Origin of the sequence: Tamaricihabitans halophyticus (genome assembly GCF_004340875.1) — a bacterium.
GTDB classification, from domain to species: domain Bacteria; phylum Actinomycetota; class Actinomycetes; order Mycobacteriales; family Pseudonocardiaceae; genus Tamaricihabitans; species Tamaricihabitans halophyticus.
On the sequence record NZ_SLXQ01000010.1, the window covers coordinates 172,808 to 229,316 of the forward strand.

General features: G+C 67.2%; 58 protein-coding genes and 1 other RNA gene (1 of these 59 only partly in view). 36 read left to right on the forward strand and 23 right to left on the reverse strand.

What is annotated here, in order from left to right:
- Positions 1–27 precede the first annotated feature (27 nt).
- The 4 genes from EV191_RS21110 to ccrA all read right to left on the reverse strand — a co-directional run bounded on the left by EV191_RS21110 (position 28) and on the right by ccrA (position 4,298).
- Positions 28–1,065 carry an adenylate/guanylate cyclase domain-containing protein gene (locus EV191_RS21110; protein WP_132878868.1) on the reverse strand — a complete coding sequence of 346 codons (1,038 nt, stop codon included), beginning with the start codon at positions 1,063–1,065 and terminating at the stop codon, positions 28–30.
- 6 nt (positions 1,066–1,071) lie between these two features.
- Positions 1,072–1,524 carry a universal stress protein gene (locus EV191_RS21115; protein WP_132878869.1) on the reverse strand — a complete coding sequence of 151 codons (453 nt, stop codon included), beginning with the start codon at positions 1,522–1,524 and terminating at the stop codon, positions 1,072–1,074.
- 112 nt (positions 1,525–1,636) lie between these two features.
- Positions 1,637–2,920, reverse strand: a complete 1,284-nt coding sequence (locus EV191_RS21120; protein WP_243659104.1) for a chromosome segregation protein — start codon at positions 2,918–2,920, stop codon at positions 1,637–1,639.
- A 58-nt stretch (positions 2,921–2,978) separates the two neighbouring features.
- Positions 2,979–4,298, reverse strand: coding sequence for a crotonyl-CoA carboxylase/reductase (gene ccrA, locus EV191_RS21125; RefSeq protein ID WP_424565489.1), 1,320 nt, complete (start codon positions 4,296–4,298; stop codon positions 2,979–2,981).
- 286 nt (positions 4,299–4,584) lie between these two features.
- On the opposite strand from ccrA, the gene EV191_RS21130 reads away from it, so the two are divergent.
- Entirely contained in the window at positions 4,585–4,956 is a 372-nt protein-coding gene (locus EV191_RS21130; protein ID WP_132878871.1) for an SPW repeat protein, read from the forward strand.
- Between the two features lie 43 nt (positions 4,957–4,999).
- The gene (locus tag EV191_RS21135) at positions 5,000–5,647 is read left to right on the forward strand and encodes a TetR/AcrR family transcriptional regulator (RefSeq protein WP_132878872.1); all 648 of its coding nucleotides are present in this window, start codon (positions 5,000–5,002) and stop codon (positions 5,645–5,647) included.
- A 57-nt stretch (positions 5,648–5,704) separates the two neighbouring features.
- On the opposite strand, the gene mce is transcribed toward EV191_RS21135, so the two are convergent.
- Positions 5,705–6,151, reverse strand: a complete 447-nt coding sequence (gene mce, locus EV191_RS21140) for a methylmalonyl-CoA epimerase (protein WP_132878873.1) — start codon at positions 6,149–6,151, stop codon at positions 5,705–5,707.
- A gap of 172 nt (positions 6,152–6,323) precedes the next feature.
- On the opposite strand from mce, the gene EV191_RS21145 reads away from it, so the two are divergent.
- The 3 genes from EV191_RS21145 (at position 6,324) to EV191_RS21155 (ending at position 9,378) form a co-directional block, all read left to right on the forward strand.
- Complete coding sequence (locus tag EV191_RS21145; protein ID WP_132878874.1) at positions 6,324–7,502, forward strand: acetyl-CoA C-acetyltransferase; 1,179 nt, start codon at positions 6,324–6,326, stop codon at positions 7,500–7,502.
- Between the two features lie 12 nt (positions 7,503–7,514).
- Positions 7,515–8,489, forward strand: a complete 975-nt coding sequence (meaB, locus tag EV191_RS21150) for a methylmalonyl Co-A mutase-associated GTPase MeaB (protein WP_132878875.1) — start codon at positions 7,515–7,517, stop codon at positions 8,487–8,489.
- Positions 8,490–8,571: 82 nt separating this feature from the next.
- A complete protein-coding gene (locus EV191_RS21155; RefSeq protein WP_132878876.1) occupies positions 8,572–9,378 on the forward strand; it encodes a S1 family peptidase in 807 nt (268 codons plus the stop codon).
- A 54-nt stretch (positions 9,379–9,432) separates the two neighbouring features.
- Here the strand turns inward: EV191_RS21155 and EV191_RS21160 are convergent, their stop codons facing one another.
- The 3 genes from EV191_RS21160 to EV191_RS21170 form a co-directional block, all read right to left on the reverse strand.
- Complete coding sequence (locus EV191_RS21160; RefSeq protein WP_132878877.1) at positions 9,433–11,709, reverse strand: HelD family protein; 2,277 nt, start codon at positions 11,707–11,709, stop codon at positions 9,433–9,435.
- A gap of 100 nt (positions 11,710–11,809) precedes the next feature.
- Complete coding sequence (locus EV191_RS21165) at positions 11,810–12,856, reverse strand: class I mannose-6-phosphate isomerase (RefSeq protein WP_132878878.1); 1,047 nt, start codon at positions 12,854–12,856, stop codon at positions 11,810–11,812.
- Positions 12,853–13,836, reverse strand: a complete 984-nt coding sequence (locus tag EV191_RS21170) for a LacI family DNA-binding transcriptional regulator (protein ID WP_132878879.1) — start codon at positions 13,834–13,836, stop codon at positions 12,853–12,855. Before EV191_RS21170 ends, EV191_RS21165 begins: the two co-directional genes overlap by 4 nt.
- Positions 13,837–14,030: 194 nt before the next feature.
- Between EV191_RS21170 and EV191_RS21175 the strand changes: the two genes are divergently transcribed.
- Both EV191_RS21175 and EV191_RS21180 read left to right on the forward strand, forming a co-directional pair.
- Positions 14,031–14,498: a hypothetical protein gene (locus tag EV191_RS21175; RefSeq protein ID WP_132878880.1), complete on the forward strand. Its 468-nt coding sequence runs from the start codon at positions 14,031–14,033 to the stop codon at positions 14,496–14,498.
- Between the two features lie 58 nt (positions 14,499–14,556).
- Positions 14,557–14,889 carry a DUF3817 domain-containing protein gene (locus tag EV191_RS21180; protein ID WP_132878881.1) on the forward strand — a complete coding sequence of 111 codons (333 nt, stop codon included), beginning with the start codon at positions 14,557–14,559 and terminating at the stop codon, positions 14,887–14,889.
- 30 nt (positions 14,890–14,919) lie between these two features.
- Here the strand turns inward: EV191_RS21180 and EV191_RS21185 are convergent, their stop codons facing one another.
- Positions 14,920–15,423: a MarR family winged helix-turn-helix transcriptional regulator gene (locus EV191_RS21185; RefSeq protein WP_132878882.1), complete on the reverse strand. Its 504-nt coding sequence runs from the start codon at positions 15,421–15,423 to the stop codon at positions 14,920–14,922.
- A gap of 89 nt (positions 15,424–15,512) precedes the next feature.
- Between EV191_RS21185 and EV191_RS21190 the strand changes: the two genes are divergently transcribed.
- Both EV191_RS21190 and EV191_RS21195 read left to right on the forward strand, forming a co-directional pair.
- The gene (locus EV191_RS21190) at positions 15,513–15,809 is read left to right on the forward strand and encodes an MTH1187 family thiamine-binding protein (protein WP_132878883.1); all 297 of its coding nucleotides are present in this window, start codon (positions 15,513–15,515) and stop codon (positions 15,807–15,809) included.
- A 57-nt stretch (positions 15,810–15,866) separates the two neighbouring features.
- Positions 15,867–16,850, forward strand: a complete 984-nt coding sequence (locus EV191_RS21195; RefSeq protein ID WP_243659105.1) for a tetratricopeptide repeat protein — start codon at positions 15,867–15,869, stop codon at positions 16,848–16,850.
- Between the two features lie 141 nt (positions 16,851–16,991).
- On the opposite strand, the gene EV191_RS21200 is transcribed toward EV191_RS21195, so the two are convergent.
- Positions 16,992–17,420: an NUDIX hydrolase gene (locus EV191_RS21200; protein ID WP_132878884.1), complete on the reverse strand. Its 429-nt coding sequence runs from the start codon at positions 17,418–17,420 to the stop codon at positions 16,992–16,994.
- A gap of 133 nt (positions 17,421–17,553) precedes the next feature.
- Here EV191_RS21200 and EV191_RS21205 point away from each other — a divergent pair, with 133 nt between their 5' ends.
- Positions 17,554–18,339, forward strand: a complete 786-nt coding sequence (locus EV191_RS21205; protein WP_132878885.1) for a GntR family transcriptional regulator — start codon at positions 17,554–17,556, stop codon at positions 18,337–18,339.
- 446 nt (positions 18,340–18,785) lie between these two features.
- Positions 18,786–18,986: a hypothetical protein gene (locus EV191_RS21215; RefSeq protein WP_132878886.1), complete on the forward strand. Its 201-nt coding sequence runs from the start codon at positions 18,786–18,788 to the stop codon at positions 18,984–18,986.
- A gap of 197 nt (positions 18,987–19,183) precedes the next feature.
- Here the strand turns inward: EV191_RS21215 and EV191_RS21220 are convergent, their stop codons facing one another.
- The gene (locus tag EV191_RS21220) at positions 19,184–20,629 is read right to left on the reverse strand and encodes a neutral zinc metallopeptidase (RefSeq protein ID WP_243659106.1); all 1,446 of its coding nucleotides are present in this window, start codon (positions 20,627–20,629) and stop codon (positions 19,184–19,186) included.
- Positions 20,630–20,827: 198 nt separating this feature from the next.
- Complete coding sequence (locus EV191_RS21225) at positions 20,828–22,228, reverse strand: neutral zinc metallopeptidase (protein ID WP_132878888.1); 1,401 nt, start codon at positions 22,226–22,228, stop codon at positions 20,828–20,830.
- 71 nt (positions 22,229–22,299) lie between these two features.
- On the opposite strand from EV191_RS21225, the gene glgP reads away from it, so the two are divergent.
- From glgP to EV191_RS21250, 5 genes are all read left to right on the forward strand, one after another.
- Positions 22,300–24,891 carry an alpha-glucan family phosphorylase gene (gene glgP / locus EV191_RS21230; protein ID WP_132878889.1) on the forward strand — a complete coding sequence of 864 codons (2,592 nt, stop codon included), beginning with the start codon at positions 22,300–22,302 and terminating at the stop codon, positions 24,889–24,891.
- Between the two features lie 97 nt (positions 24,892–24,988).
- Complete coding sequence (locus tag EV191_RS21235) at positions 24,989–25,819, forward strand: ABC transporter ATP-binding protein (RefSeq protein WP_132878890.1); 831 nt, start codon at positions 24,989–24,991, stop codon at positions 25,817–25,819.
- A 130-nt stretch (positions 25,820–25,949) separates the two neighbouring features.
- Positions 25,950–26,729 carry an enoyl-CoA hydratase/isomerase family protein gene (locus EV191_RS21240; protein ID WP_132878891.1) on the forward strand — a complete coding sequence of 260 codons (780 nt, stop codon included), beginning with the start codon at positions 25,950–25,952 and terminating at the stop codon, positions 26,727–26,729.
- Positions 26,730–26,734: 5 nt separating this feature from the next.
- Positions 26,735–27,721: a class I SAM-dependent methyltransferase gene (locus EV191_RS21245; protein ID WP_132878892.1), complete on the forward strand. Its 987-nt coding sequence runs from the start codon at positions 26,735–26,737 to the stop codon at positions 27,719–27,721.
- A gap of 3 nt (positions 27,722–27,724) precedes the next feature.
- On the forward strand, positions 27,725–28,897 hold the full coding sequence (locus EV191_RS21250) for a THUMP-like domain-containing protein (protein ID WP_132878893.1): 1,173 nt from the start codon (positions 27,725–27,727) through the stop codon (positions 28,895–28,897).
- 162 nt (positions 28,898–29,059) lie between these two features.
- Here EV191_RS21250 and EV191_RS21255 read toward each other — a convergent pair whose 3' ends face one another.
- On the reverse strand, positions 29,060–30,706 hold the full coding sequence (locus EV191_RS21255; protein WP_132878894.1) for an ABC transporter permease: 1,647 nt from the start codon (positions 30,704–30,706) through the stop codon (positions 29,060–29,062).
- Positions 30,703–31,641 (reverse strand): ABC transporter ATP-binding protein, encoded by a 939-nt coding sequence (locus tag EV191_RS21260; RefSeq protein ID WP_132878895.1) that lies wholly within the window; start codon positions 31,639–31,641, stop codon positions 30,703–30,705. The genes EV191_RS21255 and EV191_RS21260 overlap by 4 nt, the downstream gene beginning before the upstream one ends.
- 368 nt (positions 31,642–32,009) lie before the next feature.
- Between EV191_RS21260 and EV191_RS21265 the strand changes: the two genes are divergently transcribed.
- Positions 32,010–32,546: a GbsR/MarR family transcriptional regulator gene (locus EV191_RS21265; RefSeq protein WP_243659107.1), complete on the forward strand. Its 537-nt coding sequence runs from the start codon at positions 32,010–32,012 to the stop codon at positions 32,544–32,546.
- Positions 32,547–32,567: 21 nt separating this feature from the next.
- Here EV191_RS21265 and EV191_RS21270 read toward each other — a convergent pair whose 3' ends face one another.
- On the reverse strand, positions 32,568–33,521 hold the full coding sequence (locus tag EV191_RS21270; protein WP_132878896.1) for a nucleoside hydrolase: 954 nt from the start codon (positions 33,519–33,521) through the stop codon (positions 32,568–32,570).
- A 37-nt stretch (positions 33,522–33,558) separates the two neighbouring features.
- Here EV191_RS21270 and EV191_RS21275 point away from each other — a divergent pair, with 37 nt between their 5' ends.
- On the forward strand, positions 33,559–34,323 hold the full coding sequence (locus EV191_RS21275) for an acyltransferase (RefSeq protein WP_132878897.1): 765 nt from the start codon (positions 33,559–33,561) through the stop codon (positions 34,321–34,323).
- On the opposite strand, the gene EV191_RS21280 is transcribed toward EV191_RS21275, so the two are convergent.
- Positions 34,302–35,180, reverse strand: coding sequence for an SURF1 family cytochrome oxidase biogenesis protein (locus EV191_RS21280; protein WP_207894599.1), 879 nt, complete (start codon positions 35,178–35,180; stop codon positions 34,302–34,304). The genes EV191_RS21275 and EV191_RS21280 overlap by 22 nt on opposite strands.
- Positions 35,181–35,359: 179 nt before the next feature.
- On the opposite strand from EV191_RS21280, the gene EV191_RS21285 reads away from it, so the two are divergent.
- Positions 35,360–35,944, forward strand: a complete 585-nt coding sequence (locus EV191_RS21285) for a hypothetical protein (RefSeq protein ID WP_243659108.1) — start codon at positions 35,360–35,362, stop codon at positions 35,942–35,944.
- Between the two features lie 64 nt (positions 35,945–36,008).
- Here EV191_RS21285 and EV191_RS21290 read toward each other — a convergent pair whose 3' ends face one another.
- Together EV191_RS21290 and EV191_RS21295 are read right to left on the reverse strand one after the other, a co-directional pair.
- Positions 36,009–36,197 carry a ferredoxin gene (locus tag EV191_RS21290; RefSeq protein WP_207894600.1) on the reverse strand — a complete coding sequence of 63 codons (189 nt, stop codon included), beginning with the start codon at positions 36,195–36,197 and terminating at the stop codon, positions 36,009–36,011.
- A 9-nt stretch (positions 36,198–36,206) separates the two neighbouring features.
- Positions 36,207–37,388: a cytochrome P450 gene (locus EV191_RS21295; protein WP_132878899.1), complete on the reverse strand. Its 1,182-nt coding sequence runs from the start codon at positions 37,386–37,388 to the stop codon at positions 36,207–36,209.
- 103 nt (positions 37,389–37,491) lie between these two features.
- Here EV191_RS21295 and EV191_RS21300 point away from each other — a divergent pair, with 103 nt between their 5' ends.
- A complete protein-coding gene (locus EV191_RS21300; protein ID WP_132878900.1) occupies positions 37,492–38,106 on the forward strand; it encodes a TetR/AcrR family transcriptional regulator in 615 nt (204 codons plus the stop codon).
- A gap of 39 nt (positions 38,107–38,145) precedes the next feature.
- On the opposite strand, the gene EV191_RS21305 is transcribed toward EV191_RS21300, so the two are convergent.
- Both EV191_RS21305 and EV191_RS21310 read right to left on the reverse strand, forming a co-directional pair.
- On the reverse strand, positions 38,146–39,018 hold the full coding sequence (locus EV191_RS21305; RefSeq protein ID WP_132878901.1) for a fructosamine kinase family protein: 873 nt from the start codon (positions 39,016–39,018) through the stop codon (positions 38,146–38,148).
- Entirely contained in the window at positions 39,011–39,469 is a 459-nt protein-coding gene (locus tag EV191_RS21310) for a low molecular weight protein-tyrosine-phosphatase (RefSeq protein WP_132878902.1), read from the reverse strand. The genes EV191_RS21305 and EV191_RS21310 overlap by 8 nt, the downstream gene beginning before the upstream one ends.
- Before the next feature lie 46 nt (positions 39,470–39,515).
- Here EV191_RS21310 and cobC point away from each other — a divergent pair, with 46 nt between their 5' ends.
- The 16 genes from cobC (at position 39,516) to EV191_RS21390 (ending at position 54,867) form a co-directional block, all read left to right on the forward strand.
- Positions 39,516–40,571 carry an Rv2231c family histidinol phosphate aminotransferase CobC gene (cobC, locus tag EV191_RS21315; RefSeq protein ID WP_132878903.1) on the forward strand — a complete coding sequence of 352 codons (1,056 nt, stop codon included), beginning with the start codon at positions 39,516–39,518 and terminating at the stop codon, positions 40,569–40,571.
- Positions 40,568–41,407 (forward strand): Nif3-like dinuclear metal center hexameric protein, encoded by an 840-nt coding sequence (locus tag EV191_RS21320; protein WP_132878904.1) that lies wholly within the window; start codon positions 40,568–40,570, stop codon positions 41,405–41,407. Before cobC ends, EV191_RS21320 begins: the two co-directional genes overlap by 4 nt.
- Positions 41,407–42,144, forward strand: a complete 738-nt coding sequence (locus tag EV191_RS21325; RefSeq protein ID WP_132878905.1) for a zinc ribbon domain-containing protein — start codon at positions 41,407–41,409, stop codon at positions 42,142–42,144. Before EV191_RS21320 ends, EV191_RS21325 begins: the two co-directional genes overlap by 1 nt.
- Before the next feature lie 20 nt (positions 42,145–42,164).
- On the forward strand, positions 42,165–43,403 hold the full coding sequence (locus tag EV191_RS21330) for a bifunctional RNase H/acid phosphatase (protein WP_132878942.1): 1,239 nt from the start codon (positions 42,165–42,167) through the stop codon (positions 43,401–43,403).
- Between the two features lie 79 nt (positions 43,404–43,482).
- Positions 43,483–43,885: RNase P RNA component class A (gene rnpB, locus EV191_RS21335), an RNA gene on the forward strand.
- Positions 43,886–44,414: 529 nt separating this feature from the next.
- A complete protein-coding gene (locus EV191_RS21340; protein ID WP_132878906.1) occupies positions 44,415–44,678 on the forward strand; it encodes a hypothetical protein in 264 nt (87 codons plus the stop codon).
- A 32-nt stretch (positions 44,679–44,710) separates the two neighbouring features.
- The gene (locus tag EV191_RS21345; protein WP_243659110.1) at positions 44,711–45,295 is read left to right on the forward strand and encodes a hypothetical protein; all 585 of its coding nucleotides are present in this window, start codon (positions 44,711–44,713) and stop codon (positions 45,293–45,295) included.
- Positions 45,296–45,394: 99 nt separating this feature from the next.
- Complete coding sequence (locus tag EV191_RS21350; protein WP_243659117.1) at positions 45,395–48,451, forward strand: ATP-binding protein; 3,057 nt, start codon at positions 45,395–45,397, stop codon at positions 48,449–48,451.
- The gene (locus EV191_RS21355) at positions 48,439–50,568 is read left to right on the forward strand and encodes a magnesium transporter (RefSeq protein ID WP_132878907.1); all 2,130 of its coding nucleotides are present in this window, start codon (positions 48,439–48,441) and stop codon (positions 50,566–50,568) included. Before EV191_RS21350 ends, EV191_RS21355 begins: the two co-directional genes overlap by 13 nt.
- A gap of 14 nt (positions 50,569–50,582) precedes the next feature.
- Positions 50,583–51,200 (forward strand): hypothetical protein, encoded by a 618-nt coding sequence (locus tag EV191_RS21360; RefSeq protein ID WP_132878908.1) that lies wholly within the window; start codon positions 50,583–50,585, stop codon positions 51,198–51,200.
- A gap of 1 nt (position 51,201) precedes the next feature.
- Positions 51,202–52,197 (forward strand): C40 family peptidase, encoded by a 996-nt coding sequence (locus EV191_RS21365; RefSeq protein WP_132878909.1) that lies wholly within the window; start codon positions 51,202–51,204, stop codon positions 52,195–52,197.
- Between the two features lie 33 nt (positions 52,198–52,230).
- The gene (locus tag EV191_RS21370; RefSeq protein WP_341539632.1) at positions 52,231–52,800 is read left to right on the forward strand and encodes a hypothetical protein; all 570 of its coding nucleotides are present in this window, start codon (positions 52,231–52,233) and stop codon (positions 52,798–52,800) included.
- A 6-nt stretch (positions 52,801–52,806) separates the two neighbouring features.
- Positions 52,807–53,088, forward strand: coding sequence for a hypothetical protein (locus tag EV191_RS21375; RefSeq protein WP_132878910.1), 282 nt, complete (start codon positions 52,807–52,809; stop codon positions 53,086–53,088).
- Positions 53,079–53,492 (forward strand): DUF4326 domain-containing protein, encoded by a 414-nt coding sequence (locus tag EV191_RS21380; protein ID WP_132878911.1) that lies wholly within the window; start codon positions 53,079–53,081, stop codon positions 53,490–53,492. Before EV191_RS21375 ends, EV191_RS21380 begins: the two co-directional genes overlap by 10 nt.
- A 159-nt stretch (positions 53,493–53,651) precedes the next feature.
- The gene (locus tag EV191_RS21385) at positions 53,652–54,059 is read left to right on the forward strand and encodes a RidA family protein (RefSeq protein WP_132878912.1); all 408 of its coding nucleotides are present in this window, start codon (positions 53,652–53,654) and stop codon (positions 54,057–54,059) included.
- Between the two features lie 43 nt (positions 54,060–54,102).
- A complete protein-coding gene (locus EV191_RS21390; RefSeq protein WP_132878945.1) occupies positions 54,103–54,867 on the forward strand; it encodes a helical backbone metal receptor in 765 nt (254 codons plus the stop codon).
- Here EV191_RS21390 and EV191_RS21395 read toward each other — a convergent pair.
- From EV191_RS21395 to EV191_RS21405, 3 genes are all read right to left on the reverse strand, one after another.
- Complete coding sequence (locus EV191_RS21395; protein WP_132878913.1) at positions 54,864–55,190, reverse strand: hypothetical protein; 327 nt, start codon at positions 55,188–55,190, stop codon at positions 54,864–54,866. The two genes, EV191_RS21390 and EV191_RS21395, sit on opposite strands and share 4 nt — an antisense overlap.
- Positions 55,183–55,491, reverse strand: a complete 309-nt coding sequence (locus tag EV191_RS21400; RefSeq protein WP_132878914.1) for a hypothetical protein — start codon at positions 55,489–55,491, stop codon at positions 55,183–55,185. The genes EV191_RS21395 and EV191_RS21400 overlap by 8 nt, the downstream gene beginning before the upstream one ends.
- Positions 55,492–55,587: 96 nt before the next feature.
- Positions 55,588–56,509, reverse strand: the 3' portion of a protein-coding gene (locus EV191_RS21405; protein ID WP_132878915.1) for an MFS transporter. It continues 677 nt past the right edge of the window; only the last 922 of its 1,599 coding nucleotides appear in the window; the start codon falls outside the window, past its right edge — the gene reads right to left on this strand; its stop codon occupies positions 55,588–55,590.

The following is a 56,509-nucleotide window of genomic DNA, read 5'->3' on the forward strand; positions in this document are numbered from 1 at the left end:
CGCGCGTGTTCTTGAGAGATCCTGCGGTTATTGGGCGCGCCGGAGGACGGCGGGTTTCAGACGGTGGAAACCGCGGACCGATACCGGTCGGCGGGGCCGCAGGACGTAGCGGCTGTCCTCGCGGAGCGCTTCGGCGAACGCGCGGTCCACCAGGACGCGTGCGGGGCGGGCGATCGAGGTCAATCGGCTGGCGATGTTCACCGTCGAGCCATAGACATCGCCGTACCGGCCGAGCACCCTGCCGTAGGCGAGTCCGGCGCGTAGCGATGGCAGCAGGTCGTCCTCTTCCGCCGCGTCCACCAGGTGCAGCGCGATCTCGGCCGCGTCCCGCGGCGTGCCGGCGAGAAACAGCACCTCATCGCCGAGCGTTTTGACCACCCTGCCGTAGTGGTCGGCCACGATCCCCGCCGCCACGGCCTCGAATCGCTCGAGCACGGTTGACAGCTCGGTCGCGCTGGACTGCCTGGTCAGGCTGGTGTAGCCGACCATATCGACGAATCCAACGGCCGAGATTCGGGTGTCCAGATCCTCGTCCTGGGTGGCCAGCGCACGCCCAGCGTAGGCAGCCAGGTGCCGCCGCCACACCAGGCTCTGCACCTCTTCGAGCTGCGGGAGCAACTGATCGATGAACCGGGTCAGCCGGCGGTCGTTACCGGCCAGTTCCGGATTGGCCGCGATGGCCGAGCGCAGCAGATCCACCTGCCATTCGGCGATCCGGGCAAGGTGCTGGCCGAGCGCGCGCGCCGTGGACACCTGCGCCGACACATCCAGGATTCCGTTCTGTACCAAGGCTTCCGCCACACGAAGCGCCTGCACATCGCTATCCGTGAACAGCACGGCGTCGTCCTCGGTACTGGCGAAACCCATTGCGCGCCACAGTTGCGCGGTGCGCTCCATGCTGACCCCGGCACGTTCGGCCACCTGGTGTCGGGTGTACTTACGGCGACCGCCGAGCAGGATCCGTTCGATCCGCCGTTGCACGATCTCCAGCTCGGCATCGTCCTCCGGCTCCGCGGCCGGTTGGTCCGTCTGTTCGGTGAGCTGATCCGAATCCGTGGGGTTCATGACCGCTCAGGTGGTGTGCACGATCAGCACGTCGGTCCGGGACCGGCGGGCTGCCTCGGAGGGCACCGAGCCGAGGATCCGGCCGGCCAGACTACGCAACCCGCGGTTACCTACCACCAGCAGTTCCGCCTCGTGTTTGGCGACCACCTTGAGCAGGGTTTCCACTGGTTTCCCGGAAACCGCCACGGTGTCGATCTTGGTGGCGCCATGCGCGCGGGCCCGTTCGGCGGCCCTGCGCACCGTGTCCTCCGCCGGGTTCGAGCCGACGACCTGGTAGGCCACGTCGTCGCCAAGCTCGTCCCTTGCCTTGGCTACCTCGCGTTCGTCCGTGGGGAAATACGCGCAGGCGATCACCAAGGTAGCTCCCGCAGTGCCAGCCAGCTCCGCGGCACGGGCTACCGCATGCAACGACGAATCCGAGCCGTCCGTGCCGACGACAACGGTGTGGTACATGCTCATGGGCGTCCTCCCGGATGGATGACCGACGGGCAGATCGCGGTGGCCGAGTACCGGCGGCCACCGGTCATCGTTGGCAAGGACCCTACTGGCAAGTCAACTAACGTGCATTGCCTCAGCTGCTGGCGTGCGGTGTCGAACCCTGCGTAACCGGCTCCTCGGTAGCCGGACTATCGGCCGGTGAGTCTTCGGCGGGTTGCTCGGCGGTCCCGTTCTCGGCTAGCGAGCCCCCTGGTGCTGGGCTCTCTGGTTCTGGGCTCCCTGGTGTTGGGCTTCCCGTTTCTGGGCTCCCTGGTGTTGGGCTTCCCGTTTCTGGGCTCGCCGCCGACGGTTTCGCCTGCTCGGCCGCGGCCGGCTCCTGCTCCTGCTCGGTGGCGCGCTCCTGCGGCAACGGATCGAGCACCTGCGCGGAGCCGTCCAGCGCGGCGCCCGCCTCCTGCAGCACCGTGCGCGCGGACTCCAACTGGTTGGCGATCTGGCTACGCAGCGAACGCAGCGCCTCTACGCGCTCGACCGCGTGATTGATCCGCCGGTTGGCTTCCTCGGTCGCCTCGCGCACCCTGCGATGTGCCTCGTCGCTGGCTTCCTGCAGGCGCGCGTTCGCTTCGGTGATCGAGTCATGCCGTCGCTTGTTGGCTTCCTCGGTGGACTCCCGCCGTCGACGTTCGGCCTCGGCCTTGCTCTCCGCCTGTTCCTGGGCGACGCGCTCGCGGATCTCGGTCGCCTCTTCGGTGGCTTCCCGAACGCGTCGTTCGGCCTCGGCCTTGCTTGCGGCTTCCTGCTCGGCCAACTGGCGCATGGATTCGGTGCGCCGCCCAGCCATCGCGATCTCGAAGTCCTCTTCGACCTGGATTCGCCGCTGTTCGGCCTCGGCGTCCAGCCGGTCGCGTTCGGCCGCGGCCGTGCTGGTGATCTCCTCGGCCTTGGCGCGGGCGGTTTCCAGTACGCCGCGATGCTCGGCTTCCATCTCGGCACGCCGCTCATCGAGCTCGGTGAGCATCTTGTCGTACCTGGCCCGCAGCTCGGTGGCGTCCGATTCCGCTTTTGCCCGGATATGTCCGGCTTCGGCCTCGGCGCGTGCTTTGGTTTCGGTTGCCTCGTCCTGGGCCAGCCGCAGCATCCGCTGCAGCCGCTCGGAAAGGCCCTCCATGGTGGTCGGCGGCAGCGAAAGGCGGTCGATCTGGCCGCGCAGGTCGTCGATCTCCGAACGCGCCGATTCGAGTTGCCGTGCCAGGTCGTTTGCCTGGGAGTACGCGGCATCGCGGTCGAACGCGAGCTGCTTCAGCTCGTTGTCGACCCGCTCGAGGTGTTCCTCGACCTGACCGCGACTGTATCCGCGCTTCGTGATGTCGAACCCGGCGCCAAGGGGGACGAGCTCACGTTCGTCGCTTAAGCCCATGGGGTCACGGTACCTGGCAGCGCGGATTCCGGTGGGCGACTCCCCGGAGTCGGCACGCTCATACGCCGCGGAACCGGTTGATCGCGCTCAGATGCCGGGCGCGCTTGTCCTGATCGCGCACGCCGAGACCTTCCTCTGGCGCCAGACACAGCACGCCAACCTTGCCCTGATGCGCGTTGTGGTGCACGTCGAGCGCGGCCTGTCCAGTTTCCGCGAGCCCGTAGGTCTTCGACAGGGTGGGGTGGATCAGCCCCTTGTCGATGAGCCGGTTGGCCTCCCAGGATTCCCGGTAGTTCGCGAAGTGCGAGCCGATGATCTGCTTCAGGTTCATCCACAGGTACCGGTTGTCGTACTGGTGCATATACCCCGAAGTGGACGCGCAGGTGACGATCGTGCCACCACGGCGGGCCACGTACACCGAGGCGCCGAAGGTTTCCTTGCCCGGATGTTCGAACACGATATCCGGGTCCTCGCCGCCCGTGAGCTCGCGGATTCGCGCGCCAAAACGCTGCCATTCCTTCGGATCCTGGGTGTCCTCGTCGGACCAGAATCGGTAGCCCTCGGCGCTGCGGTCGATGATCAGCTCGGCGCCCATCTTCCGGCAGATCTCCGCCTTCTGCTCGTTGGAGACCACACACACCGGAATCGCCCCACCATTGAGCGCGAACTGGGTGGCATACGAGCCGAGTCCGCCGGAAGCTCCCCAGATCAGCACTACATCGCCCTGCTTGACGTCCGCGCCGTTGCGCGAGACCAGCTGCCGGTACGCGGTGGAGTTCACCAGACCAGGCGAGGCGGCTTCCTCCCAGGTCAGATGCGCTGGTTTGGGCATCAACTGGTTGGCCTTGACCAGCGAGAGTTCCGCGAGCCCACCGAAGTTCGTCTCGAATCCCCAGATGCGCTGCTCGCTGTCCAGCATCGTGTCGTTGTGCCCGTCCGGGCCCTCGAGTTCGACGTTGAGACAGTGCGCCACCACCTCATCGCCAGGCTGCCAGGAGTGCACGCCGGGCCCGGTGCGCAGCACCACGCCGGACAGATCCGAGCCGACCACGTGGTAGGGCAGATCGTGCCGGGCGGCAAGTGGCGAGAGCTTGCCGTACTTCTTGAGGAATTTGAAGGTGGAAACCGGCTCGAAGATCGAGGTCCACACCGTGTTGTAGTTGATCGCGCTGGCCATCACGGCGATCAACGCCTCGCCGGGACCGAGTTCAGGGGTGGCGACTTCGTCCAGATGCAGCGAGGCACGTGGATCCTTGTCCTTGCTGGGTACCCCGGCGAACATATCGGCCTCGTCGGCATGCACCGTCACCCCGCGGTAATGGTCCGGGATCGGTAGATCGCTGAGTGCCGCGGCGCGGTCGGGCTCGTCGGCAAGGATGGTGTCAAGGATCTTTCGCACGGCTGACCTCCATGCGGTGGACGTCGTTGGTTCACGGCGGAAGGTTGAGATTACCGGCCGGTAACGCAAGTCGCGCACCAGTGTGAGTGAGGGCACCTGAATAGAGGCCGATGGTTACCCGAAAGTGGGCTTTTGACCTTTGACCGGCCGGCCAATCAAGGCGGACAATTGAGGCGTCAGCCAGCGAGGTCACCCGGAATGTGCTTTTCGGGCGTGCCTGATCGGCACGTTTCGCCTGATCTCTGCATAACCGGAGGAGGTTGTGATGAGTGATCTCTCCACGCGGTCTTGGACTCGTTGGCAGGACTGGGGCGAGGTGGTTCTCGGCGTCGTGGTGGCGCTGACCCCGCTGTGGTTCGACACGTCGACCGGTGCGATGTGGACGATGGTCATCCTCGGTGCGCTCGTGGCGCTCGACGGGCTCGCGTCCCTGGCGATGCCCGGTATGGTGTACGCCGAATGGTTCCAGATGGTGCTGGGTGCCCTGCTGTTCATTTCGCCATGGGTGTTGACCTACACCGATATGACCGGTGCGGCCTGGACCTCATGGATCGGTGGCGCACTGATCGTGCTGGCCGGGGCGGCCGCGCTGCCTGCCGCGACAAGCGCACACGGGCGGACCGCCGGCCAGCACTGACCGGGCTCGTGCGGCGTCGCGAGCAGACGCCGAGGAGTGTTCGGTGGTTGGTTCGAGTTCGTCGCGGCGAGCTGGCAAGGCTCAGGATCCGTCCGCTCGGGAGCGGATCCTGAGCGCTGCCGAGGAATTGTTTGCCGCCCGCGGTTTCGACGCCACGCCGACTTCGCGGATCGCCGATCGTGCCGGGGTGCCAAAGGGACTGGTGCACTACTACTTCCGGCGCAAACGAGATCTGCTCGTGGCGCTGGTGGACCGGTTGCCTTCGGAGGCGGTGGAGCCAGCCTCGGTGGTCGTGCAGGGTGATCTGGCGGCTAGCCTGCGCGGCTTGGTCGCCGAGCTGGACGCCCGGCTTGCCTCTTCGCGCGTACTGTCCCATCTGCTCTGGCGGGAGGCCGATACGCACGAGGTGGTTCGGGTTGCCATGCAGGAGCGCTATCAGCGCATCGTTGATCTACTGCGCACGGTCATCCTCGCGGCCGGTGCGGGCGGTCTGGCACTCGCCGATGTGGACAGTGCGGCCGGCTTGCTCGCGCTCGCGGTGAGCTACCGGCATTCTGTCGCCAGGCACTCGGACGTCAGACAGTGGGAGGACACCGGACAAGCCGGTACGGCCGACCCTGCGGATGACATGCGGCGGGAGGTGGCCTTCATTGCCACGGCCCTGCAGCACCGCTGCTGGGCCAATGGTTAGCGCGCTGCAGCACCGCTGCTGGGTTAGTGACTAGCGCCCTGCGGCACCGCTGCTGGGCTAGTCACTAGCGGCTGGTTCCACGAGTTCCACCAGCACGCCACCGGCGTCTTTGGGGTGTACGAAGTTCACCCTGCTGTTCGCGGTGCCGCGTTTGGCCTGCGGGTAGAGCAGCCGGAGACCGCGTTCGGTGAGCGCGGTGGTCACCGCGTCGATATCGGTGACGCGGTAGGCGAGTTGTTGTAGCCCGGGGCCGTTGCGGTCGAGGAACTTGCCGATCGTCGAGTCCGCGCTGAGCGGGGCGAGTAGTTGCACGGCCGCGCCCGTCCCATCGTCGGTTGCCGCGCGCAGCATTGCCTCGCGCACGCCCTGTTCGGCGTTTTCCTCGACGTGTACCGCGGCCAGCCCGAAGTTGTCCCGGTAGAACGCGATCGCCTCGTCCAGGTCGGCGACCGCGACGCCGACATGATCGATCCCGGTGACGTACTGCTGCAGCGCTGCATCCATGCGCCGGAGTGTACGACCGTATCCAGCGACCTGGGCCGCGCGTACCGCGCCGTGAGCGGTGTTCGTGCAGTTCAGCAGGGGGTGTAAAACTGCTCACACGGCTGTCGGGCTACTGGGCGGTATGGTCGAGCCAACTTCAGGCACGGCTCGTCAGTTCTATGGAGGCTGTCTCATGTCCGGTTCGGTGCTCGTATCCGGGGCGCGTACCCCGATAGGACGGTTGCTTGGCTCGCTCAAGGACTACTCCGGCGCGCAGCTGGGTGGTGTCGCGATCAAGGCGGCGCTGGAGCGTTCCGGGATTGGGCCGGAGCAGGTGCAGTACGTGATCATGGGCCAGGTGCTTACTGCGGGGGCCGGGCAGATACCGGCCAGGCAGGCGGCGGTGCATGCGGGTATCGGGATGGACGTGCCTGCGTTGACCGTGAACAAGGTCTGCCTTTCCGGGCTGGACGCGATCGCGCTCGCCGATCAGCTGATCCGGGCTGGCGAGTTCGACATCGTCGTCGCTGGCGGGCAGGAGTCGATGACGCAGGCGCCGCATCTTTTGCCGAGGTCGCGGTCCGGGTTCAAGTACGGCGATACCGCGCTGGTTGATCACCTTGCCTTCGACGGGCTGCACTGCGCTTTCGACCAGGTCGCCATGGGCGCGGCCACCGAGAAATACAACTCCCGCTACCAGTTGAGTCGCGCGGAGCAGGATGAGTTCGCCGCGCGCTCGCACCAGCTCGCCGCGGCCGCGGCGGCGGCCGGCCGGTTCGACGCGGAACTCGCCCCGGTGAGTATCCCGCAGCGTAAGGGTGATCCGGTCGAGTTCGGTTCGGACGAGGGCGTGCGTGCGGACACCACGGCGGAGGGCTTGGCCAAGCTGCGTCCCGCTTTCGCCTCGGATGGCACGATCACCGCGGGTTCCGCGTCGCAGATTTCCGATGGCGCCGCGGCCGTTGTGGTGATGAGCAAGGCAAAGGCCGAGGAGCTTGGCGTCGAATGGTTGGCTGAGATCGGCGCGCACGGCGTGGTCGCCGGGCCGGACGCCAGCCTGCACGAGCAGCCGTCGAATGCCATCAAGGCGGCACTGGGCAAGGCGGGGCTGGATGCCAGTGCGCTGGATCTGGTGGAGATCAACGAAGCGTTCGCCGCGGTCGGGCTGGTGTCCACCAAGGAATTGGGGATCGACCCGGACAAGGTCAATGTGGACGGTGGAGCGATCGCGCTTGGCCATCCGATTGGCGCCTCTGGCGCGCGCCTCGCGGTGCATCTCGTCCATGAGTTGAAGCGGCGCGGCGGCGGGCTTGGCGCGGCGGCGCTCTGTGGTGGCGGTGGGCAGGGCGACGCATTGCTGCTCCGGGTGTGATCCGGGCTGGCCGTGGCGAAATCCGTTGATGTCGGGGAGCTGGTGGATCGAGCTCGCGCCGGTCAACCCCGGGCGATCGGCCGGCTCATCTCGCTGGTCGAGGATGCGCACCCGCAGCTTCCGGAGATCGCTGCCGCGCTGGTGCCGTATGCCGGGCATGCCAGGATCGTCGGGCTGACCGGACCGCCCGGTGTCGGCAAATCGACGACGACCGCGGCGTTGATTTCGGCGCTGCGGGCGAGTGGTGCACGGGTCGGGGTGCTTGCCGTCGATCCGTCTTCGCCGTTCTCCGGTGGTGCGTTACTCGGTGATCGCATTCGGATGACCGAGCACGCCACGGACAGCGGGGTGTTCATCCGGTCCATGGCGACAAGGGGGCATCTCGGCGGGCTGGCTTGGGCGAGCCCGCAGGCGATCCGCGTGCTGGACGCCGCTGGGTTCGACGTGGTTCTTGTTGAGACTGTCGGCGTTGGACAGTCTGAAGTGGACGTTGTCTCGCTCGCGGACAGTACCGTCGTGCTGCTGGCGCCGGGAATGGGTGACGGTATCCAGGCGGCCAAGGCTGGTGTGCTGGAGATCGCGGACGTTTTCGTGGTGAACAAGGCGGACCGGGACGGTGCCGATCTCGTCGAGCGCGACCTGCGGCAGATGATCTCGCTGGCGCGCAGGGAAATACGTGGGCCGAGCTGGCGGCAACCGATCGTACGTAGCGTGGCCCCGCGTGGCGAGGGGGTCGATGAACTGGTGGCCGCGCTGGACAAGCATCGGGATTGGCTCGCGGCGCATGATGAGTTCGCGGTGCGGCGCCAGCGGCGTGCCGAAAGCGAGGTGCAAGCCATCGCGATCGAGCGGTTGCGGGCCCGGTTCGGCGATATTCGTGGTGCGGCCGGCCGCAGCGTGCTGAGCACGGCGGCCGGGCGGGTCGCCGCCGGCGAACTCGATCCGTACGCCGCGGCGGACCAGATGATCGCCGCCCTGGACGGATAGCCCGGCCGTGCGTGGCGGCGCCGGGTTGCGTGCCGGCCATACGATGCTGGCCGGTCAGCACCCATAGCGGGAGGTCCGCAGCATGCGTATCCGGAGAACGCTCACGGCATTGTCGAGTCTGATCGCGGTCGCCCTGGTGACCTTGAGCGGCCATGCCGCGGCGGAGCCAGCGAGTGGAACGGCGCCGCTGATCGTGGGCGGTACGGATGCCACCGAGGCCTACCCGTTCGCTACCGCGTTGCTGAACAGCGCCGACGAGTCCTTTGTGTGCAGTGCATCGTTGGTCGAGCGGCAATGGGTACTCACCGCCGCGCATTGCGTCTACTCGATGCAGCCGGGCGAGCTCAAGGTGCGGGTGGGTAGCCACGACCGCACCAGCGGTGGCGAGGTGCGTGCCGTCAGCAAGCTGACGCTGCACCCTGACTACGACGACACCGAGCAAACCAGGGTCGACGCGGACATCGCGCTCGTCAAGCTGGCCGAGCCGGTCACCGAGTCCGCCCCGGTCGAGCGAGCTTCCGAGCAAACCGAGCCGGGTACCGAGGGCCGGCTGCTTGGTTGGGGACAGCAGTGCGCGGAGCCAGGTGGTTGTGACTCGGCGGTCACGCTCCAGGAGCTGGATACGGTCACCGTTGGCGATGGATGTGGCTATGGCTACAACCCGGATACCGAGTTCTGCCAGGATCCCGGACCGGGCAAGGGTATGTGCTTTGGTGACTCCGGCGGGCCGCATCTGCTTCCCACCGAGCACGGCTGGCGGCTTGCCGGGGTGACCGTGCGGCTCGGCTACTACGAGGGCGGCGATATGCCGGATTGCGGGCAAGGAGCCACGATTGCCACGGACGTGGCCTACTACGACGACTGGATCGACACCGAACTAGCCCGCTGACTCAACTAGCCCGCTGACGTGGCATGGCACGCTCTGTGACCGCGTTCTTTAAGGTTAGCGAGCTTCGGCGAGTACCGGTGGCAGTGGTTCGGTGTGGAGGACACCGAGCCGCTGTGTGGCGCGGGTGAGCGCGACGTAGAGGTCGTTCAACCCGCGCGGTGATTCGGCGAGGATCAGCTGCGGTTCGGCGACCAACACGGAATCGAACTCCAACCCCTTTGACTGCTCGACGCTCAGGGTCACCACCCGTGCGGTGAGGTCCGGGTCGGCGCTGGCCGCGGCCTCCGGCACCGCCGAGGCGATCCGGTTGCCGATCGCGTGCACCTGCTCGGTTGGCACGATCACCGCGAGCGTGCCCTCGCCAATCCGCACGGCTTCCTTGGCCGCGCATTCCACCAGCCGGTCCGCGAGCGGCCCATCGATGCGCTCCTGCCACGGGGCGACACCGGTGTCCCGAACGGAGCGCGGCGCGGCGAGTTCCGGGTTGATCTCGGCAAGCAGCCGCGCGGCCACCGCCATGATCTCGCTCGGGGTGCGGTAGTTGACGGTCAGTTCGACCTTGCGCCACCGGTCGCCGACATAGGGCTCGAGCGCGCTCGACCACGAGGTACTGCCCGCCGCGCCACCGGTCTGCGCGACATCGCCGACCAGCGTCATCGACCGGCTGGGGCAGCGCCGCATCAGCAGCCGCCAGGCCATCGCGGACAGCTCCTGCGCCTCATCCACGATGACATGCCCGAACGTCCAGGTGCGGTCGGCCGCGGCTCGCTCGGCGGTGGTGTGCGGCGCGGAGCGCTCATGCCGCTCGGCCAACCGGTACGCGTCCAGCAAGTCGGTCGCCATCAGGATGTCCGGATCAGCGTCGTCGGCCAGATCCATGATGTCCAGCACGCCCTGCGCGTAGTCGATCGCCTGGCGCTGCTGGCGTTGCTCCCGCTCCCGTGCCTCGGGGTCATGCTCACCGAGCAGTTCAGCGGCCTCATCGAGTAGCGGGACGTCCGCGGGTGTCCACGGTGCTGTCGGCTCCCGCAACAGCAGATCTCGTTGTTCGACGGGAAAATCGCGCATGGCGGCGGCGATCCTGGCGGGGGCGCGGAACAGGTCGGTGAGTAGTTGCTCGGGGGAGAGCAGCGGCCACAGCCAGGTCAACGTCGCCTGCACGGTGTCCGACTCGGACAGTTCGCGGCGGATATCGGTCAGGTCCGCCTCGTCGAGTAGTTCCGCACCGAGCCGTGCGGCGACCTGGTCGGCGAGCGCGTTGACGATCTCGCGAACGAAAATCGGCCGCGCCTCGTTATGCGTGCGCTGTGAGCTGCGCGCCTTCTCTCTCGCCTGAGCGCAGGTTTGCGGATCAAGTAGCAGCGTCTCGCGGTCGAAGCTGACCTCGATCGCGGTGCTGGGTACCCGTTCGCGATCGGCGACCGCGGCGGCGAGTACCTCGACCATTCGCGTGCTGCCCTTGAGCGTCGTGGTCTCGACGGATTCCTTACCGCGCGCGGTGATCCCGGGGTAGAGGTCACCAATCGTGCTCAACAGCACGTCCGTCTCGCCAAGCGAGGGGAGTACCTGCCCGATATAGCGCAGGAAGGTGGGGTTCGGACCCAGCACCAGCACCCCACGCTTGGCCAGCTGCTCCCGGTAGGTGTAGAGCAGGTAGGCGGCGCGGTGCAGCGCGACCGCGGTCTTGCCGGTGCCGGGGCCGCCCTGCACGACGAGTACGCCGGTCAATCCCGAGCGGATGATCCGATCCTGTTCGCCCTGGATCGTCGCGACGATATCGCTCATCTGCCCGGTTCTGCTGGCGTTCAGCGCGGCGAGTAGCGCGGATTCGCCGGCGAGGCCGTCCCTGCGCTCCGGGTCGGCGATGTCGAGATCGAGTACCTCGTCGTCGATCGCGGTCACCGTTCGGCGCCGGGTCCGGATATGCCGACGCCGGCGCACTCCGTCCGGTGCCGCGGCCGTGGCGAGGTAGAACGGGCGCGCGGCCGGCGCCCGCCAGTCCATCAGCAGTGGCTCGTAGTCACCCTGTTCATCGAAAAGACCAAGTCGCCCGATGTACTGGTGTTCCTCGTGCTGGAAATCAAGGCGACCGAAGCACAGACCATTCTCTACGGCGCTGAATTGCGCGATCCGATCCGAGTAGATCGACGCGGAGATATCCCGTTCCCGTTGGTGCTGGTGATTACTGCTGTTCTCACCGAGCACTTTGGACAGACCTGTCGTTGCCTGCTCGCGCAGCTCGTCGAGCTTGGCATACAACATCGACACGTATTCCTGCTCACGCGCTATCTCGGCTTCTTCGCGCTGCTCCCGCGAACCACCTGACGACATTGACAAACTAGCCTCGCCTTTGCTAAAATCCAGCCACGGTTTCTCCCGAATTCTCCGGGAATCTCACACGCCCGACTGGAAAACATAGCAAGTTTCCTGGTTATTCCGCCAGCGGGACATCCGCCGGGTCGGGTGGCCGGCAGTATACAGCCGTGATCTCACCGTCCACAATGGTCTCGCCGGCGCCGTGTGGGATGACCACCGTGCTGCCCCTGCCGATCGGCAGCGGCGGACCCGATTCGGGACGTAGCGTCGCGGTCCCGCTGAGTGCAACCAGTACCCCATAGCACGGAGCGAGTCGTGCCTGCGTGCTGATCCGCAGCCACTCCGCTCGGAAGAACGGGTTGGCCGCCGCGGGCAGCGGGTTCAACCTCGGGCCATCGCCAGGTCCACGGTGCACTACCTCGGCCAGCCGGGCAGCTGACCAGCCGGAGTGATCCAGGCAGCGCAGGGCGTTCGGATAGCCGATGCCCAGGTGCGCTTTCGCCGCGTCGGGGAGAAAGTCCTGCCATTCCAGGGTTATCGACAGGTCGGTTGGCTGCTGTAGCTCGACGATGAACACCCCGGCGCCGATCGCGTGCGGTACACCTGCCGGTACGAACACGGTGTCCCCCGGATTGACGGTGATCGCGTTGAGCGCGTCGAGCATTGCCGCGCTGTCCTGCTCGGCGACCCAGCCAGCAACCGTCTGCGGGTCCTGGTCCTCCCGGAAGCCAAGGTAGACGGTGCGGTCGGGGGAATCCGTGTGCACCACCACCCAGGCTTCGGTCTTCCCGCAACCGGCGGAGAGCTGTGTCCTGGCGAAGGCGTCATCCGGATGACAGTGCACCGGCAGTCGCTGGCCGGCATGCAGCAGCTTCACCAGTAGCCCGGTGTTCACGCCGAGCGCATCGTGCTGCGCGGCGCCGAGCCAGCCGAGCGGATCGGCCGCAACCGCATCGCGGAGTAGCCGGCCATCCGCCAGTGTGCTCAGGCCGTGCGCCTGCTGGCCGAACAGCGTGGTGGCCGAAGCTACCCAGTCTTCCGGGCCGAATTCCGCGGCGTCCACGCTGCCGCGCAGCTCGGCGATGGCGGCACCGCCCCGATAGAACTGCGGGGGCTGATTCGCCGGCAGTAGCTCGATGGTGGGCGGACGGCTGGCGTTCATGTACTGACCTCTCCTGAGCCACGTGGCACCAGCCGTACCGGCAGGACCACTTGTTTCGCGGGGGTGGAATCTCCCCGCATTCTGGCGAACAGCCGCTCCGCCGCGGCCCTGCCGAGTTCGGCGGGATCATGCGCGATCACGGTGACCGCGGGCCGCAGCAGATCGGCCAGTTCGAAATCATCGAAACCCACCAGCGCCGGCCGGTGATCCCGCTCGTGCAGCGCGCGCAGCGCATGCACGGTGGCCCTGTTGTTCCCGGTGAACAACGCGGTCGCGGGGGATGGGCCGTCGAGGACGGCGCGCAACGCGTCGCCGATGCTCGCTTCGGTTGGCGCGGCCATCTGAATCAGGTGCTCGGGTAGTTCGATACCCGCGAGCGCGCAGCCCTCGCGAAAACCCCGCAGGCGTTCGCCGGCGGTGAAGATGTGCGAGCTGTCGCCGAGGAAAGCGATCCGCCGGTGTCCGTGCGCGGCCAGATGCGCGACGGCCGCGCGGGCACCGCCCACGTTGTCCACCAGAACCGTGTCCGCGGTCAGTCCGCGGGGCGGGCGGTCCGCGCAGACGATGGGAGTGCCGGCGTGCTGCTCCGGCGCGAGGTAGCCGTGCTGGTCGCCGGTCGGCACGACGATCAGCCCATCCACCCTGCGGGCGCAGAACTCCGCGGCCAACTGGTGTTCCCTGGTGGGGTCCGCGTCCGAGGAACCGGTGAGCACCTGGCAGCCGTGGCTTCGGGCGACCTCTTCGACGGCACGGGTTAGCCCGGAGTAGAACGGATTCGACACGTCCTCGAGGACCAGCCCAACGGTGCCGGTGGAGCGTCCGCGCCGGAGATTGCTCGCGCCGATATGGCGCCGGAATCCGAGCGAGTCGATCGCGGCGAGGACCTGGCTCGCGGTATCCGGGTGCACCCCTGGCTCGTCGTTGACCACTCGGGACACGGTTTTGACGCTCACCCCGGCCAGCCGGGCGACATCGGTCATCGTCGCCCGGCGAGATGCTGGTAGGGGGTGCGCGAACGGGGAGTCTGACAACGATGTCATAGCGCGGAGATTTCACCCTGCCTGGGGCTGTCGTGTCAACTGCCCCAGGCGGCCAGTCGGAACCGACCAGTCTTGCGATACGTCGACTAGTTATCTGTCACATCTGGAGTTATCACTGACGAATCGAGGCGGTCATGCCGGTATTCCTCCGGATCCTGCGCGTCGTGCTGCTCGTCGGCGGGTTCGCCTTCCTGGTGCTCGCGCTGGCACAGGAGATCTTCTACGCCAAGGGAAGTGGCCGCCTCGATGTAGAGCTGACCTGCACACCCGATGAGTTCGAGCCGCTGGTCACGGTGTGCTCGACCGATCTGATGCCGAACAACAGCGTGTTCGCGGACATCCGGATCAGGGACGTGCTCTATGCGGTCATCGGGATCGGGTTCCTGCTCGCGGCGCTGATCGTCAGCCTCAGTGGTATTCGCAGGGCGCTGTTGCCAGGGCCGGTGCGGACCGGTTCGGCCCAGCTTGCCGCGCCGATGCCGGCGGGTCCAGCTGCCGGAGTTGCCTATTCGCCGGTGCAGTTCCCGCAGCCCGGACAGCCCGGATGGTCAGCGCCACCCGGGCACGGCGCGCCGTGGTCACCGGACCAGCCGCCACGGTGAGCGCGGTCACGCAGCACACTGAGGGGGAGCCGTCGATCCCCGACCCGTAGGAGAGCCCGTGCTGAGTACCGCGAGTGGCAAGTTCCGCGTTATCGCCTTCGCTGAGGCGGCTTCCTGGTTGGGCCTGCTGATCGGGATGTACGTGAAGTATCTGGGCAGCGGTTCGGAAATCGGCGTGAAGATTTTCGGTCCCGTACACGGTTTCCTGTTCGTGGCCTACGTGCTGATCGCGATCTGGGTGGCCAAGCCGTTGAACTGGAACGGCCGGATGCTGGTGCTGGCACTACTGGCAAGCATCCCGCCGCTGTTCACCGTGCTGTTCGAGCGCTACGCCACCCGGGCGGGCAAGCTGTCCGATGGGGAAACCAGCGAAACCACCGAGACGGCTTGAGTAAGCCATCCGCCTAGCGTTCGAGCATGCCTAGTTCTCGAAGTCGCCGACCGCCTTGCGCACCTTCGCCAGTAGCTCGGTGAGCTGCTCCGTCTGCTTGCCGGTGAGCCCGCGCAGGCCGAAGTCCACGGCGGTCACCGCTTCGGTGGCCGCCTCCCTGCGGGCCCGGCCCGCGTCGGTGATCTCCACGAGGGTGGTGCGCCGATCGGTCGGGTGTGGAATCCGCTTGACCAGATCGTCGGCCTCCAGTCGGTCCACGATGTTGGTCACGCTGGTCGGGTGCAGCTGCAGTCGCTCGCCCATCACGCGCATCGGCAGGCTGCCCTTACGTGCGAAGCTCAGCAGCACCAGCGCTTCGTACCTCGCGAAGGTGAGCCCATGCGGTTTCAAGGCCCCGTCCACGGCGGACTGGACGATTTGCTGAACCCGCATAATGCTGGTGACCGCGGCCATGGTCTCGGCCGGCCCGACGCGTTCGGCCCACAGCTCCGCGGCACGGGCAATGGGGTCGAAGGGCAGCGCGCGAGAACTCATGGGTACCGAAGTTACCAGTGAGTCGGAAATCGTCAGGCAACGTCTCCCGGTGTCGAAGTACGGAACAGCCGTGGGTAAGGAGTAGCAGCATGCTGGTGGCTTTTAGTGTCAGTCCGCTCGGTGGCGACTCGGACGGCGTGGCCGAGGCGGTCGCGGAGGCCGTCCGGGTGGTCCGCGAATCCGGGCTGCCCTGCGAGACCAACGCGATGTTCACGCTGGTGGAAGGGGAATGGGACGAGGTGATGGCGGTGCTCAAGCGCGCGAGCGAGGTAGTCGCCGCGCGGGCGCCGCGAGTGAGCCTGGTAATCAAGGCCGACATCCGACCAGGGCATACGAATCAACTGCGCGCCAAGGTGGAGCGGGTGGAGAGCTTGCTCGCCGAGTAACCCGCGTGCGGTGGACCCAGCGGCATCGGTGATGGACTTCGTGCCAGGATAGGTGTCGTGACACGGCCAGATCCACGCCAGCAAGCCGCAACCTCCGCAGCGCTGTCCGGTGCTGTCGATTTGTCCGCACTGAAGGCGCGTGCGGATGCCAATCGTCAGCAGGGCGGACAGCCCGCCGCGCCCACAGCCGAGGGCCAGTCCGGTGCCGCCAGTGCGCCAGGCGGCTTCGTGCTCGATGTGACCGAGGCCAGCTTCCAGGCCGACGTCGTCGAGCGCTCCATGGAGATCCCCGTCGTGGTCGATCTCTGGGCCGACTGGTGTCAACCGTGCAAGCAGCTTTCGCCTGTACTGGAGCGGTTGGCCGCGCGCGGTAATGGCACCTGGCTACTCGCCAAGGTCGATGTGGACGCCAACCCGCGGATCGCGCAGGTGTTCGGCGCGCAGTCGATCCCCATGGTGGTCGCGATCGCGGGCGGCCAGCCGGTGGACGCGTTCCAGGGCGCGTTGCCCGAGCCGCAGATCCAGGAGTGGCTGAACTCGCTACTGGACGCGCTCAGGGAGAAACTGCCGGGAATCAAGGCAGCCGAGGCCAATGCGCCGGCCGGTGCTGAGGAAGAGCCAGCCGAGCAGGAAGATCCCCGGTTCACCGAGGCCGAAGCGGCGATTGAACGCGCGGACTACGCGGCCGCGCAAGCGGTCTACGAGGGCATCCTGGCCAGTGAGCCGGGTAATGAGCAGGCGAAGGCCGCGCTGGCCCAGGTGCGGTTCGCGGGCAGGGCGCAGGCGCATGATCCCGCCGTCGTGGCAAGGGCGGATGCCGATCCGGCCGACGTCGAGGCGCAACTGGCCGCGGCAGACGTGGAACTGGCGGAACAGCGGGTGGCGGAAGCCTTCGCGCGGCTGATTCGTGCCGTGCGTGAACTCGCTGGCGATGACCGCAACCGCGTGCGCGAGCACCTGGTCGAGATGTTCGAGCTGTTCCCCGCGGACGATCCGCGAGTGGCCACCGCCCGACGTAACCTCGCCAGCGCGCTGTTCTAGGTCGGCGCCGTTCTGGGAAAACTGTGCCGAGCGTGCCGTGGCTGCACCCGGTCACCGCAAGATCCCTAAAGGTTGCGGTTCGGGTGTACCAGGCAACCTCCCCGTTCGTCCCGATAAGCACGCTAACCGTAAAGAACGCGGTCACGCTGGGAGCAGGTTGATGCCGTCGTGCGCGCGGACGTGCATCTCGCCATCGAGGGCATCGAGGACTCGGATACCGAAAGCGGGGTCCATGAGTTCGCTCGCTTCCTCGGCCGTCATCCAGCGAACTTCCCGTGCTTCGGGGGTGGCGTGGATGTCGCCGTCGCCAGGTGAGCAGCGGAACACGAGCGCGACGATTCCACGGCTGAGATTCTTGTAGATGCCCGTGAGCCGGTCGACTTGGACATTCATACCGGTTTCTTCGACGACTTCGCGGCGGAGGCCGTCCTCGAAGGTCTCGTCCAGTTCGAGGACTCCCCCTGGCATTTCCCACCGACCGTTGTCGCGGCGCCGAATGACCAGCACGCGGTCGCGCTCGTCGACAACGATGCCGGCGACGCTGACGGAATGCTTCGGATTGTCTGCCATGGCGAGTCACTACTTCCGGCTCGGATGGGCGCTACCGTTCGATGTCGCGTCCAGCGAGTCTGCTAGCAACCTTGCTAGCAACGCCGTGTATGACACACTAGAACACGCCTAGTCGTCCGTACGAGGAGCCGGTGTGCTGCAGCTTGGCCAACTGGATAGGACGGATGACCGGCCGCCGTATCGCCAGATAGCGGCGTTGCTGCGGGAGGCCATCGACCTTGGCGCCCTGGCGCCCGGTGAGAAACTTCCTTCCGAGACGGCGCTGACTCAACATTTCGGCGTGGCACGGATGACGGTGCGGCACGCCATTCTGGAACTTCGCGGCGAAGGTCTGGTAGCCGCCGAACATGGGCGCGGCGTGTTCGTACGAGCTATGCCGCCGGTGCGGCGGCTGGCATCCGATCGGTTCGCCAGAAAGCACCGCGCGGGCTCCGACGGCAAAGCTGCGTTCCTGGTAGAAGCGGAGAAGGCCGGATACACGGCAGACGTTGATCAACTTCGAATCTTTCGCGACAAGGCGTCCGAAGGTGTGGCTGAGCGGTTGCGATTACCACTTGGCTCGGAGCTGGTCGTGCGGGAACGGCGATACTTGGCTAACGGAAGGCCGATCGAAATCGCGACCTCGTACCTGCCAGCGGTGATCGCAGGCGGCACCGCCATCGAGGAACCCGATCCAGGTCCTGGCGGAATCTACGCACGGGTGGAAGAAGTCGGCCATCAGCTCACTCGGTTCACCGAGGAAGTCGGCGCTCGGATGCCCTCGCCCAATGAACGAAAGACCTTGGAGCTCGGTGCGAGCGTTCCGGTACTGACTGTCGTGCGTACGGCGTTTGACGCCGCCGACGTCGCAGTCGAGGTCTGCGACACGGTCAAGGTCGCGTCTGCTTACAAGCTCGAATACGACTTTCCTGCGCGCTGAGTGTTCGCGAAAGCAACATTGGTGGCCAAGCGTGTTGACACTTATCTAGACAACTAGGAGAGTTCATTTACGGCAACCAGACCGTTCGAATGAGCACGACCAAGGAATGGAAACACGATGAATATGGCCAGGTTTTACCGCTTTGACGCGTCAGGTGAGTGCACATTCTCGACTCGTCCGGCAAAGATCAAATGAGCTTCAACGCTACGTGGCGCCCTGGTCCCGACGCGGTGGCTGGTATGCACATTCTGGGGATGGCTTCTGGCGCCGCAGGACTGGTGATCTATCTACATCCGGATAGCTTGGCGATTACTCCACCTGCTGATCCTGCCCAATGGCCAGCTTTTGTACGGTTGATGCGAGAGATCCGGGATGGTGCCGATGAACTAGCGAGGTTCATGGATCAGGATCGATCGTCCTCACGCGACACGTAGGGAGTGTGTCTGATGAGCGGCGATGAAACATATCGGCATGCCTTGGTAGCACGGTTGCCGTTTCAGGCTGGAGGCGGAGCGTGCACTGTGCTGGTGCGTCGAGTCGATGGAAACGTGCAGCTACTCTTTCATGCCGTGCTCGACACGACTGCCGTACTGACAAGGAATCAAGTTGCGGAGTTGATCGACGCATTGAGTGCCGCCGTCGAGTAAGAGGCCGCGCTGACCAACCAGCGCGGCGGGGGCACTGCGCATCGGGGTAATGACCGTCGGCCTCGGCTACGCCGCGACCCTTGTCGCCACGGTCGCCTTCAGCTTCTTCCTCTGCTATCAATTCTGACGGTGGATCGCGCCGATAAGACCGCTGACTTCGATGCCGGAGCGCGGTGCCCCGGCATCGAAGTGGCGGACTAGCCGTAGTTCTTCTCGCAGGTTTGCATTCCGTCGGTGTAACCGGCGCGGAACGCGTCCACCATGCTGAAGCCGACCGCGTTGCGCTCACCGTTGAGGTCGGCGGCGATCAGACTCTGCGGGGCGAGCATCTCGGCGATCGCCTCGTCCAGATCACCTGGGGACAGCCGGAGCTGTTGCTGCTCGCCGTCATGCGGCTCGGATGCGAAACCAGCCCAACTACCGGTGAGACATGCCGTGCGCAGCCCGGCGTTGTCGTCGTCCAGTGCCGCGCCGGTCGCCTGCTGTACGGCCATGCTGTAGCGCGAGGCGATCTCACCGAAGGCGGCGAAGTCGCCGATACCGTCGCCCTCCATGCCGCTACTGCCACGTTGTGGTGGGGTAGCGAGCTCGTTCAGCGCCGCTACGTCCATCGCGATGACGTTCTCGTCCTGGCAGTAGGTCACTCGCGCGGTCGCGGTGCCGTCGGCGCATTCCGCGCCATCGGTGCGAAACTCCGGCGGGTTCGCCCCGGTGTCCCGGAAGGCCGCGTCCAGGCTCTGCTTGAGCAGGTTCAGGTACCGCTCCTCGATCTGCAGGTTGCCCTCACCGGCGTCCTGCTCGTTGAACGGCGTTTCGGTGATCCGCTCGGCCATTTCCTGCGCATCCATATCGGCACACCGCGCCACACCCTCGGTGAAACCCTCCTGGAAGGCGAAGACCCGGTCGAAGGCGCTGCCGTGCGCGCCCGGCGCGGTATACACCTGGCCGGCCTCGTCGCGAATCATGAACAGCGCACCGAGCACCTGGTTGATGCCCTCACCAGTGGATACCCGGAAATGCGAGGACTTGTCCTCAGCGATCCACCGGAAGAAGCCGCCCGCGTAGCAGTCCGCCTGCTGCTCCTTGATGATCGTCTGAGTGGTGTTGCTGATGTTGCTCTTCTCGCCGAGCCGGAACTGCACCGCGTGCCCCATCTCGTGGGCGAGCACGGTGACCACCGCCATCGGGCCGAACTGTTGGTTGAGCCCGGGAAGCAGGGTGCCCCTGTCCCAAGCCACGCTGTCGTCCAGCTGGCAGTAGAAGGCGTTGACCAGACCTTCGGTGCTCTCCCCGCAGATCTCCACGGGCGAGCTCTCCGCGTCGTAGGAGACGAGCCGTTTCACCGGTTCGAACTGCTCATCGAAGTTCTTCGGCATCTCGGCTTCCCAGAACTCGTAGAGATCGGCGACCGCGTTGATGGCGAGCTGGTCCATCTCGCTGTGGTCCGCGTTCTCCACGTCCAGGTCGGCGTCCTCGGCGCCTTCCTTCGGGCCGCTCTCGAAGTGCGTAACGGGCAGCCCACCGACGTCCCCGTGCGTCTGCGCGGTCCCCTCCACCGCCTTCTCGCTACATCCGGCGAGCATCAGCCCGCAGGCCAACACCGCGGTCAGTACCGAAAGTTTGCCGCGCCGGGCGGTCCCCATTCGTCGCGCCATCACCACATCGTTTCCGTTCCATCGGCTCAACCGGAGCCAACCGGTCTCCGTGCCTCCCCCGAGTTCGGCATCGATCCGCTGTGTCGAAGGTCCCCACCGAGCGAGCACAAGGTCAGTGCGCACCTTACTGGGCGGACTCGGCGCGCGCTCAGGGATCTACACATTCCGGTCGCGGCCCGAGCCCGGTCAGCTGGGCAAGCAGGAATTCGTGCCGTCGAGCACGCCGACGCGAAACGCCGCGAGCCGCTCGAAACCGGTATCGAGCGCGGCACCGTCCAGATCGCGGGCCGGATAGTCGTGGGTGAGCAGTAGCTGCACCGTTTCGTCCAGGTCGCCAGGGGAGAGCGCGAATCCCTGGGCGCGCCCGAGCAGTTCCGAGGTATACGCGCCGGCGAGGCACAGCGCGCCGCGTTGCGCCTGTTCGCCGCGTAACGGCTGGTCGAGAGCGGCCAGGGCACTTAACGCATATCTGCTGGCGAGCAGCGTTCCCGTGGCGTAATCGCCGACGGTGGTGTGTAAATCGCGCAGCGGTCCGGTGTCCGCGTACCGGATCTCGTTCTGGTCCGGGCAGTAGGAGACGGGTCCCTGGTTGCCTCCGGCACATTCCGGGATCCGCCGGGACCTGGTGAGCTCGGGCGGCTGCCACCGGGTGCCGTGATCGCTGGCGATCTGGCCGAAGTAGCCGACCGCGTCCCTGCGCAGCGCGCTGGTCAGCTCCTCGAACGAGAGGTTTCCGCCGCTGGCCTGATCGTCCATATTGAGAAACTCGCGCTGGGTGAACGACCGGCTCTTCGCGTCGATTCCGGCGCATTGTTCGGCGCCTGCCCGGTAGCCGTCCTGAAACGCGGACACCCGGTCAAAGGCATCGCCGTGCGCGGCGGCGTCCTGTTGCCCGGTGCCGATCGGATCCCGGAAGGTGATCAGCGCGCGTAACGCCGAGTCCAGCTGTTCCTCGTCGATCCGCAGATACTCCGCCCTACCGTCGCTGATCCAGCGCATCACGGCGCCGGCATAGCAATCGGCCATGGCCTCGATCACGATCGTCGGGAACCGATCCGGGTTGGCCCGTTCGACCTCCTGCGTGATCCCGGATCTGCGTTGTGCCGCATGGCCCATCTCATGCGCGAGCACCATCAGCACGGCCTCCTGGCCGAACCGCTCGTTGAGCACCGGGAGCAGCGCCGCGCGGTCCCAGGCGAGCACATCCTCGCTCGGGCAGTAGAAGGCATTGCCTTCCACCTCGGCCGGCGAGCTCGTGCACGGCGGCGGGTCCGCGCGCGGATTGGCGCTGTCGACCGAGTAGTAGCCGCCCTCGAGGTCGCGCCACGGCTCGTCGAACACCCGAGGGAAGGTCTGCTCCCAGTAGCCCTGGACATCGGTGAGCACCGTCGCGGCGAGCCGGTCGAGCTCGCCGCCATCGCCGCCGCGAATGAACGACGGGTCGACGCCACCTCCCGGCACGTCCTCGGCGACCAGCGCCTCCTCGCGTGGCTCGCCCGGGAGTACGGTCGTACAGCCAGTGAGCGTGGCGAGGCCGGCGAGCAGCGCGATGAGCACCCGTACCTTCGACACCCGCCCAGTTGGCATCTGCCCAGTGTGCCTGCTCCGGTGGGCGGCATGCGCCAGCTGGCCCGGCATGGCCGATAGGCTCGCCGGTCGTGAAGGCCGTACGTCGATTCACCGTCCGCGCCGGGCTACCCGCGCCACTGGCGGAGCTGCGCACCCTGGCCACGAATCTCCGTTGGAGCTGGCATCCACCGACGCAGGATCTCTTCGCCGGGATCGACCCAGAACTGGCCGAGCGGGTGAACGGGGATCCGGCGCGGATCCTCGCCGAGGTGCCCGCGGCCCGGTTGGAGGAGCTGGCGGGTGATGAATCCTTCCTCGCCAGGACCAGAGCGATCTCGGATGATCTGCGCCGCTACCTGAGTGCGCCGCGCTGGTACCAGCGCCGCCAGGACGAACTGGCCAGGCGAGGCGATGACCCGGATCAGCTGCCCGCCGCGATCGCGTACTTCTCGATGGAGTTCGGTGTTACCGAAGCACTGCCGAACTACTCCGGTGGGCTTGGCGTGCTTGCGGGCGATCACCTCAAATCGGCGTCCGACCTCGGCGTGCCGATGATTGGTGTCGGGCTGTTCTATCGCGCCGGCTATTTCCGGCAGGCGGTGTCCCCGGACGGCTGGCAGGTCGAGCACTATCCGGTACTCGACCCGAGTGGCCTGCCGCTCGATCTGCTCGTCGATCAGGCGGGGCGGCCGGTGTTGATCGAGGTCGCGATGCCGGGCAACCGGCTGTTGCGGGCCCAGGTCTGGACCGCGCAGATCGGCAGGGTTCCACTGCTGTTGCTGGACTCCGACGTGCCGGACAACGACGATGATCTGCGCGGGGTCACCGACCGGCTCTACGGCGGCGACGCCGGTCATCGGATTCGCCAGGAGATCCTTGCCGGTGTCGGCGGGGTTCGCGCGGTGCGGCATTACTGCGCGCATGCCGGGCACCCGGAGCCCGAGGTCTTCCATATGAACGAGGGGCATGCTGGTTTCCTCGGGCTGGAGCGAATCAGGGAACTGATCGAAACCAGGCAGCTCGATTTCGACCAGGCGCTGTGCTGCGTGCGGGCGGGGACGGTGTTCACCACGCATACGCCGGTGCCCGCCGGGATCGACCGCTTTCCGGTGGATCTGCTGCAGCACTACTTCCACGACGGTCGCCTGCTGCCAGGGGTCGATTTGCGCAGGGTGCTGGCGCTCGGCGCCGAGGCGAACCCGGGACTGTTCAATATGGCGCATATGGGGCTGCGGCTGGCGCAGCGGGCCAATGGTGTCTCGGCGCTGCACGGTCAGGTTTCCCGGGATATGTTCGCGGGCCTGTGGCCCGGTTTCGACACCACCGAAGTGCCGATCGCGGCCGTCACCAACGGGGTGCACGGGCCGACCTGGACCGCGCAGGAGATCGGCAAACTGCTCGGCGAGTCCGAAGTGCCCGGCGGGGACAACGGTGTCGGGCTCACCGAACTGCGGCCGATCACCGACGCGCTGCTCTGGGAGCTACGCTGCGGGTTGCGCGAACGGCTGATCGGTGAGGTGCGCCGGCGGCTGCGGGCGAGCTGGCTGCAGCGCGGCGCTTCCGAGTTGGAGTTGCGCTGGACGGATTCGGTGTTCGACCCCGACGTGCTGACCATCGGGTTCGCCCGCAGGGTGCCCACCTACAAGCGGATGACGCTGATGCTGCGCGATCCGGAGCGGCTGCGCGCGCTGCTGCTCGATGCGCAGCGACCGATCCAGCTCGTGGTGGCCGGCAAATCGCACCCCGCTGACGAGAACGGCAAGGCGCTGATCCAGCATATGGTGCGCTTCGCCGACGATCCCGAGGTACGCCACCGGATCGTATTCCTGCCGGACTACGACATGTCCATGGCGCGCTTCCTGTACTGGGGTTCGGATGTGTGGTTGAACAACCCGATGCGCCCGCTGGAGGCCTGCGGCACGTCGGGGATGAAGTCCGCGCTGAACGGCGGGTTGAACGTATCCATCAGGGACGGCTGGTGGGACGAGTACTTCGACGGCGAGAACGGCTGGGCGATCCCGACCGCGGATGGCGTCGCCGATCCCGCACGTCGTGATGACCTGGAGGCGGCGGCGCTCTACGACCTGATCGGCAACCAGGTCGCGCCGCTGTTCTATGAGCGGCGGGCGGATGGGGTGCCGGCGCGCTGGATGGCCATGGTGCGGCATACGCTCGCCTCGCTCGGGCCGAAGGTGCAGGCTTCCCGGATGGTGCGGGAGTACGTGGACTCCTGCTACGTACCGGCCGCCGCCGGGGTAGCCGCGGCCAGCGCGGACGGTTTCGGCGGCGCGCGCGACCTCGCCGAGTACCGGGCGCGAGTGGCCGCGAACTGGTCGAGGGTGCGGGTGAGCGACTGTGAACTCGACGTGGCCGAATCCACCGCACCGGTGATGGGCGATGTGGTGCGGGTGAGCGCGAACGTCGAGCTCGCCGGCCTTCAGCCATCCGATGTGGACGTTCAGGTGGTGCTCGGCAGGGTCGGCGATACGGATGAGCTGGCCGATGTGGTCGCCGTGTCGCTTGCCCCCAGCACGAACGCCGGCGAGCAGGGCGCGCTGGTGTATCGGGGTAGCCTCGCGCTGCCGCACGCTGGCTCGCTCGGCTACACCGTGCGCGTGCTGCCCCGGCATGCACAGCTGGCTACGGCCGCGGAGCTGGGCAGGGTGGTTTTCGCCGAATGAGTCTTGCTGGCCGACCTGGCTGGGATTCGCGGGGAAACGCGCACCGCAGGAGGGGATACCCTGGCCGCGCGCGGCACCTGGATGGCGAAGGGCGACAATGGGCGACGTGACGGAACAGACGCAGACAGCGGGTGCCGCCGCTGACGATTTCGTCGTTCGGATGGCCGGAGTCGGGGTCCGCCGGGGTCGTACCGAGTTGCTGAGCGGGCTCGACTGGCAGGTCGAGCTGGACGAGCGCTGGGTGATCCTGGGGGCGAACGGCGCCGGTAAAACGACCTTGCTGCGGTTGGCCGCGGCCGAGATGCATCCGACCACCGGCGTGGTTGACCTGCTCGGTGAGCGCTTGGGCAGGGTCGATGTCTTCGAGCTGCGCCCGCGGATCGGCTTTTGCACCGCCGCCCTGGCGAACCGGGTGCCGCCCGACGAAGTGGTACGCGACGTCGTGGTCAGCGCCGGTTACGCGGTGCTCGGCAGGTGGCGAGAGGAGTACGACTCGCTCGACCACGACCGCGCGATGGGGCTACTTGGCATGCTCGGCATCCCGCACCTCGCTGATCGGCGGTTCGGCACCCTGTCGGAAGGGGAGCGCAAGCGCACCCTGATTTCTCGCGCGCTGATGACCGACCCGGAGATGCTGCTGCTGGACGAACCGGCGGCCGGGCTCGACCTCGGTGGCAGGGAAGACCTGGTGGCCAGGTTGTCCTCGCTGGCGATGGATCCGGACGCGCCGGCCACGGTGCTCGTCACGCACCATGTCGAGGAGATCCCGCCGGGCTTCACGCATCTGCTGCTGCTCAGCGACGGCGCGGTGGTCGCCAGCGGGCTCCTCGAAGACGTGTTGACCAGCGAAAACCTCACCAAGACGTTCAACCAGCCGCTCGAGCTGGAGCGCTCGGGGGCACGCTACTTCGCACGCCGAGCTGGCTGACCGCGAATCTGTGGGATAGCCCAGCAGCACTACGCGTACTGGGCTACCGCGCGGTAGCCTGCGCGGAGAAGCAACGGCCGGTAGCGGGCGCGGCGCAGGACGCTGGCGCGACACGGAACGAGGAGGATACGTGGGCGAGTTCATCAAGGTGGAGGCCGCGGACGGGATAGGCACGATCCGGTTGGATCGTCCGCCGATGAACGCGCTCAACCGGCAGGTGCAGGAGGAGATCCGGGCGGCAGCGCAGGAAGTCAGCGAGCGCGCCGATATCCGCTCGGTGATCGTCTACGGCGGGGAGAAGGTGTTCGCGGCAGGCGCCGACATTAAGGAGATGGAGGTCATGTCCTATGCGGATATGGCCGAGCGGGCGCCGGGCTTGTCGTCCTCGCTTGGCGCGATCGCGGAGATTCCGAAGCCGACCGTGGCCGCGATCACCGGTTACGCGCTTGGCGGTGGGTTTGAGCTCGCGTTGTGCTGCGACCGGCGAATCTGCGGCGACAACGTCAAGGTGGGGCAGCCGGAGATTCTGCTCGGGATCATTCCGGGTGCCGGTGGCACGCAGCGGCTGGCCAGGTTGGTCGGCCCGAGCAAGGCGAAGGACATTGTCTACAGTGGCCGGTTCGTGGCCGCCACCGAAGCGCTCTCGCTTGGCTTGGTAGACGAGGTCGTCGCGCCGGACGAGGTGTACTCGGCTGCCGCGCGCTGGGCTGGGCAGTTCCAGGCCGGCCCGGCACGGGCACTCGCGGCGGCCAAGATCGCCATCGACGGCGGTTTGGATGGCGATCTGGCGAGCGGTCTGCGGCTGGAGTCCCAGGTTTTCGCCGGGTTGTTCGCGACCGAGGACCGGGCTGCTGGGATGCGCTCGTTCATCGAGAATGGTCCCGGCAAAGCCACCTTCACCGGGAAGTGACCGGCGTGGCACCGCATGCCGACCCGGCACCCAATCCGCATGCCAGCGCGGCCGAGGTCGACGCGGCCTGGTCGGATCCCAAGCTGGCCAACGTGCTCTACCACGACTGGGAAGCCGAAACCTACGACGACAAATGGTCGATCTCCTACGACGAGCGTTGCGTGTCCTACGCGCTCGACGTGTTCCGCGCCGCGGCCGGTACGGAAGGCTGGCCGTACCCGACGGCGATGGAATTGGGCAGCGGCACCGGATTCTTCCTGTTGAACCTCATGCAGGGCGGGGTGATCAAGCGTGGCTCGGTGACCGACCTTTCACCGGGCATGGTGCAGGCGGCGTTGCGCAACGCCGAGCAGCTTGGCCTGGACGTCTCCGGCAAGGTGGCCGATGCCGAAGGCATCCCGTACCCGGACGACAGTTTCGATCTGGTCGTCGGGCATGCGGTGCTGCACCATATTCCGGATGTTTCGGCCGCGTTCCGGGAAGTACTCCGGGTTCTCAAGCCGGGCGGGCGGTTCGTGTTCGGTGGCGAACCGACCAAGATCGGTGATCGCTACGCCCGCAAGCTTGGCCAGCTGACCTGGTGGCTGACGACGAATATCACCAAGCTGCCCGGTCTCGGCTCCTGGCGTCGCCCGCAGTCCGAATTGGATTCTTCCTCCCGGGCGGCCGCACTCGAAGCTGTCGTCGATCTGCATACCTTCGATCCCGGCCAGTTGGAGCGGATGGCACTGCGTGCCGGCGCCGTCGACGTGCGAGCGGTGACCGATGAGTTCTCCGCCGCACTGCTCGGTTGGCCGGTGCGGACCTTCGAAGCCGCGGTTCCGCCGGACAAGTTGGGACTGCGGTGGAAGCTGTTCGCCTACCACGCCTGGCTTCGACTGTCTGATGTGGACCGAAAGCTACTGGCCAAGGTGTTGCCGAGAGAGCTGTTCTACAACGTGATGATCAGCGGCACGAAACCGCATCCGCCGGTGGAGTTGTCGGGCGGTTAGCCGGTGGGTTATCGGTTCGGTCGGGCGGATGTCGAGTTCCTGACTTCCGCGACGGGGCGGGAAGCGCTGCGGACCTGCGCGGAGCTCCCGCTCACCAGCGCCTCGCGGATGGCCGATGTGGCCGCGGCGCGGGGCGTGGCTGGTAGCGATTTCGCGGGCGCGGTACTGGAAACCGTGCTGCTGCGGCGCAAGTCCGTGGAGAAACTGCCTGGCTTCAGCGACTGGTTGTTCACCGATGAAGCCCTGCAGCAGGCCACTGCGTGGCCGGTCGCGCTGCACCGAGCGGAGCGCATTGCCGGATTACCGGTACACGACGTGACCTGCTCGGTCGGCGTGGATCTCGCCGCGCTCGGCACTCGGGCCAGTACGGTCCTCGGTTCCGATGTGGACGAAGTGCGATTGGCCATGGCGCGGCACAACTTGGGGTTGGCGGGAAGCGTGCCCTGGTTGACGCGGGCGGACGCGCTGCGGCCGGTATCGCGTGCCGCGGTGGTGTTCGCCGATCCCGGCCGGCGGGACAAGGCTGGCCGGCGTAGCTGGCGGCCCAGCGACTACGCGCCGCCACTCGGCGAGCTGGCCGAGGTGTACGGGAACCGTGAACTGGTAGTGAAATGCGCGCCGGGGATCGACCGCAGCGCCGTGCCGTGGGCTCGGGAGTTCGAGGTGGTTTCCCTGGATGGTCGGGTACGTGAGGCATGCCTGTGGGCTGGCGCGTTGGCTGGCCCCCGAAGTACGGCGACCGTACTCGGTTCGGATGGTTCGGCGTGGTCGGTAACCGAGGATGAGCCGGACGACTGTGTCGAGCGGGAGCCGGGTGCCTGGTTGGTTGACCCGGACGGGGCGATCGTGCGGGCCGGGCTGGTGCGCCAGTACGCGGCGCGGCACGGCTTGGGGCAGTTGGACGAGCGGATCGCGTACCTCACCGGGGATCATCCGCCGCCGGGGGTCCGGGCGTTCCGGGTGCTCGAACACGGGAAGTTCCGGGAGAAATCGCTACGTCAGGCGCTGCGCGCGCGGGGTGTCGGGAAGTTGGAGATCCTGGCGCGGGGTGTGGACATCGATCCGGACGAGTTGCGTAACCGGTTGAAGCCGAAGGGCGAGGCGGCGGTCAGCGTGCTCCTTACCCGGATTGGCCGTGCGCCGCACGCATTCATCTGTGAACCGCACCGAACCTGACCCGCCAGCGTCTTCCGTAAACCACGTTCTTCAGCGATCGTGCGGGTGAGAAGGTCCGATGACGCGCGACCCGCAGCGCGCGCCACCGGACCTCTTTCCCCCATCTCCCGCGGTCACCAGGCCCCGATGCCGGTGTCCGCCTCGGGAAATGCTCCGTGGTCGTCAGACCACGTTGATGCTTCGCCGCTTCAAGCCGGCAAGGCCGATCGCGATCAACGCGACCGCGATCGCGGTCAGTGCCAGCACGGGCGGCAGGCTGAACTCCTCGGATGGCATCTCCGGTACATGCCCGAACGGCGAGAGCTTGGCCAGCCACGTAGGCAGTCCGAGGATGTTGCCGAGGTAACCGATACCAAAGGCCCATACCGGCACGAGCCAGCCCAGTCCGATCCACTGTGGACGCAGCCCGTAGAGCAGCACGACCAGACCGATGGTGCACCACAACGCTGGCAGGTACGCCGCCGCGGCGGCGATCGACTTGCCGAACAGCGCGCCGTCGCCGGTCGCGTCCGCGGCGAAGTACCCGAGCAGTGCGCCCCCGATCAGCTGCATGACAGCCGAGCCGAGCAAAGTCACCGCGAGGTGGCTGCCCACCCAACGGGTGCGGGACAGCGGTAGCGCGAGCACCGGTTCGGCCCGTCCCGCCAGCTCTTCAGCCCGCATCCGGTTGGTAGCGAGCACCGCGTAGATGGCCACGGTCACCGCGGTGACCAGCATGACCATCGACAGGAACGCTTCGATGAGTACGCCGCCCTGCTCGGCCAGCGCATCCGACAGCGCCGTGACGCTGCCAAGCATCTCGTCGATGTCGCCGAAGATGGAGCCATAGGCGACGGCGAGCAGCGCGACCGTGACGGTAAAACCGATCAGCATGCCCCGGTGTAGCCGCAGCGCCAGGCCGAACGGCTTGACCAGCAGGTCGGAAGCCGCTGGCGAGCCAGGTCGGGCCTGCCGCAGTCCGGAGCCGACATCCCGCCGGGTGCTCAGGATGACCGCGAGGACGGTGAGTACGACGGTCAGCGCCACCGACAGCAGCAGCGGCCACCAGCGGCCGTCCACGAACACCCAGGTGCGCTGTCCCCAACCGATCGGCGATACCCAGGACAACCCGTTCTCGCCGACATCGCCAGCCGCGCGCAGCACGTAGGCTACCCCGATCCCGGCCAGCGCCATCCCGGACGCACCCCGGGAGTATCCGGTGATCTGCACGGTCACTGCGGCGAGCGCGGCGAACACGATGCCGACCGCCGTGTGCGCGGCACCGAAGAGCAGTGCGCCACTGGTGGTGATGCCGTCCATATCCGAAGTGGCGGTGCTCGCCGCGATCAGCAAGCCGAGTACGACGTTGGTCGCGAACGCCACGATCAGCGCGGCCGCGGTGTTCGCGTGCCGGCCGACCACCGTCGCACGCACCAGTTCGGCGCGGCCGGTTTCCTCTTCGGTGCGGGTGTGCCGCACCACGAGTAGCACGCTCATCAGCCCGACGGCCATCGCGGTGAACGCGAACAGCTGATGCATCAGCATCGAGCCCGAGTTGTAGTCCGCGAAGTAGTGGGCCGGCCCGAGCATGGCCAGTGCGGCGGGGGAGTTCATGCTCTGCGCGGTCGCCATCCGGTCGGCGGCCGACGGGTAGGCCTCGGCGAAACTGCTGAGCGTCCCGATCGGTACGAGCGCGAAGACGATCAGCCATACCGGGATCCGAACCCGGTCCCTGCGCAGCATGAACCGGATCAGCGTGCCGGTGCCTGCCAAGCTGTTCTGCCGTCCGGGGGCCTGGGCCGCCGGACGAGACATGGTCATGGTGCTCATCGGCTGCTCCCGTTCGTGGCCTCGGCGAGCTCCTCGCCGTAGTGACGCATGAACAGCTGCTCGAGTGTCGGTGGCTGGCTGACCAGTGACCGGATTCCCAGGCCATGCAGATGCCCGATGATGCCGTCCAGCTGATCGGTGTCCACATCGAAGTGCAGCTTGCCGTTGGTCGAGGACAGGTCGTGCACGCCGGGCAGCGATTCCAGCCCGGCCGCCGGACGGACGGTTTCCACCTGCACGCTGGTCCTGGTCAGGTGCCGCAGATCGGAAAGCGATCCGGATTCGACGATGTGGCCCTGCCGGATAATCGAGACCCGGTCGCACAGCGCTTCGACCTGCGCGAGGATGTGGCTGGACAGCAGCACCGTGCGGCCAGCGTCTTTCACCTCGTTGATCGCGTCCGCGAAGATCGCTTCCATCAGCGGGTCCAGGCCGGCGGTCGGCTCGTCCAGGATCAGCAGTTCCACATCGGAGGCGAGCGCGGCGACGATGGCCACCTTCTGCCGGTTGCCCTTCGAGTAGGTCCGCCCCTTCTTGGTTGGGTCCAGGTCGAAGCGCTCGCAGAGCTCATTGCGCCGCTTGCGGTCGAATCCGCCGCGCAGCCGCGCGAACAGGTCGATCGCCTCGCCACCGGTGAGGTTCGGCCACAGGCTCACATCACCCGGTACGTAGGCGAGTCGCCGGTGCAGTGCGACGGCGTCGTTCCACGGGTCGCCACCGAGGACCTTGGCGGTACCCGAGTCGGCGCGCAGCAGGCCGAGCAGTACGCGGATCGTCGTCGACTTGCCGGCCCCGTTGGGGCCAAGGAAGCCGTGCACCTCGCCGGTTCCCACGGTCAGGTGCAGGTTGTCGAGCGCCTTGGTCGGGCCAAACGTTTTGGTCAACCCGGAGACCGCGATCGCGGCACCGCTGGTTGGTTGGCTGTTGGTAGACATGGCGGGTTGCCCTTTCGTCGAGCGAAGTCTTGTTGCGGGATACGTTCGCGCCGTTGGGTTTCGAATGGCGAATGACACGCGCACCCGATCGGTTGGCGAACGCGGCGCTTACGGCGGGCGGTACACATCACGCCGTAAGCCGTAGGCGGGTAGTTATCCGGGGTGAGTTATCTCGGCGGGTCCGAGTCGGCCTTGCGCGCCCCCGCGTACGACGACGACAGGCGGCCAGGCCGACGCAGGGCTTCGCCCCAACCGGTCAGCAGCGTCAATCTCGTCATGCATCGGAATCTACAGTAGCTTCACAATTTTGTGAAGTTAAGGAATCGTATAAACTGACCCAGTGGGGTTGCCAACGGAAGGATGGCCTGGTGGTTGCGGTGCCGGAGGACAACGCGTCACCCGTTCGGGAACCGGACGACGTGTCGCGCTTCATCGAGCGTTTCGCGGCGGTGTTGACGGATCTGGGGATGGCGCGGATGCCGGCGCGGGTGTTCGTCGCCCTGCTCACCATCGATTCGGGAAAGGTCACGGCAGGTGAGCTGGCCGAGCTGTTGCGCGCCAGTCCTGGCGCGGTATCCGGTGCGGTGCGTTACCTCATGCAGTTGAACCTACTGCGTAGGGAGCGCGAACCGGGGGAGCGGCGGGATCACTACGTGCTGCACGACGACACCTGGTACGAGGGCGCGACCCGCAAGGATCAGGGCATTCGACAGTGGGCGGTCACCGCGAAGGAAGGTATCGACGTGCTCGGCCCGGATACCGCGGCTGGCCGCAGGCTGGCCGAAACCTTGCATTTCCTCGAGTTCATGCAGGCGAAGCTGCCCGAGCTGATCGAGGAATGGAGTGTGCGCCGGCAGGAGCTGCGGGCCAAGTGGGCTGCCGAGGACGAGGTGCCCGAAGCCTGAGCTGCTGGATTCCTGGACCGGTTAGCCGGTCAGCCCGGCGAGCAGGTAGCGGTGTAGCTCGTCGCGGTCGGCGTCGATGGCAACCAGTACCTCGCGGGACCGCTCGCCTGGCGTGATCTCGCCCAGCTCGGTTCGCCGCCGGTCGGCGAGTGTCGCTCCACGCCCTGGGCCGAAGCCGCATTCCACCTCGATCGGAAGAGACTCGCAGTCCAGCGTTCCCGGCCGGATGGCCTCGGCAACCGCGAGGACGTCGTGCACGACCATGCCGTCTCTGCCGAGCGCGGTCTGGTAGTAGGCACGGTAGTCGGGGATGAGCGCATGCAGCGCGGTGCCAATCGCGCCGGCCGCCGGCAGCGAATCCAGCCAGTCGCCGCTGACCGCGCATGCGGTCGTCAGCTCCAGCGGCACCAGCACGGTCGGCACGGCCTCTTCGACGAGGACCCTGCGGGCGGCTTCCGGGTCGCTCCAGATGTTGAACTCGGCGGAGGCGGTGGTGTTCCCGCCGTCCAGGCCGCCGCCCATGATCACCAGCCGATCGATCTTGGGGGTCAGCTCCGGGTACGCGGCGAGCAGTAGGGCGATATTCGTCAACGGTCCGATCGCCGCGATGGTGACCGGCTCGCTGCTGTCCCTGAGCAGTTCGGCCAGTAGCGCGACGGCGCCGTGCTGGTGTACCGGCACGGTCGCGGCGGGCAGTACGTCCGCGTGTCCGGAAAGGCCGTCCGCGCCGTGCGCGTACCGCGCGCGCATCGGATGCGGGTGTGCCAGCGGACGGTCGGCGCCCACCGCGACGGGCACATCCGGGCGCCCGCACAGGGCGAGCAGCCGGCGCGCGTTCTCCGTGGTCCTTGTCAACGGCACGTTTCCGAAGACCGTGGTCAGCGCGCGGAGCTCGACCTCCGGACTGCGCGCCGCGAGGGCAATCGCGAAGGCGTCGTCCACGCCGGGGTCGGTGTCGATGATCAGTGGTCGCATGGGCTCATTAGATCGCGGCCCGATACGGTCTGGCGATATGACGTCGATGTGGGGTTCGCCGGTGACGGAACGGCTGCGCGCCTGGCGCGGGATCCGGCGCGATCCGCGCCAAGCGAAGTTCCTCACCAGGGAGTCGCTGCGCTGGGTCCTGCGTAACCGCGCGTACACCCCGTGGTACCTGGTGCGGTACTGGCGGTTGCTGCGGTTTCGGCTGGCCAATCCGCACGTGATCCTGCGCGGCATGGTGTTTCTGGGCAAGGACGTCGAGCTGCACTGCCGGCCCGGCTACGGCCGGTTGGAGATCGGTCGCTGGGTACACATCGGGGACGGGAACGCGATTCGCTGCCATGAAGGATCGCTGCGGATCGGCGACAAGGCCGTCTTCGGGCGGCAGAACACCATCAACTGCTACCTGGACATCGAGATCGGCGCGGCTACATTGATCGCCGACTGGGTGTATATCTGCGATTTCGACCATGTGACCGCCGATGTGCACCTCCCGATCAAGGATCAGGGCATCGTCAAGCTACCGACGAGGATCGGCCCGGACTGCTGGATCGGTACCAAGGTGTCGGTGCTACGCGGCACCCGGGTTGGCCGCGGCTGTGTACTTGGCGCGCATGCGGTGGTTCGTGGCGATATTCCGGACTACGGGATCGCGGTCGGTTCGCCAGCAAGGGTGGTGCGTGATCGGCTGGCCGACTACGAGGCGGACGCGCAGCGCAGGGCCGCAGTGGCGGATATGGCGCGCAAGGCGGCCGAGGCGGTCGAGCGTTCCTATCAGGAGGGCGACGGCGCCTGAGCCGTGGCCGGTGGCCGATCGGGATCATCGCTGGTTTGCGTGTCCTCGCTGGCGGCCCGTTCGGCGCGTTCATCCTCGGCGAGAATTTCCGCGACGGACTTGCGGCGCGGCTTCGGTTCGGCCAGCGCGCCACCTGGCCGAGCCTCCCGCCAGCTGAAGTAGCCCCAGCCGAGGATTGCCATCGTGCCGAAGGCGATCCACTGCAAGGCATAGGAGAAGTACGGCCCCGCTTCCAGCTGCGGGAGTGGCAGTGGGCGAAGCCCTCCCGGTTGCTCGGCGGAAAGCTGCAGGTATCCGGGGTTGATCCGCAAGCCGGTCGTCTGACCGACGGTGTCCGCGTTGATGGCGTACACCTGCTGGTGGCCGTCCTCGGCGAACGCGGGCCGGTTCTGCGGATCGTTTTCGTCCGCGCGGATGCGGGCGCTGAGTTCTACCTGCCCACGGGGCGCCGCGGCGTAGTCGGGGATTCTGCTCTGCCCGTCCGGTTCCACGAAGCCGCGGTTGACCAGTACGTACTGGCCGTTGGTCAGCTGAAACGGAGTGAGAACCTCGAAGGCGGCCCCGCCGTCCACGGTGCGCAACCTGGCGACCACCTCGTCGTCCGGTAGGTACCGGCCGGTCATCCGTACCTGTTCCCACTGCTCGTTCGTGGTAGGCGCGGTGCCGTTCGGCAGGATCTCGGTAAGTGGCCGAGGGCGCTCCTCGAACGAGCGCTCCAAGGCGGCGTTCTGCGTGCTTTGTTCGTCATGCCGGTCGAACTGCCATGGGGCCAGCATCGTGTAGCAGGCCGCGGCGAACACGAAGACGACAGCGGTCAGCCCGAGCCAGCCTGGTCGTAGCAGAAACTTCCACCGCACACCTCAACGGTAAGCGGTCCCCGTCGCAGCGCACCCGTCAGGGTCGCGCCCGTGATCGACGTTACAGTCCGACATTCCTGACGTATTGCGTCAAAGCGTCACAGTTAAGGCTGTTAAGCGCATTACCGGGACATTGAGAGGGACGAACAATTAAAAACACACGGATTACGTTGCTGGCAGTGTTAGGTGCAGCCGCGATAGCGGCCTCTGCCTGCGGCAGCGGGGACGATGAGCAGGACTCCGCCGCGCCCACAACGGCGGAGACTTCCGCGTCGGAACCGAGCGAGGAGCCGGCGGATGCCGGGACCGCCGGGGACGCGGAGCTGACCGAGCCGGGTACCGAGCTTTCGGTGGGTGACCGCGCGGTGCTGCCCTTCGAGGAGGGCGCTATCGGCATCACCGTCACCTCTATCGAGGAAGGCGACACCGAGGGCTTCCGCGCGGACAATGCGGATAACCCGGACGCCGCGAAGATCATTCCGTACTACATCAAGTACACGGTGGAAAACGTCGATGGCAGCGACTTCGGCAACACCTCGGTGCCTCGGCTCGGCGGTATCACCGCTGACGGCGGCACCACCGGCACGGTGTTGACGGGCAGCCTCGGCGACTGTGAGCAGGTGCGTCCGGACGAGGACTTCACCGAGGTCGGCGCCACCTTCGAAACCTGCAACCTGCAGGGCGGTCAGGAAGGTCGCGAGGTCGGCGGGGTCAAGTTCGATGAGGACGACTACCGCGACGACCCCGTGGTCTGGATGAAGTAAGTAGGTACCGGCTGGTTGGTCATCACCCGTGGCGGCCAACCAGCCGTCCAGGCTCAGTTCACCTTCAGCCCAGGCTCAGCGCGCCGGACGGGCAGAGATTGACCGCTTCCTCGACGATCGCGAGCTGCTCCGCCGTCGGCGAATCGGTCAGCAGGATCACCGTGCCGTCGTCCTCGCTCTGATCGAAGACCTCGGGGGCGGTGAGCGCGCACATGCCGGCGCCGATGCACACGTTGGTGTCCGCTTTGATCACTTGTTCTCCCTACCACGAGACAGGTAGCTCGTGCACGCCATAGATCGTCATATCGGTGCGCAGCGGTATGTCCGCGACTGGCACCGCGAGGCGCAGCGTGGGGAACCGGCGCAGCAGCGTGGTGTAACCGATGCGCATCTCGATTCTGGCCAATTGCTGGCCAAGACATTGGTGCACCCCGTGACCGAAGGCCAGGTGCCCTTGGGTTTGCCCGGCAAGGTTCAGCTGATCCGGTTCGGCGAACTGGCCGGAATCCCGGTTCGCGGCTGGAATGGACAGCAGGACCTGGTCGCCGACGGCAATGCCCTCGCCGCCCAGTTCCGTTTCGTACGTGGCCACCCGGGTGGTGCCGAACTGGATCACCGAGAGATAGCGGAGTAGCTCTTCGACGGCGACATCCACGCTGGTTTCGCTGGCCCGCAGGGCATCGGCTTGCTCCGGGTGTCGCAGCAGCGCCAGCGTGCCAAGGCTGAGCATATTCGCGGTGGTCTCGTGCCCCGCGACAAGCAGGACCATGCTGACGCCGATCAGCTCGCGATCGGTGAGTTCGCCGTTTTCGATGAGTCCGCTCAGCAGGTCGTCGGTGGGCTCGCGCCGTTTCCGCTCGATCAATCCGGCGAGGAAGCCGGCAAGGGACTGGACCGCGGCGAGCGCTTCCTCGTCCGAGACTCCCAGTCGCAAAGCGGTCGCGCTGTTTCGCTGGAAATCCGCGCGATCGGCATAAGGCACGCCGAGCAGTTCGCAGATCACCAGCGATGGCACCGGTAGCGCGAAGGCCGCAACCAGGTCAGCGGGTGGCCCCGAGGCCGCCATGGCTTCCAGGTGTTCGTCCACGATCTGCTGGATACGGGGTTGCAGCTGATTCATCCGGCGCACGGTGAACTGGCCGGTCAGCTGCCGGCGAAAGCGGGTGTGCTCGGGCGGGTCCATCGCGATGAACATCCCGTCGACCGGTGGTTTTCCGGTTTCCTTGTCCCGGGTTTCGCCGCGTGCCACGACCTGCTTGCGTAGCTCCATCTTGCTGCTGAAGCCACTGTCGGCGAGCACCGATTTGGCTAGCGGATGGCTGGTGATCAGCCAGCCGAGGCTGCCGTCCGGCAGCGTGAACCGGCGGATCCCGCGATCGTCGGCGCGCAACTCCTCGGGCGGGTCGAACGGATTGGTTCGGGCGGTCGGCAGCGGTGCGGCCATCGCCGGCTCCTTTCGGCCGATAAAAACTGATAGTGACAGTCAAACATGAGCTACTACTAACTTACAACTGTTGAAAGTTTGGCGAGGGCTCTAAGGTAAGCGGATGGTCGAGTCGGGGCTGCGGGAGCGCCGCAAATCGCGGACGCGGGCGGCGCTACTGCATGCCGCGGTGGAGCTGTTCGAGCGGCAGGGCTACGCGGAAACCACCGTGGCGCAGGTCGCGGAGGCCGCTGGGGTGTCGACCAAGACACTGTTCAACTACGTCTCCGGCAAGGAAGATTTGATCTTCGCGGGGCGGCTCGACCGGATCGCCGATGCGGATGAGCTGCTCAGCGAGTTCGCCGCGAGCGGGGCGGGGCCGGCGCAAGCCCTGCGCATGCTGCTCGACCGGATCGTGGCACGGGTGGGCGACGAGCCAGCGGGGATGGCACTGAACATCGCGCAGACCCGGCTGATCACGGAGGTCCCTGAGCTGCGCTCACGGGCGCTGCTGCTGATGCAGGAGGTGCAGCGGAAAACCGGCGCGACGCTGCACGCGGCCTATCCGGACAAGTTCGATGCGCTGACCGCGGCCGCCGCGGTTGGCTCGCTGTTCGGTGCCATCCAGTCCGCCGTACTGGTAGTGCTGGATCGTGGCGGCTCGGCGGAGGAGGTCATGGACGTGATTCGGCTCGCCGGCGAGCAGGCCGCCGCCGGCCTCGAACGCACCATCGGCTAGCTACGCGCCCGCAGGCCGCGTTCTTTACGGTGAGCGAGGTCAACCGGCGCGTAGTGCCGTGTGGGCCGCGCTCACGGCCTGCTGGGTGTAACCACCGCCGAACAGGACGGTGTGCACGAGGAGCGGAAAGAGCTGGTGCAACGCGACCCGTTGCCGCCAGCCGGCCGCGAGCGGCGCGCTTTCCTGATAGGCGCCGAGAACGCGCTCCAGCTGGGGGCAGCCGAACAGCGCCAGCATCGCCAGATCGGTTTCCCGATGCCCACCGTGCGCCGCCGGATCGATCAACCAGGCGCGTCCGTCAGCGGCCCAGTGCACGTTGCCGTTCCACAGGTCACCGTGTAGCCGGGCGGGTGGTTCGGCCGGACCGGCGAGCGTGTCCAGCCGGGCACACACCTGCTCGAACACCCGCGCCCGCGCGTCGTCGAGTACTCCTTGATCGACCGCGACGCGGACGTACGGCTCGATGCGCAGGCTCGCATAGAACTCGGGCCAATCGGCTCGGGTCTCGTTGCGCATCCGGGTCCGCCCGATCCACGCATCGGCGGGGCCACCGGGAGGTGGCGCGCCGAATCCTGGCGCGCCGCTGGCATGTAGGGCGGACAGCGATCGGCCGAATTCCTCAGCGGCCGCGACGCTGGGTGCGCCCGGCGGCACGTAGTCGATCACCAGCCAGGTCTCGTCCACCCCGTGCACCATTGGCACCGGTGGGAAATCGCTGCCGGACAGCCAGCGCAGCGCGGCAGCGGCGGCGGCATGTTCGTCCGGCCCAAGGCTTTCCTTGACCACCAGTGGCGCGCCCTCGACCGGCTCGACGAGCTGACACAGCGAACTCAGCCGCCGGGTTCGCGCGGCGCGCCGCCCGGTATGACGCGCGACGGCCTCCGTAGCTGGCTCTTCGGCTAGCTCAGCCACGAGCGCGAACCCAGTCCAGCAACCCCGGCATCGCCGCCTCGATCATGCGCAGGACATCGGTGAACCCGGAAGCGCCGCCATAGTAGGGATCGGGCACCTCGGCATCCGGCGCGGAATCCGGATCGAACGAACGCAACATCCGCACTCGCTCTGGATCATCGACCTCGCGAAGCAGTGTCGCGTAATGCCCCGAGTCCATCGCCAGCAGTAGATCCGCGTCCAGGTGCGCGCGGTCGAGCTGCGCCGCCACATGCTCGGTCGGATACCCGTGCTCCGCGAGTTCCTTCGCCGCTCGCCGGTCGGCCGGTTCGCCGACATGCCACGGGCCAATGCCACAACTGGTGACCCGCACCTCGGCATCGAGCCCGGCCCTTCGCGCGTGCTCGGTGAAAATCAACGCGCCCATCGGCGAACGGCAGATGTTTCCGGTACAGACGAAGCAGATATGCACGCCGCGACGATAACCGCTCGCGCGCCACGGCCTAGACTCGCGACCAATGGACACTGCGCACGCCGGGCTGCGGCATCACGGCGATGTCGAAGCCGGCCCGGGACTGCTCGACTTCGCGGTGAACGTGGCACGCCAGCGACCACCCGGCTGGCTACGCGACCGGTTGATCGCCGCGCTCGGTGATATCGCGGGCTACCCGCGCGCCGAGCATGACGAGCGGGCACGCGCGGCGGTGGCCGCACGGCACCGGCGCGCCGTAGATGACGTGGTCCTCCTGAACGGTGCGGCCGAGGGCTTCGCGCTGCTACCCAACCTGCGGCCGCGACTCGCCGCCCTGGTGCATCCCTCCTTCACCGAGCCCGAGGCGGCGCTGCGTGCCGCCGAGGTGCCGGTCGCGCGTGTGCTGCTGGACGAGTCGGACGGGTTCCTCCTGTCCCCCGAACGGGTTCCGGAAGCGGCCGACCTGGTGGTGCTCGGCAATCCGACCAACCCCACCTCGGTACTGCATCCCGCCACGATGCTGCGCCGGCTGGCCCGGCCTGGCCGGGTACTCGTGGTGGACGAGGCCTTCGCGGACACCGTGCCCGGCGAGCCCGAATCCCTTGCCGGCCACGGCGATATCCCAGGCCTGTTGGTGCTGCGCAGCCTGACCAAAACCTGGGGGCTTGCCGGACTGCGCGCGGGCTACGCGCTTGGCGCGCCCGATCTGCTCGCCGCGCTCACCGCCCAGCGCGCCCAGTGGCCGGTCGGCACGCTCGCGGTCGAGGCGGTACTGGCGTGCAGCGAACCGGCAGCCGTCGCCGAAGCCGAAGCGCAGGCGCGCGACGGGGTAGCGCATCGCGCCGAACTGCTCGCGCGGTTGCGGGAGCTGCCCGGGTTGCGGGTGTACGAGCCAGCAGCGGCTTCCTTTGTACTGGTGCGCATTCCGGACGCGAACCGGGTGCGCGCGGAGCTACGCGCCGCCGGTATCGCGGTTCGCCGGGCGGATACCTTTCCCGGGCTGGGCCCGGATTTCCTGCGGATCAGCGTGCGTGCGCCGGCGGAAGCAGCGCCGCTGGTCACCGCGCTTCGTACGGTCATGCGATCACTGGAGGTGTTATGACGGCGGTGTCCGAGGTGGTCGCCGCGCTGGAGCGGGCCTACCCGCCGGAACTCGCGGAGTCCTGGGACGCGGTCGGGCTGGTCTGCGGTGATCCCGACGATCCGGTGCATACCGTGCTGGTCTGTGTGGATGTGACCGATCGGGTCATCGACGAGGCGATCGAACGCGATGCGCGACTGATCGTGGCGCACCATCCGCTGTTGTTGCGCGGTGTGCACACGGTGGCCGCGAGCGAGCCAAAGGGCGCGCTGATCCATCGGCTCATCCGGCAGGGCATCGCGCTGTTCTGTGCGCACACCAACGCCGACTCCGCCAACCCCGGGGTATCCGACGCGCTTGCTGGCGCGCTCGGGCTCACCGTGAAGGGCCCGCTGGTGCCCGCGGCGGACGGCGCGACCGGGCTGGGGCGAGTCGGCGAGCTACCCGCGGCCGAACCGTTCACCGGGTTCGTGCAGCGGGTAGCGGATGCCGTGCCCGGCACGACGTCCGGTGCGCGTGGTGCTGGCGATCCGAACCGCCCGATCCGCACCGTCGCGGTGTGCGGCGGCGCGGGGGACAGCTTTCTCGATGCGGCCAAACGCGCGGGCGTGGACGCCTACGTCACCGCCGATCTGCGGCACCATCCGGCCAGCGAACACCTGGAACTGGGTGGCGAGGTGCCGGCGCTTGTCGATATCCCGCACTGGGCGAGCGAATGGCCGTGGTGCGCGCAGGCGGCCGGCGTCATCCGCGAGGCACTTACGGGTACGGTCGACGTTCTCGTCTCCACGCTGCGCACCGATCCCTGGACCGTCAGGGCGGCAGGTGCGCCACACGACACCGGGAGGTCCACGTAGTGAAAGCAGAGCGAGACGTCCAGCGGCGGTTGCTCGAACTTGCCGAGGTGGATGCCGAGCTGGACCGGGTTGACCACCGGCGGCGCAATCTCGCCGAGCTGACCGAGGTTATCGAGGCGGAAAAGACCACCAACGAGCGCAAGGACGCGCAGATCGCCATCCAAACCTCGCTGGACGACCTGGAGCGCGAGACAAAACGTCAGGAAAAAGACATCGAGGCGGTGCGGGCGCGCGAGGAACGGGACCGCAAACTGCTCGAGGCCGGCGACGTATCGGCCAAGCAACTCGCCGATATCGAGCATGAACTGACCACCCTGCAGCGCAGGCAGAGCGCGCTGGAAGATGATCTGCTCGAACTGATGGAGCAGCGCGAAGCGGTCGAGAAGAACGCCGAACACGCCGCGGGCGAGCTGGCGGTCGCCGAGGAGAAGCTCGTGGATGCCCAGCGGCGCAGGGACGAGGCCGTCGCTGATCTGGACACCACCGAGGCACGGCGGCGTGCCGAGCGTACCGAGCTCGTCGGGCAGTTCCCCGCCGAGTTGCTCGATGTCTACGAGCAGCAACGCAAGCTCAAGGGCATCGGCGCGGCCCTGCTGCGTTCCCGCCGCTGCGGGGCGTGCCGGTTGGAGCTGGACCGTAGCGCGATCGCCAGGATCGCGGCCACCGCCGACGACGAGGTAGTGGACTGCGAGGAATGCGGCGCGATCCTGGTGCGAACCCCGGAGTCGGGCCTGTGACCCGTATCGATCAGGTCGCCATGGTCGATGAGGTCGCCGAGGTCATTGTCGAGGCTGATGGCGGATCGCGCGGTAACCCTGGACCGGCCGGCTACGGGGCCGTGGTCAAGGCGCTGGACGGGTCGGTGCTGGCCGAACGGCGTGGCTTTCTGGGAAAGACCACGAACAATGTCGCGGAGTATCAAGGCCTGCTCGCCGGCTTGCGGGCCGCCGCCACGTTGGGCGCGAGCACCGTGCGGGTACGGCTGGACTCCAAGCTGGTCGTGGAGCAGATGTGCGGCCGCTGGAAGATCAAGAATGAGCAGCTGCGGCCGCTGGCGATCGAGGCGCGGAATCTCGCGACACGTTTTGCTACGTTGAGTTACGAGTGGATACCACGGAAGCGCAACGCGGATGCCGACCGGTTGGCCAACGAAGCCATGGACGGCGAGCCGGATTTGACGGATCCGCCGGAATTGTTCGCGGCTGCCGAGTCCGCGGAGTCTGTCGGGGTTACCGAATCTTCCGGGGTTGCCGAGTCTTCCGGGGCGGCCGGGTCCAGTGCGTCTGCCGAGCCTGCCGAGCAGCAGGCACTGTTCACTGAGGTGCCCGCCGGTGTCACCACCAACCCGCCGGCGAACTGGACGGGCGCCACCGGGGAGCCGACCAGGATGCTGCTGCTCCGGCATGGTCAGACCGAACGCTCGGTCGCGCGCAAGTACTCCGGCCGCGACGACGTCCCGCTGACCGAGGTAGGGGCGAAACAGGCACTGCTCGCCGGCGAACGACTGGCCACAATGGATGGTGTGGCGAACGCTCCGGTGATCAGCTCGCCGCTGGAGCGGGCCACGCAGACCGCGAACGCGGTGGTGCGTGCCATCGATGGCACGCTGGCCGTGCATGACGGGTTGGTCGAGACGGATTTCGGCGCCTGGGAAGGGTTGACCTTCCCGGATGCCGCCGCGCGCGATCCGGAGGTGCACCGTCGCTGGCTCGCCGATTCGAGTGTGGTCATCCCCGGCGGGGAGAGCTTCGACCAAGTGCTCCGGCGCGTCAAGGACACCGCCGACGAGCTGATCGAGACCTATCGTGGCCGCACCATCGTGGTGGTTAGTCACGTGACACCCATCAAGCAGCTGATCCGGCTTGGGCTCAGCGCGGGCCCCGAGCTGCTCTACCGATTACATCTCGACCTCGCCGCACTATCCATTGTGGAGTTCTATCCGGATGGGAACGCCTCGGTGCGGCTGGTCAACGATTCCTCGCATCTCGGTTCCTGACCGGCCACTGGCGGGCAGCGGCGGCGAAAGTACCGGATCGGGTGGTCGGCTGACGCGGCCGTACACTGTGCACGGCGGACGAGTCGGCAGGGCGGCCGCGGCGGCGGAGTGATCCTCCCCGTCGAGGAAAGTCCGGACTCCGTAGGGCAGGGTGGTTGCTAACGGCAACCCGGGGTAACTCGCGGGAAAGTGCCACAGAAAACAGACCGCCCGCCGAGCACGCGTGTTCGGCGGGTAAGGGTGAAACGGTGGTGTAAGAGACCACCAGCATCCCGGGTGACCGGGATGGCTCGGTAAACCCCACCCGGAGCAAGGCCAAAAGGAAGTACAACTTCTGCGCGAGCGGTTGAGGGCGGCCCGTCCGATGCTCGCGGGTAGGCCGCTGGAGCCTGCCGGCAACGGTAGGCCTAGATGGATGGCCGTCCCCCGGGCGACCGCTGGTCGATCGGGGACAGGATCCGGCTTATATGCCGGCTCGTCCGCGCGAGCGCCGGACCCGGTTGACCGCTTTGGTCAACTCGCAACGATCGGTGTATTGCGTAGCGCTACGTATCAGTCATATAGCCTGATCGGGCCAAAGTTGATCACCACTAACCGGTGGATTTCAAGATTTTTTCGGCGGTGACTGTTGGCTTCGTGGTGCGGCCGTTCAGGGCATGCTCTACTAGGGCACGCAGTATCCCGCCAGTGCGTCCGGTACCCAGGGTGAACAGATGGTGAGCGAGTGGGTGAGGTGCATTGCACGTTACGGAGAACGAGTGTTTTTGGCGTCACCGCGGCCATGTCGAAAGGCTGCCAACCGACTGCCAACCCGGCCCGGAACCGACGTAATGTGCTGAGGGGCACGGCGTCCCCTTTCACACAAAGCGCTGTGACCACTACCCCTGGTAGCTACGAACATGCTGTACTCAATAACGACAACCAGCGGTGGCGCGACGGTGCGCGGCCGATGGTCCTGAACGCTCCTCGTATGTATGGAGTATCGGATGGGGAGTTGGAGATGACTGCCAGATGAACGCCTTCGCCCTCGAGGTTCTTGCCCAGGACGGGCTCAGTACGGGCGGTGTCCGCACCTGGATTCTGGACAACGCCGTGCCGCTGCTGTTGCTCGCGGTCGCGCTGCTGCTGTTGTGGATGGGTGGCGGCAAGGGTGACAACGCCGGCGTCATGCGCAGGCTCGGCGGTGTCGTCGTCGCCCTGGCGATCATCGGCCTCGCGGTGACCAATGCCGGCCCACAGATCGGCCAGTGGCTGGCCGGTCTGTTCAGCGGCTGACCACCCGGTGACCTGGCTCAGGTGATCCAGCTTTGCGGATACGCACCGATGACGAGGTCTACCGGGTCGACGCCGTATGGCTCGGCCCGCCGAAGGCCACGTTCCCCTGGCGCGCGCGCTACGTAGCGTGGGGCGTCGGGATACCTGTTTTCCTGATCGTGTTGACCATCGAGCGCCAGCTCGGTTTCGGCTTCGGATTCTTCACCACTGCGTGGGCTTTCGTGATCACCATCGCGCTGACCAGAATTATCTGTGCACGCATCAGTCATGAGCGACCACTCAGCGCGGTGTTCGCCATGTGGTTACGGGAGTTGACCACGCCAAGAGAACGCGGCAGCGGTACCGGTGGAGCCGCCAGCGCGACCCGAGTCCGGGTCAACGCTGAGCGGCCGCGCCCGCGCGCCAGGGGCAAGCGAGCCCCGAGGAGCGGCGGACGCGACGGCGGGTACGGCGGCACGCCAAGACCCGGCGCCCGGCGGCGCGCCTCGGCCACCGGACCAGGCGGACCCTATCCCGCGCGGAGTACCCCGAGCGGGCGCAAACCCGGTGGTCGAAGCCGAAGTGGTGTCGTGCCAAGGCAGTCAATGGCAGCACACGCGTTCGAGGAAGGCAGGTAGGCGGTGTCCCGAAAAGGGCGCGCGCGGCGCAGCCGCGAAGCTCGTGAGCAGGATCTGCTCGCGGGCGCTGGGGACGGTAGCCATTCCCATGCCGCCGAGGTGCGGTCAGCGAAGGCCGACCGCAAGTCCAGCGGAAACCGCCGCAACCGCAGGCTGCCTGGCGAGCAGACGATTCCGCAGTACACCCCGTCGATCGCGGCACGCAGTATCGACGGCCATCTGCTGCGCACCGGCACCGAGGTGTACGCCTGGTACCGGCTCGGTCCGCAGCGCTGGTCGTTCCGGTCGGACTCGCAGCGCCGCGACCTGGTCGCGGCCATCGCGGGCCAGTACGCCGAACTGCAAGGCCGCTGGATGCACCTGCGGGTGACCGCGCGCCCCTATCCGATTCGGATGTGGGCCGAGGCGCATGTGCACAACGCGATCGGCCGCCTGCCGGACGCGCCGGGCGCGTTGTCCTTCGATGATTACCTGGTTGGTGAACAGCAGCAGCTGCTCGGGCGCTCGATGGCCGAGAAGGAGGTCTATCTCGGTGTCCAGGTACAAACCCGGCGAGTGATGGACCGGGCGGTGGAGCGGGCCGCGCCAGTACTGCGCAAGATCTTCCCGGAAGCCGTGGACGCGGAGCTGTCCGCACTGGACTCTGAGGTCGAGCACCTTGACCAGATCATCGGTAGCGCCGGGCTGGACGGCCGGCCGGCCACGGCCGAGGAAATGTCCTGGCTGATGCACCGCTCCTGCTCGCTCGGGCTACCCGCGCCACGTAACCTGCCGGCCGTACCGGGCGCGGCCTGGGAGCCGGAAGACCTGGCCAGTTTCACTGACGCGGCCGATTTCTACCACGAACCCTATGCGCCGACCGTCACCGTGCGCGGGCGCACCGGTTCGAACGCCGGCGTCTCCCGCAGCGTCGCGGTGCTGACCGTGGGCCAGATGCACGGGCTACAGATCCCGGAGATCGACGATCCCTGGGTGCAACACGCGGACCGGCTACCGAGTTCGGTGGAGTGGTCCGCGCGGATCTATGTGCGCAAACCGGAGGAAGTGCACGGCGAGCTGCAACGCCAGATGAACAAGGTGCGTTCGCAGGTCAAGCACTACACCGACGAGCATGGCCTGGAACCACCACAGTCGCTCGAACGGCAGGCCTCGCGCGTGCTGGAAATCGACGACGAGATGACCTCGGGATTCACCGCGCTGGCCACGCGGGTGCGGTCCTGGTGGCGGATGGCCGTTTCGGCGCCAACCGAGCGCGAAGCGCTGCGGCTTGCCCAGCAGCTTCTCGACCTGTACAAGCCGAAGATCGCGATCGAGCATCCGGAGGCACAGTACGGCCTGGCGCGCGAGTTCATTCCGGGTGAACCGCTTGCCTCCGGTGCTTACCTGCGGCGCGGCTCGGTGGTCTGGGCGGCGTCCTCGGTGCCGACCGCCACGGCCGAGGTCGGTGACCGGCGCGGTGTGCTGCTCGGTGAGACCTGCACCGCGACCCGGCGCCCAGTGGCCTGGGACCCGTGGATGGCTCAGGAGATCAGGGATGGCTCCGGGCTGACCGCGATGGTCGCCGGGCTGGGTGGCGGTAAGTCCTTCCTCGGCGGCGGGCTGGTTTACAAGGCACTGCGGGCCGGGGCCTACTGGACGGTGCTCGACCCGTCCGGGCCACTCGCCCGACTGTGCGATCTGCCGGAACTGCGGCCGTTCGCACGTCCGATCAACCTGCTCAACGCGGAACCGGGCATTCTGAACCCGTACCGGGTGGTACCCGAACCGCGGGTTGAGCACTTCATGGACGAGGACGATCCGGAACGCGCCTGGCGCAGGGAGAAGGCGCTGGTCGGGGCGACCAGGCGGCGGCTGGTGCTGGACGTGCTGACCGGTGTGCTGCCGTACGAGGTCGCGCGGTTGCCGCAGACCAGGATCGTGCTGCTGCGCGCGGTCCGCGCGGTGGGCGGTCGCGCCGATGCCGACCCCGGGCAGGTTTTCGAGGCGCTGCGCAGGGACGCCAGCGAGCATCACGAGCACGCCGTGATCGTGGCCGACTTCCTGGACGAGATGCGCGAGCGGATGTCGCTGCTGATCCCCGAACGCGGCGCCGACCCGTACTCCGAATCGCGCGACGACCGGCTGACGGTGTTGACCATGGCTGGGCTGACGCTGCCGAAGGACGGGGTGGGCAGGGAACACTGGACCGACGCCGAGGCACTCGGCGTGGAGATGCTGAACCTGGCCGCGTGGCTGACCCAGCGTTCCGTATACGAGAAGCCGAAGGATCTGCGCAAGGGCGTGTGGATTGATGAGGCGTTCTTCCTTTCCGAGGTGCCGACCGGTCGGGTGCTGATGAACCGGTTCGCGCGAGACTCGCGAAAGTGGAACGTGCGGGTGCTGCTTTCCTCGCAGATTCCCGCGGACTTCCTCAAGATCCAAGGGTTTGTCTCGTTGCTCGACTCGGTGTTCGTCGGGCGGCTGGATGACGAGGACGCCCAGTCCGACGCCCTGCGCCTGCTGAAGGTGCCGGTTGGGGTCGGCTATGAGCAGGTGGTGGCCAGCCTCGGCAGGCGGCCGGGGCCACAACGGGGCGCGGTCGAGCGGGACAGGGAGCCGCGCCAGTTCATCTTCGCCGACGGTGCCGGTGGTGTGGAGCGCATCCGCGCCGACTTCTCCGGTGAACACCTCGAACATCTGCGGGGAGTGCTGGACACCACCCCGGATGCCCTGCGGGATTCGATCTTCCCGCCGCGCGGGCCAGCCGACGAGGACGCGCCAGCCGCGCTGGAGCCGGCAGAGACCGAACCGGACGACGTCGAGCAGTCCGGCGCCGTCGGCGAACTCGACCTTGGTTTCGATACCTCGACCGCGCGGCCGAAACGGCGGGCGGAGCCGCCGGCAGCGGGGCAAGGGGAGAGCGCGGAAGCTACGCAAGAAGGGGAGCCCAGCAGGCAGAGCGAGAACGGCTGGGGCTACCACCCTGCTCCCCGTGGTTCCTATGTGGACGACACGGACTTCGAATTGGCCGCCGAGCTGGAAATGGGGCTGACCGAGGAACAGGTGGCCAACGGTCAGGACGAGATCGGAAACGGATACGGGTCGGAACCTGCCGCGGACCGGGCCGTCGGTCATGCCGCCGGCAAGGACAGGGAAGACGCGGCATGGGTGTCCTGACAACCATCACGCTGCTGGCGGTGGTCGCCGTCGTGCTGCGCAGGGCAGCGCGACGGCGGGCGAAACCCAGCGTGCACCGCGCACGATCCGCACGCCGCCCGGTGCTGCTGCTGATCATCGGCATCATCGGGACCCAACTGACCCTCGCGCCGCCGGCCGTCGCACAGGATTGCGCTGAGGCGCCGAATCCGGAACGCCCAGGTACCGGTCTGGTTGGCGCGCTCGATCCGGCCGAAGGCAACGGCGAGGACGGATCCGCCTATATCGATTACGGCTATGCCGGCATGGTCTGGCATGTCTACGACGACAGCTGCATGCTGGCCTCGAGTATCACCGACCCCAGTTCCACGATGGACACCTGGGCCGGGAACCAGCTTTTCAACGTAGCCAAGACGATCGTCGGTGCTACGAACTCGCTGCACTACACCGTGATGGAGGGCGGGTTGCTGAACCCGCTCTACGATGCCGTCGCCAGTGGCGCCGAGAAGGTGTACAGCAACGTCTTCATGCAGTTGTTCGGCATCGCCGCGCTGCTACTCGCGCTGCTCCTGTTCCGGCATATCTGGCGGGGTAATCTCCCCGCGATCAGTCGAAAGACCCTGTTTGCCCTTGCCGGCCTGTGGTTGGCTGCGTCCTCGTTCACACTGCTGCGTTACTACGACGAGATCGACCGCGCGATCGTGCAGGGCACGACGAATATCCAGGCGGGGTTCGTCGAGGACTCCAACGACCGGTTGACCAGAGATATCCTACCCACGAACCTGCACAACAGGGTTGTCTACGACAACTGGCTGCGTGGCGAGTTCGGCGCGCCGGACGCGCCGCAGGCCGAGGAGCACGGGCGCGACCTGCTGGACGCGCAGGCCTATACCTGGGCCGAGGTGCGCAACGGCGACGACGCCGACCAGGCGGTAATGGACGGTAAGAAAGAGGACTACAAGCAGATCGCCGGCCAGCTAGGGCCCGCGACCGGGTATTTCACCGGTGAGGACGGCAGCAGAACCGGCGCGGGCTTCCTCGCCATGTTCCAGTCCTTTGTGTACTCGCTGTTCCAGCTGTTCGCGAAGGCCGTGGTGCTGTTCGCCCAAGTGATGGTGCGGCTGCTGACCTTGGCCGCGCCGCTGATCGGCCTTGTCGCGTTGCTGCATCACGACATTCTGCGCAAGGTCGGCCGGATCGCCGGGGCGGTGGTGCTCAACCTTGTGGTGCTTTCCGTGCTCGCTGGTATCCACGCATTGTTGCTACAGGCAATCTTCGCCGCGTCCGGGGCGCTGTCGCTGCTCACCCAGATGGCGCTGGCGGCGATCGTGACGATCGTATTCTTCATGGTTGGCCGACCGATGCGCCGAATGTGGCAGATGGTGGAGCTGTCCGTCGGGGCGATGGGCTCGGCCTTGCCTAATGCGGGCCAGGGCTTGTTCTCCCGGTTCCGCAGGCGGGGTAAGGATTCCGCGCCCACACCGCAGGACGAGTTCTGGAACGGTGTGCGCGGCAGTGATGACACCGAGCAGGCCAGCGGTCCTGCTGGCCGGGGTCGGCGCGTGCGCCCGGAGGCAAGCAACCCGGTGACGGTCAGCGCCCAGCGAATGGATGACACGACGGGCCGGCCGCTGCGTCCGGACGGCCGGGCCACGGTACTGCCGAACACCGGGACCTATGGTGCCGCGGCGCTGCCGGCGGCCGGTCGACATCGGGCGGCCGCGGACCATCTGGTGCCGGGCACCGCGCAGAGCGGTGAAACCGGAGCGACGGTCAACCGGGTGAGCCAGCCGAGCCGTCGAGTGGACACGGTCCCGGTGTCCGATCGCAGCTGGGACCGCGATGACGATCCGGTCATCGTGCCGTCCAGACTCGCCGCCGAGGCACCCGCGCAGCCGGTACGTGACGGGCAGGTTCCGGCCTACGCGAACGCGAGCCCGGACCGGCCGGTCGCGGCAGCCGCGCCGTCGACGCCGACGCCGAGGGCCGAGCCGGCCATGCAGCCCCGGCCGCCACGGGTGCCGATGCGCAGGGCTGATCCGGAAGTCGTCGCCGGGCGGCCGGCAACAGTGGTGTACCGGCCGTCTCGTGGCCTGGAAGTGCGCGATGAGCGCGATACCGACGCGATCATGCGATAGAGCGAGGGAGTGCCGTGCCGATTCGAACCAGCCGCGGGCGCGCTGCCGTATACCGGCGGTTGTGGGGGTGGCCGTTGCGCTCGCCCGCGCATCTGGTCGGCATGGTGGTTCTGGTGCTCGCCCTGATCACCGCGATCGGCATACTCGTCCCCCGGCTGGTTGGCGGCGATTCGACCGGGCCGGGCGCGGGGGACCCGAACCAGCCCGCGTATGTCTATTCCTCGCCGGAGGATTCCGCGTCGGGTAGCGGCCAGCCGGCTGGTTCAGGAAGCCCGCAGCCAACCCGATTGACGGGTCCACTCGAGACGCCGCAGAAGGCGCCGCCGAACCCGAAGGCATTGCAGACGGCGAAGAACTGGGCGGATGCCTGGGTGCAGCATAGGGACGGCATGACCAACAGGGAGTGGCTGGACGGGTTGCGCCCGTACACCACCCAGGAGTATCTGCCCGTGATGTCCAGTGTGGACCCGAGGAACCTGCCGGCGAACCGGATTACCGGTGAACCGGAGGCGGTCGAGTCCTACACCAGTTCGGCTGAGGTCGATGTGCCAACCGACGGCCCGGTACTGCGCATCTCCGTCGTGCAGACCGGCCAGGGTTGGCGTGTCGCCGGGTACGAGGAGGGGTCGTGATATGCGGCGCGGCGTCGGCCTTGGCATCATCATCGTCGCACTCTGCGGAGTCGTGCTCGCGGTTGGCGCGTTCACCACGATCATCGCCGCGAGCAATGCGGGCGGGCAAACCTCGGACATGTCCTGCGAGGCCGTGGTTGGTCCAACGGACCCGGGACAGCCGGGCGCCGGGGCGCAGGATGCCGCGCAGCTCGATCCGGAACAGCGGGAAATCGTCTCGCTGATCGTCTCGATAGGTAAGGAGCGGGAACTTTCCCCGCGTGCCTGGCAGGTGGCCATTCAGGCCGGGATGACCGAATCAGGTCTGCGCAATCTGAACTACGGTGACCGCGACTCGCTCGGCATCTTCCAGATGCGCCCCTCGATGGGCTGGGGCACGGTCGCGCAGGTCACCGATCCGCCCTATCAGGTCAACAAGTTCTATGACGTTCTGGAGGAGCTGCCCGACTGGAAGTCGATGCGGCCGGGCGATGCCGCGCAGGCCGTGGAGCGTTCGGCCTTCCCTGATCGGTACCACGAGTGGGAGCCGATGGCCGTGCACCTGCTCGGCAATATCGGGGATATCGAGGACCCGGCCGGTTGCGGCCCTGGCGCGGGTAACCGGCTACCGGCACCAACCGAGGCGGCCGGCGCGGCGATCGAGTTCGCGCTGCGCGAGCAGGGCAAGCCCTATGTGTGGGGCGCTACCGGTCCGGACTCCTACGACTGCTCCGGGCTGTTGCTGCGTGCCTACGAGGCCGCGGGCGTCACGATCCCGCGGGTGTCCCGTGATCAGTTCAACGGCGGGGCGATGTTGCCGGTGAAGGAAGCGCAACCTGGTGATCTGGTGTTCTGGGCCAGCGACACGTCGAACCCCGCGACGATTCACCACGTCGCGATGTACCTGGGGAACGGCAAGATCGTCGAGGCTCAGCAGTCTGGGGTCCCGGTGCACACCAGGGACTTCAACTGGGATGAGGACGGGCTGATGGCCGAGGCGGTTCGGCCGGGTGTGTGAGCAGCGAGTCAAGGTCGGGTTGAGGTGAGTGTCGTGCGCAGGAAACGTGCCAAGGCGGCGGAGCCGAGTGCGCTCAGTGAGCAGATGCCGGAACCAAGTAGGTATGCCTCGGCGCCGTTACCGCGGCCGGCTGGCCCGCCTGCGTCCAGTACGCCGCTGCGAGATTACCTGTCGGTCACCACGATTGGCGTGAGCGACGGTTACGCGGTGCTGCCCCGTTCGCTGGTGGAGTCCATGCCGCTGCCCTGGCAGCAGCAGATGGCGCACCTGCTTGCCCAGTTTCACCAGACACACCAGCATCTGTCCTGGCCGACCTATCGGGTGGTGCCGTCCCGCTACGAACGGTTGGTGGATCTCGACGAGGACCAGCTCGCCGAAGTCGGCTGTATGGTTGAGATTGATACCGACGGCGAGCTCGTCTACCGCGAACGAGGTGGTCGCCGGATCGACGAACCGGAGAACACCATGGTGCTGGTTTCCTGCCTGGACCCGATTCCCAGCGAGCACGCGAACGCCACAGATCGGACTCCGCCGAGTGGTATTCCGCAGCCGCAGCAGGCGCCGGGTATGCCGGGCGGGCAGGCGCCGGGAGTGGGGCGGTGAGCAGCGATGAGCCTGTTTGGGCGGCGGTCGAAGTCCGCTGAGCCCGACCTCAACTGGTACTACTGCGTGCGCCACGCTCGGCCGGAGCGTGGTGATCAGCTGTGCAAGGCGATCGATCGGCTTGGCCCATATCCGGACGAGGAGACCGCGTGGCACGCGCTGGAGATCGCGAAGGCACGCACCGAAGTCGAGGACGCCAGGGACGCCGCGGAGGCCGACGATACCGAGCAGCCCGGTACCGCTGGAGGTAACCACTGGAACCGGCCGGAAGGGCGGGACTGGTCCTGACGACCCCGCTGCCCGCCGAGGCGCGGGATTGGACGGTAGCCGAGCGCACGCTGGCTGAACGGTTATTCGCCGGGCACTGCGTCGTGGTGAACGTGCGTAAGGCCGGGCCGCATCGGCGGCTGGTGCCCTGGCTGGTCGCGGCTGGGCTGCTGCGCTACGTCGGCCACGCGGGTAATCGACATGCCTGGCCGGAATCGGACTTCGCCAACCCGTTCGTACGCGAGGCGCGCACGGACCGCGCGGCCATGCTCACGCGCTACCGCGCCTATCTCGCCGGACAACCGGCACTACTCGACCGGTTGCGCGCCGGCGAGTTCGCCGGGCTGGCGCTGGGTTGTTGGTGCGCACCCGAACCGTGCCATGCGGAGATCCTCGCCGAGTACACCGAGCATCGCCAACCTTAAAGAACGCGATTACGGAATGTCGCCGAGCCCGCCGCGCTCGGCGATCCCGCGCTGGCGCTGAACCACGACACGAAGGGCAGCACGGTGAACCTGGTCGGCGAGGCTGCCGGCACGGCTGAAATGCTGTCCGTGGATCCGCTGTCGACCTGGAGAAAGATCATGCCGAAGGCCGTGACCCTCGTTCGCACCGACTCGCTGTCCGATGTGGCGCAGTACGCGTATGCCGCGACCGCGCCCGCGGATGCCCGGCTGGTGTTCCTGGCAGGGTCGTGTCCGCTCAACGACGACGGCACTACTTATGGCGTGGGCGACTTCGCCGCGCAGGCAGCGAAGTGCATCGAGAACATGAAAGCGGCGCTGGCGGCGGCGGACGCGACACTCACCGATGTGATCAGCACCCGCGTGCTGGTCGCCTCAGCTGAGCAGGCGGATCTGGTCGCTGCCTGGGAAGTTGTCCGTGATGCCTTTGGCGATCATGACGCGCCAAGCACCCTGCTTGGCGTCGCGGCGCTCGGTTACGACAACCAGCTCGTAGAGATCGAAGCGACCGCGGCAGTTCTCGACTGATCGTCGACGTCCGTCTCAACCTAGACGAGGAGGTGCGGTGAACCTGGTCGACGAGCTTGGCGCGACTGTTCCGGTGCCGGATACGCCACGGCGGGTGGTCAGCCTGGTTCCCTCGCTGACCGAGGCCGTGGCCACCAGCGCGCCGGAAATCCTGGTTGGCGCGACGGACTACTGCACGCATCCGGAAGGGCTGGCGGTAGCCAGGGTCGGCGGCTCGAAGTACCCGAAGGTAGCCACGGTGCTGGCGGCCGAGCCCGACCTGGTGATCGCCAATGCCGAGGAGAACCGGCCGGATGAGGTCGCCGAACTGCGCGCGGCCGGGGTGCCGGTGTGGGTCACCGCGGCACCGGGGACCGTACCGGCTGGCATCGAATCCGTGCGCCGAGTACTGGTCGAGGTGCTCGGGCTGGCCGAGCCCGACTGGGTGGCCAGGGCCAGCCAGCTGTGGCGGGATCCGCTGCCGATCCGGGCCCGCGCGGTGGTTCCGGTGTGGCGCAAGCCGTGGGTCGTGCTCGGCAGGGACACCTTCGCCGGTGACGTCCTGCGCCGGCTCGGTATCGCCAATGCCTACGGCGAGCATGCGGATCGATACCCGCGTCCGAAGATCGCGGAGTTGCGCGAGCGGTTCGACACCGGCGAGGCGGACCTGCTCGTATTGCCGGACGAGCCCTACGAGTTCACCAAGGACGACGGGCCAGACTGGTTTCCCGGGGTCCACTACGCACTGGTTTGTGGGCGCTATCTGACCTGGTATGGACCATCCCTTGTGGCCGCGCACCAGGCATTGCGCACGGCACTGGCTGGTTAGCGGCTCTCTGCCGTGCGGGTGCAGGTCAGTAGCCAGCCTCGATCGGTGATCTCTTGCGTGCTCAACTGCCAATCGTGCTCGGCGAATAGCGCGCGCAGCCGGTCCTTGGACAGTTCGCGGTAATCGATCCAGTTGACGATCAGTGTGTTGCTCGGCGGCCTGGTCCGCAGCAGGGCGGTGAGCTTTCGGGTCTGCCGCTCGCGGCGGCGTCGGCGAATGGCGGCCGGCGTACCGATCCGCACCACGAGTCCGATCAGCGCGATCACCGCGACGGACGGTACGAGCAGCCAGATCGCCAACTCCCGCAATACCGCCTCATTCATGATGCGTGCCTTCCGTGAGGCGGAAGCGGAGCAAGCCCATCCCGTTGCGCCGATACACGTCGACGTACTGGTAGCCGTCGAGTTCGGCGGCCTCGCGAATCATCTCCACGGATAGCGGGTAGGCCGTTGCGGGGCTGATCTCCGCCAGTCGCCCCTCGCCCGCGGCCTTCGCCAGGTCCTTGCGCAGCCGTTCGACCGCGCGACGAGGTCCCTGCAGCAGGGTCAGTACGGCGCTGCTGAGCATGAACAACGCCATCGCCGCGAACAGTGCGGCGATGACGACGAACACGACTGCTGACACCTCGGCGCCCCTCGCTCGGCGCGTCGGCGACGCGCGATCGACCCTGGCTTTAGGCGAATCATAGCCAGCAAACCGGGCGTCAGCAGCGTGTCGTGATCAGGCCGGCTGCGGTTGATCCGAGCCATCCCGATCCGCGGCGGCCGCCGCCAGGTCCGCCTGCCGCACCCTACGCAGCATGACCGCGGCGAGTACGGCGGCGATTGTCATGATCACCGCGCCGGTGAGCACGGTCATTCGCAACCCCGCGGCGAAAGCCTGATCCGCGACGTCCAGTAGCGGGCCAGCCAGCTCGCCCGGCAGCGTGCCGGCGACCTCCTGCGCGGCGCCCCGCGTGTCGCCAGCCGCCTGGACCGCGGCGTCGGGAACCGCACCGGGCGCATCGTCCAGAACTTGCGTTCGGTACACGGCCGTGCCGACACTGCCGAGGACCGCCATCCCAAGTGCCCCACCGAACTCCGCGCCGGTTTCGGACAGCGCGGAAGCCGAACCCGCGCGCTCCGGCGGCGCCGTCCCAATGATCATGTCATTGGCCAGCGCGGTCACCGCGCCGATCCCGCCGACCATGACCGCGCTCAACCCGATCAGCTGCACCAGCCCGGTATCGGCCGTCACCGTCGTCAGCAGGGCCATGCCCACCGCCGCGGTGGCAAGGCCGCCAGCCACCACGAAGCCTGGCCGCACGCGGCGCACGATCAACATGGCGGCGGTGATTCCGATTGGCATGGCAAGGAAACCGGGCAGTGAAGCCAGCGCGGCCGTAAGCGGTCGGAAACCAAGAACGAGTTGCACGAACTGGGCGCTGTAGAGCATCACGCCGAACATCGCGAACATCGTCAACGTATTGGCCAGCAAGGCGGCGCTGAACGGGCGGGCGCGGAACAGGTCGAGATCGATCAACGGCGCGCGACCGCGTCGTTGCCTTCGTAGGAAGAACGCGCCAACGACGACACCAAGAGCGAGCGCGGCCACGGCCGCCCAGCTGAGGCCGTATTCGGCGATCTCCTTGATGCCGTAGATC

Coding starts and splice junctions, on each gene's coding strand:
- EV191_RS21110 (WP_132878868.1), bottom strand. CDS start 1,065: ATGAACCCCACGGATTCGGATCAGCTCACCGAACAGACGGACCAACCG.
- EV191_RS21115 (WP_132878869.1), bottom strand. CDS start 1,524: ATGAGCATGTACCACACCGTTGTCGTCGGCACGGACGGCTCGGATTCG.
- EV191_RS21120 (WP_243659104.1), bottom strand. CDS start 2,920: ATGGGCTTAAGCGACGAACGTGAGCTCGTCCCCCTTGGCGCCGGGTTC.
- EV191_RS21130 (WP_132878871.1), top strand. CDS start 4,585: ATGAGTGATCTCTCCACGCGGTCTTGGACTCGTTGGCAGGACTGGGGC.
- mce (WP_132878873.1), bottom strand. CDS start 6,151: ATGGATGCAGCGCTGCAGCAGTACGTCACCGGGATCGATCATGTCGGC.
- EV191_RS21145 (WP_132878874.1), top strand. CDS start 6,324: ATGTCCGGTTCGGTGCTCGTATCCGGGGCGCGTACCCCGATAGGACGG.
- EV191_RS21155 (WP_132878876.1), top strand. CDS start 8,572: ATGCGTATCCGGAGAACGCTCACGGCATTGTCGAGTCTGATCGCGGTC.
- EV191_RS21160 (WP_132878877.1), bottom strand. CDS start 11,709: ATGTCGTCAGGTGGTTCGCGGGAGCAGCGCGAAGAAGCCGAGATAGCG.
- EV191_RS21165 (WP_132878878.1), bottom strand. CDS start 12,856: ATGAACGCCAGCCGTCCGCCCACCATCGAGCTACTGCCGGCGAATCAG.
- EV191_RS21170 (WP_132878879.1), bottom strand. CDS start 13,836: ATGACCGATGTCGCCCGGCTGGCCGGGGTGAGCGTCAAAACCGTGTCC.
- EV191_RS21175 (WP_132878880.1), top strand. CDS start 14,031: ATGCCGGTATTCCTCCGGATCCTGCGCGTCGTGCTGCTCGTCGGCGGG.
- EV191_RS21185 (WP_132878882.1), bottom strand. CDS start 15,423: ATGAGTTCTCGCGCGCTGCCCTTCGACCCCATTGCCCGTGCCGCGGAG.
- EV191_RS21190 (WP_132878883.1), top strand. CDS start 15,513: ATGCTGGTGGCTTTTAGTGTCAGTCCGCTCGGTGGCGACTCGGACGGC.
- EV191_RS21200 (WP_132878884.1), bottom strand. CDS start 17,420: ATGGCAGACAATCCGAAGCATTCCGTCAGCGTCGCCGGCATCGTTGTC.
- EV191_RS21215 (WP_132878886.1), top strand. CDS start 18,786: ATGAGCGGCGATGAAACATATCGGCATGCCTTGGTAGCACGGTTGCCG.
- EV191_RS21220 (WP_243659106.1), bottom strand. CDS start 20,629: ATGGGGACCGCCCGGCGCGGCAAACTTTCGGTACTGACCGCGGTGTTG.
- EV191_RS21225 (WP_132878888.1), bottom strand. CDS start 22,228: ATGCCAACTGGGCGGGTGTCGAAGGTACGGGTGCTCATCGCGCTGCTC.
- EV191_RS21235 (WP_132878890.1), top strand. CDS start 24,989: ATGGGCGACGTGACGGAACAGACGCAGACAGCGGGTGCCGCCGCTGAC.
- EV191_RS21255 (WP_132878894.1), bottom strand. CDS start 30,706: ATGAGCACCATGACCATGTCTCGTCCGGCGGCCCAGGCCCCCGGACGG.
- EV191_RS21260 (WP_132878895.1), bottom strand. CDS start 31,641: ATGTCTACCAACAGCCAACCAACCAGCGGTGCCGCGATCGCGGTCTCC.
- EV191_RS21270 (WP_132878896.1), bottom strand. CDS start 33,521: ATGCGACCACTGATCATCGACACCGACCCCGGCGTGGACGACGCCTTC.
- EV191_RS21275 (WP_132878897.1), top strand. CDS start 33,559: ATGACGTCGATGTGGGGTTCGCCGGTGACGGAACGGCTGCGCGCCTGG.
- EV191_RS21295 (WP_132878899.1), bottom strand. CDS start 37,388: ATGGCCGCACCGCTGCCGACCGCCCGAACCAATCCGTTCGACCCGCCC.
- EV191_RS21300 (WP_132878900.1), top strand. CDS start 37,492: ATGGTCGAGTCGGGGCTGCGGGAGCGCCGCAAATCGCGGACGCGGGCG.
- cobC (WP_132878903.1), top strand. CDS start 39,516: ATGGACACTGCGCACGCCGGGCTGCGGCATCACGGCGATGTCGAAGCC.
- EV191_RS21320 (WP_132878904.1), top strand. CDS start 40,568: ATGACGGCGGTGTCCGAGGTGGTCGCCGCGCTGGAGCGGGCCTACCCG.
- EV191_RS21330 (WP_132878942.1), top strand. CDS start 42,165: ATGGTCGATGAGGTCGCCGAGGTCATTGTCGAGGCTGATGGCGGATCG.
- EV191_RS21340 (WP_132878906.1), top strand. CDS start 44,415: ATGAACGCCTTCGCCCTCGAGGTTCTTGCCCAGGACGGGCTCAGTACG.
- EV191_RS21355 (WP_132878907.1), top strand. CDS start 48,439: ATGGGTGTCCTGACAACCATCACGCTGCTGGCGGTGGTCGCCGTCGTG.
- EV191_RS21365 (WP_132878909.1), top strand. CDS start 51,202: ATGCGGCGCGGCGTCGGCCTTGGCATCATCATCGTCGCACTCTGCGGA.
- EV191_RS21375 (WP_132878910.1), top strand. CDS start 52,807: ATGAGCCTGTTTGGGCGGCGGTCGAAGTCCGCTGAGCCCGACCTCAAC.
- EV191_RS21385 (WP_132878912.1), top strand. CDS start 53,652: ATGCCGAAGGCCGTGACCCTCGTTCGCACCGACTCGCTGTCCGATGTG.
- EV191_RS21395 (WP_132878913.1), bottom strand. CDS start 55,190: ATGAATGAGGCGGTATTGCGGGAGTTGGCGATCTGGCTGCTCGTACCG.